The organism is Brachybacterium sp. GCM10030252 (genome assembly GCF_042666535.1).
In the GTDB taxonomy this organism is placed as follows: domain Bacteria; phylum Actinomycetota; class Actinomycetes; order Actinomycetales; family Dermabacteraceae; genus Brachybacterium.
Window position 1 is genome coordinate 279,425 of record NZ_JBHTDM010000003.1, and the last position, 55,607, is coordinate 335,031.

Here is a 55,607-nt window from a genome sequence, read left to right on the forward strand (position 1 = left end):
CACGGTGGCGTAGGTGACGACGGGCACCCCTGCCCGGTCGGCGAGCCGGCGCAGATCGCGCTGGGGGATGCCGCCGCGCCGCAGCACCCCCGGGGGATCGTCGTCGAAGCTGCGCACCGTGCCCAGCAGGCGCAGGGCCTCGAATGCTCTCTCGACGGCCTGCGCCGCCCGGGAGCCGAGGATGCGTTCGGTGACCTCGGGGCCGTCCGGGGCCGGCCGGTGGGCGACGTAGGTGCGGCGCACCCTGCCCTCGCGCAGGGCCAGGTGGACCGAGCGGGGAATGTACCGGGAGCCGGACTCGTCGGCGACCACGATGCCCGCCTCCTGCAGGGCCGAGGCGAGGCGTCCCTCGCCCTGCACCTCGGCAGGACCCCAGGCCAGGGTCTCGAGGACCTCCGGCATGGTCGTCCGGGCGGTGGCCACCAGGCTGGCGGCCTCGTCGGCGGTGGGGTCCGACGGACGCCCCGGAGCGAGGCCGGCCGGTGTGCGCAGCCCGTCCCGCAGCGGCCGGATCAGATGCAGCTCGTCCTCGCCCCAGATCAGGGCGAGGGTGGTCAGTCTTTCGAGCCCGGGGGAGACGGTCGCCGGATCCGAGGAGACCGCATCGGCCACAGCCTGCGGGGAAGCTCCGTCCTCGAGCACCGCCAGCGTCTCGACCAGATGCAGCTCGGGGAGGGTGAGCGACTCCAGTGCGCGGCGCGCGGAGGTGGCCCCGGCGGCGCGGGCGGCGAGCGGGCCGATGCCGCCCGGCAAGGGCGAGGCGAGGTCCGGTCGGGCGACGAGCAGGGCCTCCAGGCGGTCGTCACCGAACCGGCGCAGGGAGTCCGCGAGGGACCGGATCACAGCGGTCATGATGGGCTCCAGCATAGGGTGAAGCCGTGACGCGGGCCGCCAGGGCGCCGCGGCACGCCCCCATAGCCCAATCGGCAGAGGCGGCCGACTTAAAATCGGCACAGTACGGGTTCGAGTCCCGTTGGGGGTACTGCTCGGGTCGCCTCGAGGAATGCTCCGTCAGAGATGACGCGTCACAATGGAGCACATGACCTCGCCCGCTTCCGCCTCCGACGACGAGTCCTCCTCCGCACCGACAGCTCGGGTCGCCGCCCGACTCGACGAGGTGCTCTCGCGCATCGACGGTGCGGCGGCGCGGGCCGGCCGCGACGGTCGGGAGATCACGCTGTTGCTGGCCACCAAGACGCGCACACCTGAGGAGATCGCCGCCGTGATCGATCTCCTGCGTGCTCGCGATCGGCGGATCGCCGTGGGGGAGAACCGCGCCCAGGAGATCGCCAAGCACGCCGACCCGCTGCTCGCGGACAACGGCGTGCCGCGCCACTTCATCGGCCGCCTGCAGACGAACAAGGCGCGCGACGTGGTCGCCTTCGCCGAGCTCATCCACAGCGTCGACCGGGTGGAGATCGCCGACGCCCTCGAACGCCGGGCCGCGATGGCCGGCCTCGCCCGGGACGTGCTGATCCAGGTCAACACCTCCGGCGAGGAATCCAAGGGTGGCTTCGCGCCCACCACCGAGGCCCTCGGCCCGATCATCCAGCGGCTCCGGGCGAGCGAGACCCTGCGGCCCGTCGGCCTCATGACCATCGGCGCCAACACCACTGATGAGCGCGCGGTGCGGGCTTCGCTCCGCGGTTTGCGGGAACTGCGCGATGACATCCGCCGGCAGCACGACCTCCCGGAGTTCGAGCAGCTCTCGATGGGGATGAGCGGCGACCTCGAGATCGCGGTGGACGAAGGCGCGACCATCGTCCGGGTCGGCTCCGCCGTGTTCGGCCCCCGCGCTCAATGACGTCGGTCGCCGAGCGCGATGTCTTCCACGCTCTCGCGACCGTGCCGTGTTCCGAGAGGTACCGGGGTCGTGGCACTTCTCGGAACGCGGCGGTGACTCGCCGGCACCGGCTCGGAGAGGCTTCCCCGTTCGCCGGGGCTCAGTCGGGGAGGACCAGGGCCTGCGGCAGCCCGTACTCGTGCTCGAGCACCTCGCAGGCCGCCCCGACCGCGATCAGGTCCGTGCCGCGCGTGGAGAGCATCACCTCGACGTGCAGCCACGGCTCAGCCTCGAGGCTCTCGGCCAGTGCGCGCCGGATCGCGTCCATCGACGTCGCGTGGTGCGCGTAGACGGTGCGCCCTCCCAGGACCACGCGATCCACGTCGGCCAGGCGCACCAGGTTCAGCACGACGGTGGCCAGCACGTCGGCGGCGCGGTCCTCGTCGTCCTCGGCGAGGGCGGCCTGGTACTCCGCCTGCGCGCACCCGCGGCGACCGCACGAGCAGAGCACCCCGCCCATCCGGACCACGGTGTGCCCGGCCTCGCCGGCGTGGGAATGGGCGCCGCGCACGATGGCGCCGTCCAGGCACAGGCTCGCCCCCAGCCCGTCCTCGACCAGCACCAGCGCGGCATGATCCAGCAGGCCCGGCTGCGACCACTTCTCGCCGACGAGCGCCGCGAGGGAGTCGTGATCCAGCAGCACCGGCATCCCGAGCTCCTCGAGCAGCAGCTGCCTGATCGGGGCGCCGCTCCACGCGTCGGGCTCGGAGGTCCCGCGGTAGACGCCCTCGGCCCAGTCCACCGGTCCGGGCATCCCGATGCCCACGCCCAGCAGGTCGCCGGGGCCGGTGTCGGCCAGCGCGCGGGTCTCGGCGGCGAGCGTCTCGATGAGCTCCGGCACGGGCTGCAGGCGGCCCGTCTCCAGCTCGCGCCGCTCCAGGATCTCGCCGGCGAGATCCACCACCACGCCATGGACCCGTGAGCGCGTCAGGTGCAGCCCGATCGCCCGTCGGGAGGAGGGGACGATGCTGTACAGGGTGGTCGGCTTGCCCGGCCCCGGGGTGATCGTGCCGACCTCGCTCATCAGCCCGCGGTCCGTCAGGCGGGACAGGATCTTCGAGACGGCCTGGGGAGTGACCTGCATGGCCTCGGCCAGCTCGCCCCGGGAGACGGGCTCGCCCCGTCGGGCGAGGGCGAGCACGGCGGCGTCGTGCGCGCCGGCGACGCGGTCCAAGGGGCTGGTCGGTCTCATTCCGCCCATCTTTGCACGCACGGTGTGACACGAGTCGTCGTCGGGCGGGTCGGTGCCGCCCCACCCTTGACGTAACGCAACAGCGTTGCCTTATTGTGGGTCTCGGGTCGATGGAGCCCTCACCGCACGCACGCTCTCGAAGACCGAGGACCACTCATGACCACCATCGACATCACCCGTTCCGCACCCCCGGGCATCACCCCCGCCCGTCGCCGCCTGGCGCTGTTCGCTCTCGCCCTGGGCGGGTTCGGCATCGGCTCCTCGGAGTTCGTGACCATGGGCCTGCTCCCGGGTATCGCCCACGGCCTGCTGCCCGAACAGATGGCAGGCGATCCCGAGTCGGGGATCGCCCAGGCCGGACTGGCCATCTCCGCCTACGCGCTCGGCGTCGTCGTCGGCGCTCCGGTGCTCGCCCTGCTCTCGGTGCGCTGGAGCCGTTCAGGCATGATCGTCGCCCTCGCCGGCGCCCTGGCAGTGGGCACCGTGCTCTCGGCGATCATGCCCACCTTCGAGCTGACCGTGTTCGCCCGGTTCCTCGCCGGCATCCCGCACGGCGCCTACTTCGGCGTCGCCTCCCTGCTCGCCGCCTCGCTGATGGGGCCGGGGAACCAGGGCAAGGGCGTGGCCCTGGCGCTGTCCGGTCTCACCGTCGCCAACCTCGCCGGCGTGCCCGTGCTGACCGCCGTGGGCCAGGTCGCCGGCTGGCGTGCCGTGTACCTGCTGATCACCCTGATCTTCGTGGCCACCGTCACCGCGCTGCGCCTGACGGTCCCGCGGGAGGAGAAGGTGGCGGGCCGGCGCATGGTCGACGAGGTCATGGCGCTGCGCCGCCTGCAGCTGTGGGTCATCATGGGCATCGCCGCCGTCGGGTTCGCCGGCGCCTTCGCGGTCTTCAGCTACGTCGCCGACATCACCACCAACGTCACCGGTGCCCCCGCGGCCGCCGTCCCCTGGGTGCTGGCAGCGGCCGGTCTGGGCATGACCGTCGGCAACCTCATCGGCGGTGCCACCACGGACCGTTCGCTGAACGGCACCCTGATGATCGGCTTCCCGCTGTACATCGCTTCGCTGGTCGGCCTGTTCCTGGTCGCCCACACGTCGCTGGCCGCGCTGCTGGTCGGGTTCTTCGTGGTCAACGTGACCAACGCGTCGCTGAACCCCGCGATGCAGACCTGGCTGATCCGGGTCGCCCGCCGCTCCGAGGTGCTCGGCGCGTCCCTGAACCACGCCGCGTTCAACGTCGCCAACGCTCTCGGTGCCTCCCTCGGTGGCGCCGTGATCGCAGCCGGGTTCGGCTACGAGGCCCCGATGGTGGTCTCGATCATCCTGTCGGTGCTCGGCTTCTCGCTGGTCGCCGCGACGCTGGTGGCCCTGCGGGTGCGTGCCCGCCGGACCCTGGAGATGCTGCGCCGCCACGAGCCGGCCACCACCGACTCGATCCCCGCGGTGCCGGTGCACGCCTGAGCGGTCCTGCCGGTCACCGCAGGCCGGCGCTGACCGTCGACGGAAGCTCAGTCGAGGTCGCCCTGCACAGAGCAGGGCGACCTCGACTCACGTCCCGGGCGTGGTCACGGGCCGGGTGGTGACATCCCGGGCGTGGTCACGGGCCGGGTGGTCTAGTCCCGTGTGTGGTCACCGGTATCCGTGCGGCGCGGTCGGTCACGACGAGGCCCGGGTTGTGACTCGGACGGGCGACGGCGGCGTCACACTCGGACATCTGGCTCCCGGAGCGGGGGTTGCCGGTGCCTAGAGTGGCCGGGTCCTTCGGGCGCTCTCCCGAGGGCCTGACCGTCCGCCCCGACATCGTCCGGCCGGATCGACGCTCCGCCCAGACCTCGTCGGGTCGGATCGATGCTCCGAGCCGACGTTCCCCGCCCCGACCTACGTGGAGGCCCCGTGCACATCCAGACCGCCGCCGTGCAGACCCTCAGGGACCATGAGCACGGAGCCGTCGTCCCTCCGGTGCACTACGCCTCCACCTTCGAGCTCGACCCCGGGGTCGAGGACGGTGCGTACGCCTACCAGCGCGGCTCCAACCCCACGCGGGCGCAGCTCGAGACGGTTCTGGCCACGCTCGAGGGGGCCGAGCACGGCTTCGCCTTCGCCTCCGGCATGGCTGCCACCGCCGCGTCCCTGTCCACCCTCGAGGTGGGCGACGAGGTGATCCTGCCGGCCAGCGTGTACGGCGGCACCTACCGCTTCGTCGACCTGGTGCTGCCCGGCCGGGGCGTCACCAGCCGCTTCGTGGACGACCTCGGAGAGCTCACCGACGCGGACTTCACCCCCGCCACCAAGGCGATCTTCATGGAGACCCCGGCCAACCCCACGCTGCGGATCACCGACCTGCGTCGCCTGGTCGACCTCGCCCATCGCCACGGCGCACTGGTGATCGTCGACAACACGTTCATGACCCCGGTCCTGCAGCGTCCCCTCGACCTGGGGGCCGACGTCGTGGTCCAGTCCGCCACCAAGTACCTCGCCGGCCACTCGGATCTGCTGGCCGGCACCATCACCACGAACGACGACAATCTCGCCGAGGCCTACGCGCTCGCGCAGAAGGCTCAGGGCGGGGTGCTGTCCCCGGGGGAGTCCTTCCGCCTGATCCAGGACCTCAAGACCCTGCCGCTGCGCCTTCAGCGGCAGCAGGACAACGCTCTCGCGATCGTCGAGGCCCTGCGCGCCCGGGATGACATCGCCCGGGTTCTCTACCCCGGCTCCCACAGCGAGGAAGAGGCCCGCATCCATGCCTCCCAGGCCAGCGGAACCGGGGCGGTCCTCTCCTTCGAGCTCGCCCCGGAGCTGGACCGGGTGGCCTTCCTGCGCGCGCTGCGCTATCCGGCCTACGCGGTGAGCCTCGGCGGCGTGGAGTCGCTCATCTGCCGCCCCGCGGTGATGACCCACGAAGCCATGACGCCGCAGGCACGCGCCAACGCCGGGATCTCCGACGAGCTGCTGCGGCTCTCCGTCGGCATCGAGGACGTCGCCGACCTGATCGAGGATCTGGACCAGGCGCTCGCCGCCGCCCGCTGAGCTCCGGCCCGCTGAGGCTGGGGCTGGGGCTGGGTTCAGGTCCCGCGGAGACCCACTGGGGCTGGATTCAGGTCTCGCGGAGAGCCGAGCGCGTGCACAGCGCAGTCACGGGAATCACGGATATCATGGTGGGGTCGGCACGCCAGGGCTCGTCCCTCGTGCTCCCCGACGTCGGCCCACCAGACCCATCCGTGAGGAGCCCCATGGCACGCCACAACATCGTGCTCGGCCGCGACCAGGCCGTGCACCAGGGACAGAACTACAGCGCCCCGCAGTTCGGTCAGCGCGCGCAGGGCGGCCCCGCCCAGGGGACCCAGTGGTCCTCCGGCTTCGATCAGCAGCAGGGGGCCGAGCCGCTCGAGGCGATGTACGCCCGCCCGTCGGCGACCGGTCACGACACCGGCCGCATGACCATGCGCGACGCGCTGAACGCGATCACGGCCACCCTCGGCACGATCGTCGTGATCGGCTTCGTCATCGCGATCACCCCGAAGTCGCTGCAGATCCTCGCGGGCGACGCCGGCCTCCAGCTCGGCCTGCTGATCGCCGGCGCGGCGACCATCATCGGTCTCATCGGCGGCCTGGTCACCGCGATGATCAACATCTTCAAGAAGCAGCCTTCGGTGCTCGCCGTGCTCGCCTACGCCGGCTTCGAGGGTCTGCTCCTCGGCGGCATCAGCGGCACCATGGAGGTGTCCTACCCGGGCATCGCCCTGCAGGCCGTCGTCGGCACGCTGGCCGTGGCCGGGACCGTGCTGGTGATGTTCCGGATGGGCATCCTGCGCACCTCGCCGGTGCTGAACAAGATCTTCATGGTCGCGATGGTCGCGTACCTGATCTTCGGCCTGGTCAACATCGGCTACCTGCTGATGACCGGCCAGAGCCTGCGCGAGGGCGTGATGGGGCTGGTCATCGGCGGTCTTGCGGTGGTCATGGCCTCCTACTCGCTGGTGATGGACTTCGAGGACGTCCAGCGCGCCACGCAGGCCGGCGCCCCGCGCAAGTACGCCTGGCGCTGCGCCTTCGGTCTCGCCGTCACCCTGGTCTGGCTGTACATCGAGATCCTGCGCATCATCGCGATCCTCCGCAGCAACTGACCTGACCGCCCGGCCCGTCTCGGCCGGGTGATGACTCCGGGCGGCGACCGGTCGTCGCCCTATCCGCAGCGGCGGGCTCCCGTATCCTCGGGGCCCGCCGCTTCGCACGTCGGGGAGGAGCCCGTTCATGGCCCTGTGGCAGTGGCTGCTCGCCCACTGGCTGGTCGTCGCCACCTACCTGTTCATCGCAGTCGACGTCACCTTGCGAGTGCTCGGGCTCATCCTGGTCCCGCGCAACCGCCGGCCGGGATCCGCCCTGGCGTGGCTGCTGGCGATCATGGTGTTCCCGCTGGTCGGGTTCCCGCTCTATCTGCTGCTGGGCAAGGCGCAGCTGCCGCGGAAGCGCCGCGAGAAGCAGAAGGCCGTCAACCGCCTGATGCGCGTGCGCTCGCTGAACATCCCCGACACGGCCCTGGACGACGACGTCCCCAGCTGGCTGCGCTCCGCCGTCCGGCTCAACCGTGAGCTCGGAGCGTTCCCGCTGACCGGCAACAACTCCGCCGACCTGGAGATCGACTACGACACCTCGATAGCGCGCATGGCGGCCGACGTGCGCAGCGCCGAGCGTGAGGTGCACGTGCTCTTCTACACGATGGGTCTCGACCCGGCCACCGAGGACTTCTTCGCGGCCCTCGTCGAGGCCGCCGGTCGCGGCGTGACGGTGCGGGTGCTCTACGACCACTGGGGCTCGCTCAGCCACGGGCCGGTCTACCGGGCGATGCGCCGCCACCTCGACGCGCACGGCATCGAGCACTATCCGATGATGCCGATCAAGCCGTTCCGCGACGGTGCGTTCCAACGGCCGGACCTGCGCAACCACCGCAAGCTGCTGATCGTCGACGGGCAGGTCGGCTGGATGGGCAGCCAGAACCTCATCGCCGCCCACTACGACAAGCGCGCCACCATCCGCCGGGGCCTGCACTGGCAGGAGACCATGGTCCGGTTCCGGGGGCCGATCGTCTCGGGGATGAACCTGCTGTTCGCCACCGACTGGTACTACGAGTCCAGCGAGCAGCTGCCCGAGGCCGCCCTGGTCGCGGCTCCGGAGGACACCTCGGGCACCTACGAGTGCCAGCTGGTGCCCAGCGGCCCGGGATTCGTGCTCGAGAACAACCTGCTGCTGCTGAACCAACTGTTCTACTCGGCGACCCATCGCATCTGCGCCGTCAGCCCCTACTTCGTGCCCGACGAGTCGATGCTCTCGGCGCTGATCACCGCCGCACGCCGGGGAGTGGAGATCGAACTGTTCGTCTCCGAGATCGGGGACCAGTTCCTCGTCTTCCATGCCCAGCGCTCCTACTACACGGCGCTGCTGGAGGCCGGGGTGCGGATCCAGCTCTACCGGGCGCCGACCATCCTGCACGCCAAGCACGTGACCATCGACGACTCGGTGACCGTGATCGGGTCCTCGAACATGGACATCCGCTCGTTCATCCTCGACATGGAGAGCACGATCATGGTCGGCGGCACCGACTTCATGGAGAAGATGCACGAGGTCGAGGACGTCTACCGCTCCCGCAGCCGCGAGCTCACCCTGGAGGAGTGGCGCCGCCGGCCGATGCCCATGATGCTGCTGGACAACCTCTGCCGCCTGGCCTCGGCGGTCGTCTGAGGCCGGGTCAGGCCGGGTCTCAGCCGGACAGTCCGGTCAGGGACGAGAAGGCCTCCTCGGCGCCCTCCTCGTGCTCGGTGACGCCGACGGCGATCTCCGAGATGAAGGCGCTCGGCCCCTCGTCGGTATCGACCACGACGACCGTGACCCGGGTGGCGTCCGTTTTCTCGAGCGGGTCGTTCTGCCAGTTGACGGTCGCGGTGGTGCGGTATCCGGGCATTCCGGCGACGGTGACCGGCTCGGTGACCTCGTCGTCGAGGGTGCGGCCCGTCGCGTCCCCCCAGTCGGTCAGTCGGAACATGCAGTCGACGATGCGTTCGGAGGCGGCCTCGTCGCCGGGGTAGTCGACCCCCGGCTGCCACTCGACCTTCCCGACATGGAGCGTGGAGATCCAGGACTCCTCCACGGGGGCCGTGGCGACCTGGGTGTCATTGAGGAAATAGGGGAAGAGGTTGTCCTGCCGGCCGGTGAAGGTCGACGGGGGGATGAACTCCAGCCCGCCGCCGCGCAGCTTCCCGGAGGGGTTCGAGGACGTCCGCTCGAAGGGCGGCTGCCAGCACATCTCCTCCTCGACGGCCGTCGGCTCCACCGTCTCCTCGCTCGTCTCCGGATCCGCGGGGGTCGAGGAGTTCGAGACCGAGGTGGGCGATGCGCCGCCCGACCCCCCGGAGGAGCGCACCACGAGGTACCCGACGGTGATGGCCACGATCAGCAGGAAGACCACGGCGAACGCGATGGCGCCGGTCAGGAGGGCAGTCCCGCGGCCGCCGCCCGGGCCGGGCGTCTGCGGGGTCGGGGTGTACTGCGGTCCGGTAGACACTGTCTGCTCCTTCTGGGCCGGGCTCGCACGCCGGCGTCACTCGACGACGTCGAGGCTGGCGATGATGTTCTCGAGGTCTTCGACATGTTCGGGCTGGTCGGCGGCGACGTCACTGGCCAGGGCGCTGGGACCGTTCGGGCCCTCCACGACGATCGAGGTGACCACGGAGGCGGACGAGCTCTCCAGCACGTCGGGATCCTCGAAGTGGTACGTGGCCTGCACGATCCATGCGGGCTGGCCGTCCACGGTCATGGTCTCGGAGCGGTAGTCCGTGATGTCGGGGTTCTCCCCGAAGTACTCCACGACACCGGAGGTGGTGGCGTAGCACTGGAAGATCGCGACGGCGGCGCCCTCCAGGCCGGGGTACCCGCCGTCGTCCTCCTCGGGCCAGGTGACGCGGCCGACGTTGACCACGCTGTACCAGGGCTGCTCGACCTCTCGCGCCTTGGCCCCGACCTCGCTCATGTAGGGCAGCGGCTGGCTGCCCCAGGGGAAGTCCCACCCGTCGGGCACGGTGTACTCGAGGTCGCCCCCGCGGACGGTGCCGGGATCCGGCGAGGGTGCCTGGGCCCCGCTGTCAGGGATCGAGCACTCCGTGGTGGGTTCCTGGGTGAAGATCGGCGGGGGAGGGGCGATGTCCGGGTCCTCGGGGTCGGGCACGTACTCGGACTGGCCTTCGGCGCTGCGCGTCTCGGGTCCGTCCGCGGTAGGGGCGTCGTCCTCCTCCAGGACCGAGCGGAACACGGTCTGGGACAGCACCAGCGCGACGATGGCCAGCAGCACCACGCCGGATCCCACCACCGACAGCACCACGGCCAGGGTGCGCTTGCGCGCGCGCTCGCTGGGCTCACCGAGGGTGGCCGGGCCCTGAGAGCTCTGATAGTCGGGCAGGGCGCTCGGGTCCTGGTCGGCGAAGTCGGGCAGCCCGGATGACGCGGGCTGCCGATCCTCCCCGCTGGGATCCTGAGTCATTGCCACCTCCCGGCCCTGTGGGGCCCCTGCCGCCCGCTCGGGGCTCTGTCCCCGGGTGATTCTCGCACGCACGGTCACAGCGCGCCGCACCAGGATAGGAACTCCAGAGACGGTTGGTACTCTCCGTCCACACGGCCACCGGAGGCGCCCGCTCCGGTCCGGGACCCCCGAGAGATGGAGACTGCATGCGCCCGCCCCTCGTCCTGACCATCGCCGGTTCCGACTCCGACGGCGCGTCGGGCATCCAGGCGGACCTGAAGACGTTCACCGCCCTGGGTGCCTACGGTGCGAGCGCGGTGAGCATGATCAGCGCCGTGAACACCCACGGGCTCCACGGCATCCACTACCTTCCGGGTGACGTCGTCCGCAGCCAGATCGACGCGGTCGCCGAGGACCTGTGGATCGACGCCACCAAGATCGGCGCCCTGGGCAGCGCCGCCGTGGTCGAGGCCGTCGCGGGCGCTGTGCGCGCTCACCGCGACCGGCTGGGCCGGATCATCCTGGATCCGGTGATGGTCGGCAGCGACGGCGCCGCCCTGATCTCCGCCGAGGGTGCCCGCGCGCTGCGCGAGACCCTGGTCCCGCTGGTGGACGTGCTGATCCCGAACATGGCCGAGGCCGCTCAGCTGCTGGGCCGGCCGGTCGCGGCCTCCATCGACGAGATGCGGGGGCAGGCGCTGGCGCTGCAGGCGCTGGGCCCCCGGATCGTCCTGGTCACCGGTGGACGACTGGTCGATGATGATGCGGTCGACGTGCTGGTCCACCCCGGCGGCACCGACCTGCTGCGGGCCGAGCGGATCCCGGGGCGGAAGGTGCGCGGGGCCGGTTCCACCCTGTCGGCGGCGATCGCGGCGCAGCTCGCCCGCATCGAGGAGTTCGACCGGGCCGGTGAGCTGGGGGAGATCGGGGAGAAGGGGTCGGACGACGACATGGCCACGATCGTCGCCTCGGCGCGCGAGTTCCTCGCCAGCGCCATCGAGAACGCCGAGGAGTGGAAGGTCTCGCGGCGCACCCGCGGGGGCTACGGTCCGCTCAACCACCTCATCACGCTCGACAAGAGCTGACCGGCCCCGCCCCGTTCTCCCCGAGTCGCTCCGCGCCTCACTCCTCGAGCAGGCCCATGCTCTCCTTGAGCGCGAGCACGCGGCCGACGGACTCCCGCAACCTCTCCCGGTGCTCCTCGCTCTCGGCCGCCCACTGCTCGATGGCGTCGACCAGCTCACCGGTCAGGGACGCATCGGCCGTCAGCACCACGTCCCCGCCCGCCTCGAGCGGGCGCGTGGCGCGCTGGGCCACGGGCACGTCGGCGACGGCCTCCGCGGCCCCGATGTCGTCGGTGATCACGACGCCGTCGAAGCCGAGCTGGTCGCGCAGCAGATCCTGCACGGCGGCGCGGGAGAACATCGCCGGCACGTCGGGCTCCAGCCGCGGGTAGATCGCAGAGGACATCATCACCAGTCCCGCCCCGGCCTCGATCCCGGCGGCGAAGGAGTCCAGGAACGGATCGTCGGCGCCGGTGACGTCGTCGACGATGCCCTCGGCGGAGAAGTCGGTGTTCTCCTCCACCCGACCCAGCCCCGGGAAGTGCTTGAGCGTCGCGGTGACCCCGCGGTCCGCCAGCGCCTCGGTCGCCGCGGCCACGCATCGGGCGACGTGCTCCGGGTCGGTGCCGAAACCGCGATCCAGGCCGCCGACCGGCTCGTTGGCATCTCCCAAATCGGGGTCGACCACGTCGGCCACCGGTGCCAGCGCGACCCCGATGCCATGGCCGGAGAGATCCTCGCCGATGCTCGTGTACGCCTCCGTCACGGCGCCCGGTCCCTGCTCCCCGAGCTCCTCGGCCGACGGGGTCCGACGGGCGGCGTCCCCGCGCAGCATCCTGACCTGCCCGCCCTCCTGGTCGACCGCGACCAGAGGCCCCAGGTCGCCTCGGGACCCGTCCCGGGCCTCGGCCACGATCTCGTCGACGGCGTCGCCGTCCTCCCACACCTGGAGCAGGAGGATCCCGCCGGCATGGTGGTCGGAGAGCACCTCGGACGGGATCTGCTGGCCGGCGTGGATCCCGACCAGGACCAGCTGACCGGCCAGTTCGCGCGGGCCGAGCTCCTCGAGCAGCGCCTCCGCCCTCGTCGGCGGCTGCGTGCTCGGTTCGGGGCTGGGCTCCTGAGTCGGCGCCGCGGACTCCTCGGGCCGCGTGCCTTCGGGGTCGCTCGGCGTGGTGGCTTCGGGATCGGCTGAGGTCGGGTCCGTCCGGTTCGTGCAGGCGGCCAGTGCCGCCGTGGGGGCGAGAGCCAGAAGATGACGTCGGCGCATGCCAGAAGTGTTCCACGGCGGAGGCACCAGGGCCCATGTGGCATGGCCTTCGCGGCGAAGTGACCTGCGTCGCCGTGCGCCCCGTAGGCTGGAACCCATGAGCGCGCCGACACCTTCCGCCCAGGACCACCCGCGGGCCGCCTCGATCGAGTCCGGCACCGGCACACCGCTGGCCACGTGGGTCCAGCGCATCGAGGACGCCGGAGGCCGCGACCTCGATCATGCCGCCATCGCCCGCCTGCTGCCGCAGCGCTGGGACATCACCGAATGGTGGGCACAGGGTGTGACCATCGCCTATGAGCAGCTGATCGGCCGCCGCGTCGTCGGCCAGAGCTGCGACGGGGACTTCGCCGCCTCCGCCTCCCGCACCGTCACCGGGGACCCGGACGCCGTGCGCGAGCTCTGGGACGACTTCATGACCCCGGTGCGCCGCGAGGAGCTCGGGCTCGAGGAGCCGACGCTGACCGACACCGCGACGTGGCGCTACTGGCGTGCCGCCGTCCAGGACGGCACCCGGGTCTCGGTGAACATCACCCGCAAGGACGGCGCGCCCGAGAACCCCCGCTGCACTCTGGGCCTGGAGCACAAGCGCCTCGAGACCGCCGAGGCACGCGACGCCTGGAAAGCCGTCTGGAAGTCCGTCCTCACCGAATTCGCCGCCTTCGAGAAGGAGACCCGATGACCGACGCCGCCGCCCAGCCGGCCCCGAGCCCGCAGCTGCCCGCTGCCGACGGCAGCTCGGACCCGCACCAGTGGCTGGAAGATGTCACCGGCGAGGAGGCGCTGGCCTGGGTCCGCGATCGCAATGCACGCGCCGAGGCGGAGCTCGAGGCCGTGCCCGATCCCCGCGAGCCCGGCGGCGCGCCGCTCGCGGAGACCCTCCACCGGGAGATCCGGGAGATCCTCGATGCGAAGGACAAGATCCCCGGCGTGGTCAAGCGCGGGCGGTACCTCTACAACTTCTGGACCGACGCGGAGCACGAACGCGGGCTGTGGCGGCGCACCACGCTGGAGTCCTACCGCACCGACGAGCCGGAGTGGGAGATCCTGCTGGACGTCGATGCGCTGAACGAGGCCGAGGGTGAGGACTGGGTGTGGCACGGCGCCAGCCTGCTGCGGCCCGCGGGCGCCGCCGACGGCGAGCCCTATCGTCACGCGCTGATCGACCTCTCCCACGGTGGGTCCGACGCCGACGTCACCCGCGAGTTCGACCTCGAGACCCTGCGCTTCGTCCCCGAATCCGAGGGCGGCTTCGTCCGGCCCGAGGCCAAGGGGAGCCTCAGCTGGATCGACGCGGACACCGTCTGGGTCTGCACGGACTTCGGTGAGGGCACCGTGACCAGCTCCGGATACGCCCGCCAGGCTCGGCTCTGGCGGCGCGGCACGCCCCTGGCCGAGGCCGAGCTCGTCCACGAGGTCGCCGAGAACGACATGGCGATCTTCGCCGCCCACGACTCCACGCCCGGCTGGGAGCGCGACTGGATCATCGAGGCCCACGCCTTCTACGACAACACCATCCATGTCGTCGACCGCAGTCAGTCCCCGCCCACCCTGGAGACGATCGAGGTGCCGCGGGACCTGGAGGCCAGCGCGCACCGGGACCTGGGAATCTTCACTCCCCGCAGCGACTGGGAGATCGGGGGCGGCACGTACCCCGCGGGCTCCCTCGTCGTCGGAGACTTCGAGAGCTTCCAGCGCGGCGAGCCCGAGCTGCACATGCTCTTCGAACCCACCGCGACCACGTCGCTGGCGGACATGACCATCACCCGCAGCACGGTGGTGCTCTCGGTCCTCGAGGATGTCATCCACCGTCTCGAGGTCCACACCCGCGACGAGCACGGCCAGTGGGTGCGCCGCGACCTCTACCCGGAGCTGAGCGGCTCCCTCGGGGTCTCCGCCGTCGACCCCGACGAGAACGATGAGATCTGGGTGAGCGTCACCGGCTTCATCGAACCCACCACCCTGCGCCTCGGCGACCTCTCCGAGGTGCCCGCCGGCGGTGAGCCCGGTGACCTCCAGCTGGTCAAGTCCACCCCCGCCCGCTTCGACGCCGACGGTCTCGAGGTCAGCCAGCACTTCGCCACCAGCGACGACGGCACCCGCGTGCCGTACTTCGAGATCTCCCGACCGGCGAGTGCGGAGGCCGCCGAGCCGGCGCCGACGCTGATGTTCGGCTACGGCGGGTTCGAGATCTCCCTGACGCCGTCCTACCTGGGAGCCATCGGCAAGGCGTGGCTCGAACGCGGCGGCACCTATGTGCTGGCCAACATCCGCGGCGGCGGGGAGTACGGGCCCACCTGGCACCAGGCAGCTCTGCGCGAGAACCGTCACCGCGCCTACGAGGACTTCGCCTCCGTGGCCCGGGACCTCCTCGAGCGCGGCGTGACCGATCGTGAGCACCTCGCCGTGCGCGGCGGCTCCAACGGCGGCCTGCTCACCGGGAACATGCTGGTCCAGTACCCCGACCTGTTCGGTGCCGTGATCATCCAGGTCCCGCTGCTGGACATGAAGCGGTACAACCAGCTGCTGGCCGGTTACTCCTGGATGGCCGAGTACGGCGACCCGGACACCGAGGACTGGGAGTTCCTGCGCACGTTCAGCCCGTACCATCTGCTGGCCGAGGAGCGCGCGGCGGACTACCCGCCCACGTTCCTGCTCACCTCCACCCGCGATGACCGGGTCCATCCGGGGCACGCCCGGAAGTTCACCGCCGCCCTGGAATCTCTCGGGGCCGACGTGCGCTCGTGGGAGAACACCGAGGGTGGCCACGGCGGTGCCGCCACCAACGAGCAGGCCGCACGCATGAATGCCCTGCTGTACACGTTCCTGTGGAAGACCATCGGCACCGACGACGGGGCGGCATCATGAGCCCCAGCCACCGCGGCGAGCCCGTGGAGCCGGCCGGGACCCCGTCGGCCCCGATGGCGCCGGAGCCCTCGGTTCCGGACGCCTCCGTCGGGCCCGTCACGGACGACCCCGACGGCTCCGCACCCGCCCCGCCGGACTCCGACGAGCTCGACGTCCTGGTCGACCGGCTCGCCACCGAGCAGGCCCTCAGCGCGGACGAGGAGGCTCCCGCTGCGGTCGCCGAGGGCGAGCGACCGGAGCCGCCGCTGATCGCCGGGGAGGTCGAGACCTTGGCCGGGTTCCTCGATTTCCTGCGCGCGACGATCGTGTGGAAGGTGGAGGGCCTCAGCGACGAGCAGGCCTCGGCCCGTCTGGTCGGCTCGGACACCACCGTCACCGGGATGATCCGGCACCTGGCCGACACCGAGCGCTCGTGGTTCCGCGAGGTGCTCGGCGGTGTGCCCGCCGACGAGGCGGGATATGCGTGGTCCCGCGGCCACGACGCCGAGCAGGAGTGGTCGCTCGAGGACGGCGCCTCGCTGGAGGAGGCGCTGGCGGACTATCGTGCCGCCACGGAGGCCTCGCGCGCGCAGCTCGCCGGCCGCGAACCGGACGAGGAGCTGCGCGGGACGCGGGAGGCCCGCACGGTCCGCTGGGTGCTCGCCCACATGGTCGAGGAGACCGCGCGCCATGCCGGCCAGCTCGACATCCTGACCGAACTCCTGGACGGCCGTACCGGCGAGTGAAACTGCCCTTCGTGAAGACGGCCGACCTCTTCGAGCGCTCCGCGCAGGACGAGCTGCTGCAGATCCGCAACGACCTGATGACGGTCTACCGCGAGGTCTCCGCGGATGAGGATCGCCTGTTCCCGCTGCGCTTCGCCCGCACCACGCCGCGCCGGCTGCGGCGCGGGCGCACCGGGCAGGCGGTGCGGTCGCGGCTGCCGGAGACCGGGCACTGGGGTCCCTCAGTCGGCGTCGCCGAACCGCAGGTGCCCGTGCTGCTCATCCCCGACGGGCCCGCCCGCGCCTCCGTGCTGCCCTACGACGCGCTGCGCCGCAACCTCGCGGGCCACGGGCTGGACGTGCTCATGATGGAGCACCGGGGAGTGGGGCTCTCCCGCCTGGACGCGACGGGGGAGGACCTGCCGGCCCATGCCATGACGCTGCGGGAGGTGATCCGGGATCTGCTGGCGGTGCTGGACCGGGCCCGCGCGCAGCAGGTCGCCGTCTACGGCACCGGATACGGCGCCTATCTGGCGCAGGCACTGGCCGTGCTCCACCCCGAGCGGGTGCACTCGCTGGTGCTGGACTCGCCCCTGACCAGCGCCGAGGACGAAGCCGTCGCCCAGGCCGCGCTGCGGGACATGTACTGGAACGGCACCGAGCCGGCGACGTCGAGCACGGCGGCGGTCCTGCGTCGACTGGCCGAGACCGAGACCGTCGACATCCACCGGGCCGGTCCCGTCGTCCTCGCCGTGCACGAGCACGGCGGGCCGTCGGCGGTGCGGGAGCTCGTCGACCTGCTCTCGGTGGGGCGTGGCCGGCTGACCTGGAACAGCGTGCGCCAGGTGCTCAACCAGGGATGGTTGCAGTCCACGCCCTACGTGATGGAGCACGATCTGACCTCGCGGATCTCGCACACCGAGCTGGGCCGCGGATCCCACGCCGACGGAGGTCCTCTGGACGCGCTGATCGTGGACGGGGAGCAGGCCCGAGCCGTGCCGCCGTTCCACGGTGAGGTGCTGGACCTGCATGCTCTGGCCCCTGCGATCACGGCTCCCACGCTCGTGATCACGGGAACCCAGGACCTGGTGGCCCCGCCCCGCATCGCCCGGGAGCTGGCGGAGCGGATTCCCGGTGCCGAACTGCTGGAAGTGCGCGGCGCCGGCAACTCGATGCTCGATTCCCGCAGCCAGATCACGCAGATCGCCGCTCGCTGGAGCGCCTGCGGCACGGCGCATCGGCTGCCGGAGTGGGCGGACGAGCTCGCGGCGCTGCCGGCCACGCCGACGGACCAGGCGCTCTCCCGAGGCCTGCAGATCGCGCTGGCCGCCGAGCGGTACTCGCCGTGGCGCCTGCGCGTGGAGTCCGTCCGAGCAAAGCGGGAACAGGCCCACGTCGATCCCCGCGCACGCCGCACGCGCCACGTGAAGATCGACTGATCACCGGCGTTCCGTACCGCATTCCCCCGAATTGTGACCCTCGCGATCAGCAGTCGCCGTTTCTCAGGCGCGACATCAGGCATATCCTTTCCTCACGGAGAACAGCGGGCCGGGCGAATATTCGTCGGCCGGAAAGCTCCGTCGTGATCGGGAGGGGATCCATGCGAAAGCGAGCCAGGGGCATCCGCAGCGAGGTGCCGCTGCGTACCCGGCCGTGGGCGAGCATCCTCATGGCCACCGGGAGCGTCGCCGCGGTCGGCACGGCGGCAGGTTTCGGCATCGTGGGAATCGGCCCGCTGGCCGCACTCGCCGGCGATACCGAGCAGGTCACCGAGTCCCGCCAGAGCGAGTCCGCGCCGTCCGACGGGGGAGGCGACGTGCCCGTTCCCGCGAGCGTGCCCGCGCCTCCGGAGCCCTCCGCGACGACGACGGAGCCGGCGGAACCGAGCGAGACCCCCGAACCGACCGAGACCGCTGAACAGACCGAGGTCCCCGAGCCCGCCGTCGAGGAGACCACCGAGGCGGAGGACGTGCCCACACCGGACCAGCCGGCGGAGTCGCCCCGCGAGCAGACTCCGGGAAGCGGAAGCGGCGGCGGAAACGGCGGTGGAAGCGGAAGCGGCGGCGGTGGTGGAGCGCCGAGGCCAGCTCCGCACCCGGAGCCGGCCCCTGATCCCACGCCGAACCCGCCCCCGGCTGAGAGCCCGGATCCGGAGGAGGAACAGGACCCGCCGAGCGAGGGCCAGGACCCGCCGACCGACGGTGAGGATCTGCCGGGTGACGGTGAGGGCCCGCCCGGCGAGGGAGGGGACCAGCCGGGCGGTGGCCAGAGTTCTCCGCCGGACGGCGAGGATCCGTCGGACGAGGTATCTACCCCGCCGCAGGACGGGGAGGGCCGGCCGGGCGGAACCGGCTCACCGGTGCCGACCCCCACCTCCACGTCGGCCTCGCCCTCGCGAACCACGGACGCGTAGGGCGCCGGCGGCGAGGCACACCTGCCGGCTCTCCGATCGCCGACCTACGGCCGGCAGACGACCGTGAAGCCCCCGTCCTCGTAGGTCGTCTCGTACTCCGTGCCCCAGCGCTGCTGCGCCCACAGCGCGACGTCCTCGGGCGGGCGACCGTCCCAGGAGAAGGCGTACCGATCACTCAGCACGCAATCGGGAACGCGCTGATTGGGCCCGTGGGTCCACTGCACGTCATGATCCGGGACCGCGTGAGCCATCAGCGTGATGTCGACCGCGAGCACCGCGCCGTCGGGCACTGCCTCGAGCGCTTCGGCGGCCGGTGCGGCGCGCCAGGTGGGCTCCCACTTCTGGGGCCGGAAGATGTCCAGGACCGGCATCGCCCCGGCCAGCACCAGCGTCACCGCGGCCGAGGCGGCGACCGCCGTGATCCGGAGACGGCGCACGGGGATCGGTGCATCCTCACGCAGCCAGGCCGTCGCCCGTCCCGTGCGCCTGTCCCCGAGCGCATCCAGCATCGCTGCCAGCGCGATCGGCATCAGGATCGCGTTGTAGTGCCAGTACCAATCCCAGTAGAACTCCACCGTCCCGGTGAACCGCCACGCCAGAGTCGGCAGCATCAGCGCGATCAGCGGGGAGCGAGCCCCGATCAGCCCCGCGGCCAGCAGCAGCATGAGCACCGTCAGCCATTTCATCGGCGGCCAGAGCACCTCGAACGGAGAGCCGAGGTTATCGGTGTAGTCGTACTGCCCTGCCGGGTTCAGCAGCGGCAGGATCACGAACGTCGCCATGATGAACCAGCCGGCGCCCCAGCAGACGAGGCCGAGTCCTTCGGTGCGGTACTCGCGGTGACGCAGGGCGATGATGCCGCCCAGCAGCGCGACGGTCAGCCCCAGATCCTCCTTGACGAAGACCAGCGGCGCGGCCCAGAGGATCGCACCCAGCATCCGTTCGCGCAGCAGTGCGGTCAGCGACAGGGCGAGCAGCGGCACCGCGACGGCGATCTCGTGGAACTGCACCGCGGCCGCCGACTGCAGGCCGAAGGAGAAGACGTACGCCGCGCCCGCGAGCGCACCGAGCGGCGCGCCGAGCCGATCGATGGCCAGGCGCGTCAGAGGGATGGCGGAGAGACCGAACAGGAGGGCCTGGGTCCACAGCAACGCCTCCCCGGAGGGCCACGCCCACCACACCGGGGCCAGCAGGGCCAGGATCGGATGGAAATGATCGCCGAGGAGATTCACGTCGTCGCCCTTGATGGGGACGATGGGCGCGCGCAGCTCGCCGTACGCGCGCGCGAGCTGGGTGAAGATCCCCAGATCCCAGGAGCGCGCGACGAGATGGTGGAACTGCTGGGAACCGAGCAGCCCGTAGGCGAGCGTCGCGAGCACGGCCAGCAGCGGCGGGACCAGGCGGCGCGTCCGCTGGTGACCGCGACCGGGGCGCGGCGTGCCCCGCTCCGGCCGGGAGGCGTGGGCGGCGAGGTTCACGGGGGCGAGGGTATACGGCCGGTCCGCGCTCCGCGGATTCCTGGCTGCCACGTCACCGCACGCGCGCCCGGAGCGGAGCTCGAGCGCAGGATTCGCTCGGACGGAGACTCTAGTATTCGGTCATGACCACGCTGTCCGGGGGCCGACTGCTCCGCATCGCCGCTGCGGCCGGGGCCGTCGGGGCTCTCGGCCTCATCGAGCATCGCCGTCTGGGGCCGTGGACCCACGCGGCCTATCGCCTCGGGTACGCGGCGACGACCGGCATGATCGTGGCCGATGCCGCCCGCCGGGACCAGCCCCTGCTGGACCCGGTCCGGGACGGCATCGTCACCGGTGGCGTCACCCTGGGGATGATGGGCGCGTTCGAACGGGTCGATGCGGCGATCATCGAGGGGATGCGGGGCGCGGGAGTCCGTCGGGCCCGTCCGATGCTGGCGGCGCTCGGTGCGGTCGCCACGGTGGCGCTGTACGGGATGTCGAGCGTGGAGGGCCAGAGCCACCGCTGGGGCTCGATCGACGAGATCTTCGACGAGCCGGAACTGGCCGATCTTCCCGGCGAGGCCAGGGCACTCGTGGCGGCGCTGCTGGAGCCTCCCGACGACGGGCCGGTGCTTCCCGGTGCCCGGACGCTGCGCGACCAGCTCGCCACCGCTCGGAGTGTCGATCCGGGCTATCTCAGCAGCGACGTGCAGGTCGTGGTCGAGCAGCCCGAGCGGCTCGCCGTGCCCCGGAATCAGACCTGGCCGGTGACCGGGGAGTTCACGCGTGCCGGCATCCGCTTCCTGGTGCGGCTGCAGATCAGCGACGGCATGCTGAGCCTGCTCAGTGTCACCGTGCCGGACGGGGAGCGGCGCGTTCAGCAGGCGCTCGAGCACCTCGCCTCGCCCGGATTCGTCCTGCCCAGCCCCGACGAGCTCACGCTGCGCGTCGAATCCGACCGGCCGGACTGACCTCGCCGGCGACTGCCACGCCGGTCACGCCAGTGAACAGGCGACGCCGTTGAACCCGTGATTGCAATAGGCACCGGGATTCTTCGCGAGGAACTGCTGATGCTCCGGCTCGGCCGTGTAGTACGTGCCGTCCCCGGCCTCCGCCAGCGGCTTCAGCTCAGTGGTGATGCTCCCGCGGCCGGCGCCGTGGAGCGCCTCCTGGTAGCGCTCCGCGGAGTCGCGCACGAGCTCGCCCTGGGCCTCGGACGTCCAGTACACGGCGCTGCGGTACTCGGTGCCGACGTCGTTGCCCTGGCGGTTCGCCGTGGTCGGGTCGTGCTGCTGCCAGAACTCCGTCAGCAGGGCGCGCAGGGTCTCGTCGCCCCCGGTGTAGATGATGCGGACCGCCTCGGCGTGACCGGTGCGAGCCGAGAAGACCTCCTCGTAGGTGGGGTGGGGCGTGTAGCCGCCGGCGTACCCCGCCGAGGTGGTGTGCACGCCCGGGATCTGCCACGCGATGCGCTCGATGCCCCAGAAGCAGCCGCCGGCCAGGATGATCTCCTCGCTGCCCGCCGGCCACGGGCGCGGGTCCGCGGGGGCATCGGGGCCGAGCATGTCGGTGCCCAGCACGAGATGCTCGCGCTCGAGCCGGTACGGATACGCATCGCGACCCGGGAGAGCATCCTCCGGCGCGACCATGTCCTTCTTGTGCGCATACAGGAGATCCATCATCTGCCACATGCCGTTCACGGTAGCCCTGCGCGGCCGCGCGCGGGAGAGGCCAGGGACGCTTCTCACGGGGAGGGCCGGGCGCGGAAGGATCACCGTGTGCGGGGCAGCACCGTCGCCAGCAGGGCGAGCACGGCCAGGACGCCGGCGACCAGCATCCACGGACCGAACTGGAGCCCGGAGAGCGCCAGCACCACGACTCCGCCCACGACGCTGACAGCGAGGACCGCCGCGAATCCGCGCCCGCCGAGAGACCAGGCCGAGCGCTCGAACACGCCATGCGCGGGCAGCGTGGCAGCCAGCGCGAACGCCGAATGCGACACCAGCAGAGCGACCCCCACGCCGGCGGCGCGTACCAGCGTCAGCTCGTCCTGGCCCACGAGGGCGAGGATGATGACCAGGGGCGCCAGCAGGCCGATGTCACTGTCCGGATTGACCACCTGGACCAGCACCGACAGGCCGACGCCCAGCGTGACCAGCACCGTGCCGATATGCACGAACAGCCCTCCCGGGAGCGTGAGGACCACAGCGATCGCCATGGCGATCAGCCCGGTTGCCCGGAGGGCCCACTGGCTGCCGCTGACGGTCCACAGCCCCAGCAGCAGGGTGGCCACCGGATCCAGCATTCTGCCCAGGCGCATCATGACCTCCTCATCCGTGGCGCCGAGCGCGCGGCGGACAACGACAGCAGCACCGGCGCGAGCGAGGAGGGGCCCTCCCAGGCCGTCACCGGAACCCCGGCCTCGCGCAGCTCGCGCACCGTCTTCTGTCGCAGCATCCGCCGCAGGGCCCACGCCTCGGGCCAGAAGCGATCGGAGATCCTGCCGTCCGTGCGCATCGGCTTGCCCCGCAGCACCGAGACGTCCCCGATGCTGGGCGGGAGGGTGTCCACGACGATCACGTCGGCCCCGTGCGCGACGAGCGTGCCGATCTGCGTCACGGCATCGGGGCTCAGCAGCGGCGAGCAGACGACCGTGAGCGTTCCGGGGCGCACTGTGTGCAGGCGGCGCGAGGGACGGGTGCGGCCGTCGGCCCGTCCGGCGCGCGAGAGGGCGTCGGTCAGCACGCGCAGCTGGCGCGGCCCCGTCCCGGCACGGACCGGCCCGATGAGATGGCCGATGTCGAACACGGCGACGCGGTCCCCGGTGGTGAGGTAGTGGCGCGCGATCGCCGAGGTGGCGCGCACGGTCATGTCCAGGCTGGTGGGCGCCTCCTCGCCGGCCCAGGGGGCGGGCGGGATGTCGGCGATGGTGTCGGTGACGATGAGGACGTCGGTGTCCTGCTCGGTGAACGTGGCATTGGTGTGCAGCTGCCCGGTGCGGCTGGTGACGCGCCAGTTGATGCGGTGCAGACGGTCCCCGGGCCGGAACGCCCGCACCTCGGCGAGGGCGGTGCCATCGCCGCGCCGGCGGGAGAGGTGCATGCCGCTGATCCCGATGGGCGTGGGGACCTCCGTCGGCGCGTCGAGCACCGTTGAGGACGGCACCACCTGCACCTCCAGCGGCGGCAGCTGCTGCTGGGCGCGGAAGGCGCCGAACGCATCGGTGGCCAGCACGTGTATCGGGCCCACGCGGACGCGTCCCCAGCGCTGCGCGCTGACCCGCAGGCGCAGGGACCCGTCGCCGGCCACGGAGCCGTGCCGTGGTCCGTACATGACGTGGGGCTGCATCGGGACCGTCGCCGCGGTGAGCACGCCGGGAGCGGTCGTCATCGACACCGCGGCGGTTCCGCCCTCCTCGAGCGAGCGACGGTTCGCCGACGCCTCCGGGGCTGCGACTCCGTGCTCCTCGCCCCGGGCGATGCGCCGCGCGAGGGCCACCAGCGCCCACGCCAGCAGCGGCAGCCCGGCGAGGATCACCAGCGGCCGGCCGATCAGCACCGCCAGGCCCACCGCGGTGCAGCCGACCACGGCGGCCCGCACCAGGGCGGCCGTCGGCCGGGTGCGGACCAGCGGGAGCCGGGGTCCGTGGTTCTCCGCCGGCTGATCTCGCCGGACACCCCTGCGCCTGGCGTCGGTCCCGGCGCTCACGTCGGCGTGCCGACGGGGTCGACGGCCGCGGGGACCGGCACCTGGCCGAGCACGGCCTCGACCACGCCGGCACCGGTCGCGTTCTGCAGCCACAGCTCGGGCTTGACCGTCACGCGGTGATCCAGCGCGGGGTGGGCGAGGGCCTTGATGTCCTCGGGCACCACGAAGGTCCGCCCGCGGATCACCGCGAGTGCGCGGGCGCAGGTGATCAGGGCGAGCGTGCCGCGGGGCGAGGCCCCGACCAGGGCATGCTGATGGGTGCGGGTGGCGGCGACCAGCTCGACCGCGTAGTGGCCCACCGAGTCCTCGACGTGGACGTCCTCGACCGCTGCCTGCACGCCCAGCAGCCCGGCGCCGTCGAGCACCTCGGCCACCGTCTGCTCCTCCCGCCGCCGGTCCAACCGGCGGGAGACGACGTCCCATTCCTGCTCGGCGGTCGGATATCCGAAGGACAGTCGCAGCAGGAACCGGTCCAGCTGCGCCTCCGGCAGCGGATAGGTGCCCTCGTGCTCGATCGGGTTGGCGGTGGCCAGCACGTGGAAGGGCTGCGGCAGGGGGCGGGTGGTGCCCTCGACGGAGACCTGGCGCTCCTGCATCGCCTCCAGCAGCGCCGACTGCGTCTTCGGGGGCGTGCGGTTGATCTCGTCGGCCAGCAGCAGGCCGGTGAACACCGGTCCGGGGCGGAACACGAACTCTCCGGTGCGCTGGTCGAACACCTCCGCGCCGGTGAGGTCGGCCGGTAGCAGGTCGGGGGTGAACTGGGCGCGGGTGAAGGGCAGCCCCAGCGCCTGGGCGAAGGAGCGTGCCGCGAGGGTCTTGCCGAGGCCGGGCAGGTCCTCGAGCAGCACGTGGCCACCGGCGAGGATGCCGGTCAGCACCAGTTCGAGGGATTCGCGCTTGCCGACCACGGCGGTGGCGACGGCGTCGAGTACGGCCTGGGCGGCGGCCGTGGCCTCGGAGGCGTTCATGGGGGTGGGGTCGGTCATCGGTCCCTCTCCTCGCCGTCGGCGAGCTCTCGGAGATAGCGGTGCAGGGCGCGCCGGTCGATGGGGCCGACGGGATGGCTCTGCGGGTCGGGGTGGCGGGCGTCGGCGATCAGCCGGCGCAGGCCGGAGCTCAGCGGCGGGGCATTCGGATCGCGGGCGCGCTCGTCGGCGATGTCCCCGAGCACTCGGGCCAGGCCGCGGGAGGTCATGCGGCGATTGGGCTGGGCGCCGTGGATGAGGTCCTCGAGGCGGCGCACTCGCATGTCCTGGGCGTCGGGGAGGATGTAGCCGGTCTCGAGATCCAGCTCGGGGGTGTACAGCGGCTCCGCGCGGGCGATCCCGACGTGGAAGAGCCACCACAGGACCCCGGCGGCCAGGCCCAGGGCGATCGGGATCGGCACGGGGATGAGGAGCCCGGCCAGGGCGCAGAGCCCGAGGGTCGCGAACGTCCCCAGGAGGGCGACGGCGACCCGCCAGAGCAGCGGCAGCAGCGGACGGATCGCGGCGATCATGGCGATCGCCTCTCGGTCGGCGCGTCGAGATCGGCGGTGAGGCGGTCCAGGAGCGTCAGGGCCTCGTCGCGGTCGCTCTCGGCCAGCGGTGTGGGGTCGAACAATGCCCGCCGGTACAGCTGGGAGAGGCGGTCCAGGGATGAGCGGTCCAGCTCCAGCGTGCCCAGCACTGCGACGACGAACTCGAGCGTGGTCTGGGAGGGACTGCGGCGCACGCCCGCCTCGGCGATCGCCCGTTCCAACGCGAGCCAGGCGGCGATCACGGCATCGTGGGCGTCGACGACCGTGGACAGCTGGGCTCGGGCATCCTCGAATGCCGCCTGCGCCTGCGCGGCGGTCAGCTCGTCCTCGTCGGCGTCGGCGGCGACGGCCGGGGTGGGACGCGCCAGCTTCCGCATCCGCAGCAGCAGCCACACCGCCAGCGCGGCCACGAGAGCGCCGAGCACCCAGAGGGTGATCGCGATCCCGGTGGAGCTCCCGTCGGACTGCGGCGGCGCGGCCGGCTCGCTCAGGCTGGGCAGGTCGGGCTGCGAGGGCTCCCTCTCGCGCAGAGGCGGCTCGAACTCCGGCTGGGTGCGACCGACGAACGTGGGGCCGGAGCCGCGGTCCGCGGCAGCTCCGAGGGTCGCCAGACCCACCCCGCCCAGCGCGGCGACCAGTAGCAGGAGCGCCACGACCCGTCGGCTCACGGCAGCGGATCCGGTGACGGCGGGGACGGCGAGCCGTGCGGAGAGGCGATCACGATGGCCTGCTCACCGGCGATGCGGGTGAGGATCAGGGTCGCGGATTCGTTGCCGAAGCGGCGGGGGCGCAGCTTGCGGCGCAGCTCGTCGGGCTCCACGGCAGTGCCGCGCTTCTTGATCTCCAGGACGCCGAGATGGTGCTCGCGCAGGTAGGAGATGAGGCGTTTGAGGCCGAACGGCATCACGTCCCGCACCGAGTAGCCGCGGGCGAAGGGGGTGTCGATCCGGCGGTCACCGGTGAGGTAGGCGATGGTCGGATCCACGGTGTGGGCGTCGAGGTGGGCCGCGAGACGCCCGATGAGCCCGGCACGGATGACGGCGCCGTCGGGCTCGTAGAGATGATCGCCGAGCGGGCCGGAACCCGGGTCCGCGGTGGCGTCGGGTCCGTGATCGAGCCGGTGCGCCCCGTCCCGGTCGATCAGCACGGCCGACGAGGTGACGCCGGGGCGCGCCAGTGGACCGAACCAGGCGGTGGCCTCGAGGACCTGGCCGTGGAAGGAGAGCCACTGCACCTCGGTCTCGGCTGGCAGGTCGTCGCGATCGATGCCGGGGCCGAGCTTCGCCCCCAGGGGTCCGAACTCGTCGCCGCGACCGAGCCGGCGGGCGAGGTCGATCACCGTCGACAGCGGCGGCTCGTACTCCTCGGGATCGTGCAGACGGCGGGTGCCTCCGCGGGCCGGGGCACGGCGGCCCGGGTCCAGCCAGATGGCCTCGGTGTCGGTCGGGTCGTGGCCCTCGGCGCGGCCGAGGTTCACGGTGGCGGTGGGGAAGGGGCGCAGGTTCATGGTGGCCACGGCGACCGCGAGCGGGTCGCGGTCCACGGCGCGGACCTCGAGGCCGAGACCGGCGAGGGCCATCGCGTCGCCTCCGATGCCGCAGCCGAGATCGGCGACGGAGGAGATCCCGGCGCGCTGGAAGCGCTCGGCGTGCATGGCCGCGACCGGCAGTCGGGTGGCCTGTTCGAGGCCGTGCGGGGTGAACAGCATCGAGGAGGCGAACTCCCTGAACTTGTCGACCGCCTTGGCGCGCAGCCGGGCCTGGGTCATCACGGCCGAGACGAGCTCCGCGGAGTACCCGGCCTCGCGAAGGCGTGCGCCCTGGCGGAGGGCATCCTGCTCCCGGTACGGCGGCAGAGAGTTCAGCAGTGCCCATCCGGCGGGCTGGAGGACAGGCTCGAGCGCCTGGACCGCGGCGTCAGCGTCGTCGGGGGAGGGCGGAACCATGCCGACCAGGCTACCTGGTGGGCATGTGTCCCGGGTCACCGGGCCGGCGGTCGAGGATCCCTCGCCCTGCCGGGCACCCCGCGGAACAGCCTCAGGCCGACGTGTCGAGCACGAGCTTGCCGCGGGTGTGGCCGTCCTCGAGGAGGCGATGGGCCTCGGCGATCTCACTCAGCGGCAGCACCTGGGAGACCTCGAGCGGATAGTTGCCGGCGCGGATGCCCTGGACCAGGCGGTCCAGCCGGTCGCGGCCGGTCTTGATCTGCGGCACCCGTGCTTCCACACCCTTCTCGTGCGCGGGGGTGAGGTCGGCCAGAGTGGGCAGAGCGACCGCGAGCCCGCCCTCGGCCAGGTGGTCCAGGCTGGGCTCGAACGTCGAGTGGTAGTGCGTATCGAGGACGACGTCGACCCCGCGGCCGCCGGTCTCCTGACGGATCTGGGCCTCCCAGTCCTCGGCGTCGTAGGCGATGGGCGTCGCGCCCAGCTCGCGGATCCGCTCGGCGTTCGCCGCCCGTCCGGTGGCCCAGACCCGCTCGGCGCCGGCCTCCAGCACCATCGGGATCAGCAGCTGGCCGACGCCGCCGCTGCCACCGTGGACGAGCACCGTCTGGCCCGGCTGGATCTGCGCGGTGTCATGGACGGTGGCGATGGCCGTCAGGCCGGCCAGAGCGAGGCCGGCCCAGCGGGGCAGGTCCTCGTCGGGGACCTCGTCCGGGATGGGGGCGAGCTCGTCGGCGCCGATCGCGATGACCTCGGCGGCCACTCCCCGGAGATCTCCGGGAGCACGCATCCCGAACACGCGGGTACCAGGGGAGAGGCCGCGGGACCCGAGTTCGGCATCATCGAGGCCCGAACCCGCGAGCATCACCGTGCCGGCCATCTCGCGACCGGTGCCCGCCGGCAGCTCCAGCTCCTTCGCCTTGCCGGAGGAGCCGTCGCGCAGCTTGTAGTCCAGCGGGTTCAGCCCCACGTAGGCCACGCGCACGAGCACTTCGTCGGGCCCGGGCTGCGGGCTCGGGGCGTCCGTGTGCAGGGTCAGGACCTCGGGGCCGCCGAAGCGGTCGAATCGGATCTCGCGCATGGATCCATCATGCACCCACGGGCGGGCCGGTGGCAGGATGCGGCGCCGGGCTGTGGACGGCCTCGGGGCCCGAGTCCGGGGACCGTGGGATGATCGCGGGCGAGCACTGCCAGCAGGCCGCGATGCCGGCCCCGATCCGATCTCGGCCTGACTGCGTGTCCCGGCCCGGACACGTCCCACCCGAGCGGGGACCCCGAGCACGAGACGGAGCACCCCGAGGAGAACCATGTCCGCTGACCGCATCGACCCGTGGCGGTGGCGCGCCTCGCTGATCGAAGCAGCGGCCGGGCGCCTGTGGCCGGTGCGCACCGGTGAGCCGATCCCGCTTGCCGAATCCAGCGGGCGCCGACTCGCGGAACCGGTCCGGGCGCCGGAGGATCTCCCGGCGGTCGCCGAATCGGCGATGGACGGTTTCGCCGTGCACGCGAGCGATCTGGCCGACGGAGATGCCGTCCAACTGCCCGTGATCGCCGATCTGCCGGCCACCGCGACGCGGCCGGGGGCGGCGGAGCCCCACGTGCCGACCGGTACCGCCGCCCGGATCATGACCGGCGCGCCCATCCCGGCGGGAGCCGATTCCGTCGTCGAGATCGAACGGACCGACGCGGAACCCGCCGGCCAGGCTCCGACCACCGTTCGCATTGCTCCGCCGGAGGAAATGCGACCGGGTCGCCATGTGCGTGGCCCGGGCGAGGAGGTCGCCCGCGATTGCGTGCTGGCCGAAGCCGGCGACGTCGTCGGCCCCGGTCTCGTCGGTCTCGCCGCGACTCTGGGCCTCGCGACCCTGACGGTGCAGCCGCGGTTGCGGGTGGGCGTGCTGGTCACCGGCGACGAGGTCGTCGACGGCCGGCACGGCGTGCCGGAACCCGGTGGGATCCGCGACTCCAACGGTCTGATGCTCGCCGCCGCGGTCGCTGAGCTCGGCCACACAGCGCGCACACTTCGCAGCGGTGACGCTCCAGCGCAGTTCCAGCGCGCGCTTGAGCAGGCCGCGGAGGATTCGGACCTGGTGATCACGACAGGTGGCATCGGCTACGGCGCCTATGACGTGGTCAAGGCGACGCTGGGACCGGATGGTCGCGGCACCTCACACTTCGCCCACCTAGCCCTGCGCCCCGGCGGACCGCAGGGGTTCGGCACCGGTCCTGGAGGCGTGCCTGTGATCCACCTGCCCGGCACCCCGGTCGGAGCCCTCGTCGGATTCCACCTGTTCGCGCGGCCTGTGCTGGCCGGGGAGGCCGGCATCGCCCGAGCCCGTCTCGCCGCCGCAGCGGAGGGAGCCCGGCCACGCACGTCAGGGAAGGGGTCGAACCGCGTGGCGCGGGCCGAGCCGACAGCCAGGACGTTGCATGCATTGCCGGGACGCCTGAGCCAGAAGGACGGTGAGGCCTGGGTCGAACTCTTACCGGGGCGTCGACTGATGCCCTTCGCGCGTGCCGACGCTCTGGTGCTGCTGGAGCTCGCCGCCGGAGCGGAGCTGCCGGAAGGCGACCACGTTCGTGTCATGCGCCTCGCGGCCGGCTCACCGGCCGCCTTCGTTTGACACCTCGAGCTGGCGGTCGCGCGCGTCGGCCTGTTGCCGGGACATCTCGCGGCGCGATCGACGGCGATCGACGAAGGTCCGTGTCCAGGAGGCGATCATGACCACGCCGGCGCCGAGCGCCAGTCCGAGTGTCAGGGCGGCCAGCCATGCACTGTAGAGCCATCCGGCCACCGGGACGAGGGCGAGGGCGAGCAGCCCGATAGGCCACGGGCCGATGCTCTTCCTGCCGAGGAGGTCGGCCCCGGCGACGGCGGCGAGGACGCCCAGTGCCAGGGTGAGGAGGTGCAGGAAGGTCACGATTCGAGCATAACCGGCTGTCAATTGGTGCCTGGCGGCCCGGTTGAGGCACTTTTGCCGGGTCCCGGGGCGCTATCGTGTCCGGGGTGCGAACCGGGTGAGACCCGGAGCACATCGACAGGCCCAGGGTGGGGAACCCTCACCGAGCCACACAGATGTGGTCGGCGTCCCGTGATGATCCCGGGTCGTAGCGGGCCCGCCTCGACGCGGACTCCCGGTCACGAAGTACTGCAGGACGCGACCCTGCAGGTACGGAGAGGAAGACAGAGGATATGCCGGACAGCTTGCCCAGGAGACAGCGTGATTAGGTTCGTCTCGATCCGGGTGCTCACGTACGCGATCCTCGCTTTCGTCGCCACCAGCTTCGCCTACCTGCTGGCCGCCTCCCTCATGCATCCGGAGGAAGTGCTGTACCCGCCGGCGGCGACCGAACCGGTCCCGTACGAGAGTGCTCAGCTCTATCTCAACGCGCGCAACGTCAATCCCGACACCCCTCTGTTCGAGCGCTACGCCACCTGGCTCGGGGGATTGGTCCGTGGTGATCTCGGCGTGACCACCGGGACCAACAAGGCCATGGTTCCGGTGGTCGACGAACTGGCCAACAGGATCCCGATCAGCCTCCGGCTCGTGCTGCTCGGCACCATCATCGGGACCGTCGTCGGCGTCGTGCTCGGCATGATCGCCGCGGTCCGTCGCGACTCCCTCGACGACCGCGCCTCCACTCTGCTGGCCTTCTTCGTCCTGTCCCTGCCCACCCCCGTGATCATCCTGATCGTGCAACAGGCCAACCAGGCGATCATGGACAGCACCGGCTGGGGCCTGCCGGCGATCAACCCGATCAACCCGCTGCTCGAGCCCGGGTCCTGGGAGTCGATCCGCTACCAGGTCAAAGCGCTGGTGATGCCGACGATCGTCCTGGCCGTGACCGCTGCCGCCTCGTACTCGCGATACATGAAGGTCACCACGTTGGACGTCCTCGGCAGCGACTACCTCCGCACCGCCCGGGCAAAGGGGCTCACCCGCGGGCGTGCGATGACCCGGCACGGGCTGCGCATGGCGCTGATCCCGATGGGGCAGTACTTCGCCTTCGCCGTGGGGGCCGCGTTCTCGGGGTCCCTGTTCGTCGAGCTGATGTTCAACTGGCAGGGCATCGGCCGCTTCGCGATCTCCTCCATCGGGATGGCCGACGTCAACGGCACGGCCGGGGTCGTGCTCTACACGGCCATCCTGACGCTGCTCTCCGCGACGCTCGCTGACATCCTGCAGGGCGCGCTCGACCCGAGGATCCGGTGAGACCATGACGAACTCCCACGACATCCGCTCGAGCGACGACGCCGCGCAGCTTCGAGAAAGCACCGAGCCCGACGCCAACCTGGTCCTCGAGTCGGGATCGCAGGACGCCGCTGCGCCCGCGGACCAGCCGACCGCGGACCCGTTCGAGTCGATGAGCCGCGGGGTGCTCCTGCGCCGCCGCTTCCTGCGCAGTCCCAGTGCCTGGATCGGGATGATCTCGTTCGCGCTGCTGGTGCTGCTCGCGATCTTCGGCCCGATGCTCTATCAGTACGGGCCGTTCGAGCGCGACCTCCGCAACGCCCTGACGGGTCCGAGCGCCTACCACTGGTTCGGCGTCAACGAGAACGGCCTGGACATCTTCGCGCGCACCCTCCAGGGCCTGCGCATCTCGCTCGTGATCGGTATCGGCACCGCCCTGCTGACCTCCCTGCTCGCGCTCGTCGTCGGCGTCGTCGCCGGCTACGTCAGCAGCAAGTCCACATGGGGCGCACTCGCCGACGGCGGGCTCGTCAACCTGATCAACCTGTTCCTGGTGATCCCCTCCCTGCTGCTGCTCATGCTGTTCAGCCCCGTGCTCCAGCAGGCGACCTGGTTGTGGATGATCCCGCTCCTGGCCGGCTTCGCCTGGATGCTCACCGCCCGCGTCCTGCGCGCGATGACCCAGCAGCTGGTGCGCACCGAGTATGTCCAGGCGTCGCGCTTCATGGGCGTCAACCCGATCATCACGATGACACGGCACATCATTCCCAACATCGCCAGCTGGATCATCATCGACACCACGCTCGGCGTGAGCGCCGCGATCCTCGGGGAGACCGGGCTGTCGTTCATCGGCTTCGGCATCCAGTACCCGCAGGTCTCGCTGGGCACGGTGCTGCAGGACTACAACATCTCCGCGCCCTACACCTGGATGCCGCCGGCGGCGATCCTCGCGGTGCTCGTCATCTCCATCAACCTCATGGGTGAAGCTCTCCGCGACGCCCTCGACCCGACCAGCGGCTCCAGCCGACTCTGAGGGGAAGCCGAATGACCGAACCCATCCTGTCCGTGCAAGACCTCAGCGTCTCCTTCCCCTCCGAGTACGGGACGGTGCGCGCCGTCCAGGAGCTCAGCTATGAGGTCCGTCCGGGCGAGGCGCTCGCCATCGTCGGCGAGTCCGGTTCCGGCAAGTCCGTGAGCTCGCTGGCGGTGATGGGCCTGCTGCCGCGCACGGCGAGCGTGAGCGGTGAGATCGACCTGCTGGGCCGCAAGGTATTCACCATGGACGATCGTGAGCTCTCCGCGCTGCGGGGCAACACGATCTCCATGGTGTTCCAGGACCCGCTGTCGGCCCTGACCCCGGTGTATCAGGTCGGACGCCAGATCGCCGAGGTCGTACGCATCCATCACCCCGAACGCTCGAAGGCGCAGGCGGATCGACGTGCGGTCGAGCTTCTCCACGCCGTGGGCATTCCGGAGCCGGAACGTCGCGCACAGCAGTACCCGCACGAGTTCTCCGGAGGGATGAGACAGCGGGCGATGATCGCCATGGCGATCGCCAACGAGCCCGAACTGATCATCGCCGATGAACCGACCACGGCTCTGGACGTCACCATCCAGGCACAGGTGCTGGACCTGCTCAAGTCTGCCCAGGAGCTCCTCGGCGCCGCGACCGTGCTGATCACCCATGACATGGGCGTGGTCGCTGGATTCGCCGATCGGGTCCTGGTCATGAAGGAATCGAAGATGGTCGAGACCGGCCCGGTCGACGACATCTTCTACCGGCCGCGGGAGGAGTACACGCGCAGCCTGCTCGCGGCGGTGCCCCGGGCCGATCTGGCCGAGTCCGAAGGCACCAAGAGCGTCGCGGGGTCAGCGCTGCGCCAGGTCGCCGAGCGCGCCGCGAGCTCCGAGGACCGCGGGCCGCGCGAGGCGCGACCGGCCGTGCTCGAGGTCGAGGAGCTGCAGCGGATCTACCCGATCACCAAGGGGGCACTGGTCCGCCGGAAGGTGGGCGAGCAGCGCGCCGTCGACGGCATCTCCTTCGATATCCGTGAGGGCGAGTGCCTCGCCCTGGTGGGTGAGTCAGGGTGCGGCAAGACGACCACCCTCATGGAGATCATGCAACTGAGAACTCCGCAGCAGGGCGTCATACGCATCGGGGGCAAGGAGACCGGCGCCCTGACCCGCAAGGAGCGCGCCGCGCTGCGTTCCGAGGTCACGATCGTCTTTCAGGACCCGATGGCAGCACTGGACCCGCGCATGCCGATCAGCGACATCCTCAAGGAGCCGATGCGGGTCCAGGGATACAGCAAACAGCGCATGGACGAGCGGGTGGACTGGCTGCTGAAGATGGTCGGCCTGCTTCCCGAGCACGCGGCGCGATTCCCCACGGAGTTCTCCGGGGGCCAGCGCCAGCGGGTCGGCGTGGCACGAGCCCTGGCCTGCGATCCGAAACTGATCGTGCTCGATGAGCCCACGTCCGCCCTCGATGTCACGGTGCAGGCCGGCGTGCTCGCCATGCTCGCCGACCTCAAGGCGCGCCTCGGGGTGAGCTTCTTGTTCGTCTCCCACGATCTCTCCGTCGTACGGCACATCTCCGATCGCGTCGCGGTCATGCAGAAAGGGAAGATCGTTGAACTCGGGGACACCGAGGACGTCTTTACCGATCCCCAGCACGAGTACAGTCGAGAACTTCTCGCGGCGGTTCCGATTCCGGACCCGGAGATCGCGCGCGCTCGGCGTCGGGACGTGATAGATCATTCCATCTTCGGTGGCGACAAAGGAGTCTCCTCGGGGGTCGGTACGGCCCCCTGACCAGCACAGAAGGAAACCGGAGCAGACGGCACCAGAGGGTGCCGTCCCCTTTTCCTGCCTGCGCAGAAATGCGTGTGGAGCATGCCCGGATACCGTGTGTTGCGAATGAGTAACAGCGTCAACGATCGGCCGTGTCGTAGATCGCATCGGACATAGGGTGAACCCACCGCAGGCGGGGAAGTGACCAAGGAGGTCGCAATCCCATATCGCGTGCAGGTCACATACGTGGAGCGGGCCCGACGAGCGGATCCGCGAGTGAAGGAGAAGCACATGCGTTTGACGCGGCGTTCCATGCTGGGGGCGACGGCTCTGACCGTCTCGATGACCGCCCTGGCGGCATGCAGCCAGGATCCCGGGAACAGTGGCGACGGAGCGTCCGACGGCGGTGGGGACCAGATCGCTGCCGACCAGAACGACATCAACGCGATGGAGCGGGACGAACTCGGCGAGGGAGGCGTGCTGCGCCTGGCGAACAACGCCTTCCCGGCGAACTGGAATCCGTTCCACACCGATGGCAACGAGGCGAACACCAGCGACATGCTGCGCGCCATCTTCCCGCTCGAGGTATGGCACTCCGACGCCGCCGGAGAAGTGACGGCGAATCCTCACTACGCCAAGCGGATCGAGCTGACATCCGAGGATCCGCAGGTCGTCGAGGTCGAGCTGAACGAGGGAATGACGTGGTCGGACGGCACTCCGATCAACTACACCTCGCTCGAGAACGTCTTCACGATCATGGACGGCTCGAAGCCTGAGTACGGCATCGCATCCTCCGAGGGGTACGACAAGGTCGAGAAGATCGAGCAGGGTGAGAACGACCTCACCGCCGTGATCACGTTCAAGGAGAAGTACGCGGACTGGATCGGCCTTGTCGCGCTCATGCCGGACTCGCTGGCAGAGTCCGCGGACGCTTTCAACACTGGGTGGCTCGAAGAGCCCAAGGTGACGGCCGGGCCGTACAAGGTCGGGAAGATCGACGCCGCGAACAAGACTGTGCTGCTCGAGCCGGATGAGAACTGGTGGACCGACAAGGCACTGCTCGAGCAGGTCCTGTTCACCACCATCGAGGATCCGGCCGCGACCGCCACCAGCTTCCAGAACGGTCAGCTCGACGTCATCGAGACGACGGTGCCGGCGACGTACTCCGTCGTCGAGCCGATGATCGGCAGCGGTGCCACGCTGCGGATGGCGGCGGGGCCTGACTGGACCCACATCACGCTGAACGGTGCTGAGGGTCGTCCTCTTGCTGACCAGGCCGTGCGCCAGGCGATCCACCGGGCGATCGATCGCGAAGAGGTGTTCCTCGCCGTCAACGCGACGATGCCGTACCCGGAGAACACCGAGCCTCTGAACAACCACCTGCTGATGACGAATCAGGAGGGCTACCAGGACAATGCCGGCGAATTTGGGACCTACGATCCCGATGCCGCCAAGAAGCTCCTGGAGGATGCCGGGTACACCTTCGAGAACGATCTCGCCACCAAGGACGGCGAGCCGATCGAGATCACCTACGTCTACAACGACGGCTCGAAGACCAATGAGGCGGTCGTCCCGGTCGTGCAGGAGCAGCTCGCCGCGATCGGAATCACGATGAAGGTGCAGAAGGTTCCGCCGACGGACCTGTTCGCCAAGTACGTCATCCCGGGCGAGTTCGACCTGACGTTGTTCGGGTGGGTCGGCAACCCCTTCCTGTCCTCCGGAGACGCGATCTGGAAGTCGGATGGGGAGCAGAACTTCGGGAAGGTCGGGAACGCTGAGACGGACGACCTCGTCGACCAGGCCTCGGTCGAGACGGACCCGGCCAAGCGCCTGGGGCTGATCAACCAGATCGATGCGAACCTGTGGGAGCTCGCAGGCACCATCCCGCTGTGGCAGTCCTACGACTTCTTCGTCCAGCACGACGATCTCGCGAACTTCGGCGCGTTCGGCTTCGAGAACCCCGACTGGACCAAGATCGGCTACGTCGCGGGATCGGACAAGCTCAGTTCCTGACCGCGTCCCCGCGCCGGCGTAGCCGCACCATCGCCCGGAGAGCCCCGGTCCCCACGGACCGGGGCTCTCCCGTCTGCGCCGGGGCCGCGCTCCGGGCGGCCGTCTTGGGCCCGCTGATCCACCGGAGAGCGTTCTGAGAGAGACTGCGTCCATGGTCACCGAGCGTCACGAGTCCCACGTCGGCGGTCCGCCGGAACCCCGAGGGTCTGCGGGCCGGCCGGACATCGCGGAGCGCGCTCTGCCAGCGCAGCGACTGCGCCCGCCGGGCGCGGACGCACCAGGCGAGCGCTACACCCGTCAGATGCGCCTGCCCCAGCTGGGCGAGCTCGGGCAGCGCAGGCTGGCCGCCTCCCGGGTCGCGGTCATCGGTGCCGGCGGCCTCGGTGCCCCTGTGCTCTCCTATCTCGCCGCCGCGGGCGTCGGCTCCCTCACGGTGTTCGATCCGGACGTTGTCGACGCCACCAATCTGCACCGGCAAGTGCTGTTCACCGCCGCGGACGTCGGCCGCTCCAAGGCCGTGGCGGCGGGTGAGCACCTGCGGGCGCAGAACCCCGACCTCTCGGTCACGGCCGTGGTCGAGGCGGTCACGCCCACCACCGCGCTGGAGCAGGTGAACGGCCACGACCTGGTGCTCGACGGGACCGACAACTTCCCCACCCGGTACCTGGTCTCCGACGCCTGCGAGCTGCTCGACGTGCCGCTGGTGTGGGGTTCGATCCTCGCCTTCGCCGGGCAGGTCAGCGTGTTCTGGGGCGCCGGCGGCCGCGGCGTCACCTACCGCGACGTCCACCCCGTGCCGCCGCGGCCGGGGGAGGTGCCCAGCTGCGCCGAGGCCGGCGTGCTGGGGATGCTGTGCGGGGTGATCGGATCGACCATGGCGATGGAGGCCGTCAAGGTCATCGCCGGTATGGGAGATGTGCTCTACGGCCGCCTCGCGCTCTACGACGCGCTGAGCGCCCGCTGGGACGAGCTGCCGATCGCCCGTGATCCGCAGCGCCCGCCCGTCACGCGGATCGAGGACATCGCCGTGACGTGCGGACTGCCCGGGCCGACGGGGCCGGGGACCGACGAGGTCGAGCCCGACGAGCTGCCGGCACTGCTGGCGGCCGGGACGCGGGTGCTCGACATCCGCGAGAGCTCGGAGCTGGCCGACGGGATGGTCCGCGGCGCCGAGCACGTGCCGATGGGCAGACTGCTGGATCCGGCGGGGGCGGATGATCCGGAGCTCGCGCCGCAGGGACTAGACGGCGCGGTGCTCTACTGCGCGGCGGGGATCCGGTCGGCCAGCACCCAGCGGGTCCTCTCGGAGCGGGGGATCCGGGTGCGCTCCTTGCGCGGAGGCTTCGCGGCCGCGCGGAGCAGCGGGATCGAGATCGTGCCCGTGCAGAGCAGCGGGGCCGATCGCCCGGGTCAGCACGGGAGTGGCGGCTCGTCCTGACGGCGCTGACCGCTGCCGCTGAGCGGCCCGCGCCCTGACCGATCCCCGCCGGCAGCGCGACGCCCGTTCGCGCGGATCAGCCGCCCGCGAAGGGCGGCAGCACGTCGAGGCGATCCCCGTCGGTGAGCGGTCGGCTGCGATCCGTGCAGGCCACGGCGTTGACGAGGAAGCTCGAGCGCCCGATCACCCGTGCCGCTTCCGGGGTCGCGGTGCTCAGCAGGTCATCGATCGCGTCCTGCACGCTCGAGCCGTGCACGCTCGCGGTGTCGGCCCCGTACTCGGCGGCGGCACCGGCGAACAGGCGCACGGTGATGGTGGGGAGTGCGGCGCGGCCGCTGGCACCGCTCGCGCCGGCGCCAGCATCAGAGAGGTCGGGCGTGCTCACGTCGTCTCCTGGTAGGTCATCCGCCGATGGCGCTCATGGGTCGTTCGGGCTGGACGAAGTCCGCTCTGTCCATGCCGTGGCCTGCCTTCTTGCCCCACTGGGCGGCCCGCCAGATCTCGGCGATCGCTTCGTCGTCGGCCTCGGAGCGCAGGGTGCCGCGCAGGTCCGTCTCCTCCCGGGAGAACAGGCAGGTGCGCACCCGGCCCTCGGCGGTCAGGCGGGTGCGTCGGCAATCCGCGCAGAACGGTTCGGTGACCGAGGCGATGATGCCGACGCGGCCGCGGTGGCGCCCGGTGGCACGATCGGTGACCTCGAACAGCTCGGCCGGAGCGCCGTTGCGGTCCTCGGCCACCGGCGTGAGCTCGTAGGAGGGACGCAGCATCGCGTGGACGTCGGCGGCGGTGATCATGGAGGTGCGGTCCCAGATGTGGTCCGCATCCAGCGGCATCTGCTCGATCACCCGCAACTGCAGATCGCGGCTCAGACACCAGTCCAGCAGCTCCGGCAGCTCGTGGTCATTGACCCCGGGCAGCAGCACGGCGTTGATCTTGATCGGGTCCAGGCCGGCCTGCTGCGCGCCGTCGATCCCGGCCAGCACGCGGTGGAGGAGGGGGCGCCGGCTGAGCCGCTCGAAGGTCTCGGAGACGACGGAATCCAGGGAGACGTTGATGCGGTCCAGCCCCGCCTCGCGCAGTCGCGATGCCCGATGGTCGAGCCCGATCGCGTTGGTGGTCAGCGAGATATCGGGACGAGGGGTCAGCGCCGCGACGCCGGCGATGATCTCCTCGAGGTCGGGCCGGGTCAGCGGCTCGCCGCCGGTGAAGCGCACCTGCTCGATGCCCAGGCGCTCCACCCCGATCCGCACCAGGCGCACGACCTCCTCGGGAGAGAGCATCTGGTCCTTGTTCAGGAAGGTGAGCCCGGAGGCGGGCATGCAGTAGGTGCAGCGGAGGTTGCAGAAGTCCGTCAGCGACATCCGCAGGTCGGTGGCGGCGCGTCCGAACCGGTCGGCAAGGGCCGGCGTCGCCGGGCGGTCCGAGGTGTCGGGCAGCTCGGGCGCGGCGTCGTCGGTCGTGCGCGGCTTGGGGATCCCCAGTCCGATGCGGCGGGAACTCATGGCGCAGCCCTCCCTTCGCGGTGGCCCGGTCTGCACGGTGTCCGGTCTGCGCAGTGTCCGGTCTGCAGGGTGTCCGATCAGGATAGGCCTCGTGGGCCGGCCGGGGGCATCCGGGGCGGCGATGAGGGCACCCGGCGAGTGATCACGGCCGAGGCGCCACGGTGGTGCGGGGCCATACTGGGGCCTCCGGAAGGGCACGTGAGATGACGGCCCGACATCGGCACGCGAAGGAGGCCCCCACGATGACCGGTGCCCAGCGCATCCCGCTGGCCGAGCACGTGGCCGACGCCGTCGCCCTGCTCGCCGCATCGCGTCGGGGAGAGGTGGTCGCGCTCGACGGGCGGGCCGTGGGGCGGGTGGCTGCCGGTCAGCAGCGGGCCCTGGTCGATGTCCCGGGTCACGACAACTCCCAGATGGACGGATACGCCGTCGCCAGTGCGGATCTTCCCTCAGCGGCCGACGCTGCGGTGACACTGCCGCTGGGGGAGACGATCGCCGCGGGCGACGGCCCGGGACGCCTCACCTCCGGTACGGCCCGGCCCATCATGACCGGTGCCGCGATCCCGGAGGGAGCCGACCATGTGGTTCCGGTCGAGGAGAGCGAGGCGGGCAGCTTCCATCCTGCCATCGGCGCCGGGGCCGGCACCGCGCCCGGCACGATCACTCTGACGCCGCGGTCCACCGCTGCGGGGCGCTTCGTGCGGCCCCGGGGCTCGGACACCCATCACGGCGACACCATCCTGCGCAGCGGCCAGGTGCTCACGCCGGCCCGGATCGCCCACCTCGCCGCCTGCGGCCTCTCCGACGTCGAGGTCGAGGCGCCGCTGCGGGTGATCGTGCTGTCCACCGGCAGCGAGGTCGCGGCCGACGGGGCAGAGCGCGAGGGGGCCGGTCTCCCGGACGGGGCCGTGTACGACGCCAACGGCCCCGGACTGGCGGCCGCCCTGACCGCGGCCGGCGCCGAGGTGGTCCACCGCGGCGCCGTGCCCGATGACGCGACAGCGCTGGTCACCCGCCTGCGGGCCCAGGTCACCGAGCTCGACGCCGACCTCATCGTCACCAGCGGTGGCGTCAGCGCCGGAGCTTTCGAGGTGGTCCGCCACGCGGCCGCCGGCGACGGCGTCACCATGGCGTTCCCCTCGGTCGCGATGCAGCCGGGCGGGCCTCAGGGCATCGGCACCCTCGACCTTCCCGACCGCCGCGTGCCCTGGCTCGCCTTCCCCGGCAATCCTGTCTCCGCGCTGCTGAGCTGTGAACTCATCGCCCGCCCCGCACTCGGCGCCCCGGCTCGGAGACACCTGCACCTGCCCGTCCAGCTGGAGGGGGAGGAATCCTCCCCGCCGCAGCTCGCGCAGTACCGTCGGGCCCGCGTGCTGCCCTCGGGGCGGGTGCGCCTGGTCGCCGGATCCTCCTCGCATCTGATCGGCGGGCTCGCCGCGGCCGACGCCCTGGCGATCATCCCCGTCGGCACCGAGGTGGTGCGCGACGGTGACATCCTCGAGACCCTGCTGATCCCCGGAGGAGAGAGATGAACGACCTCTCGCACGTGCGGGCCGACGGCTCCGCCCACATGGTCGATGTGACCGCCAAGGACGTCACCGCACGCGAGGCCAGCGCGCGCGCCGTGCTGCGCACCCGGCCCGACGTCGTCGAGCGGATCGCCGCCGGGGACCTGCCCAAGGGGGAGGCCCTGGCCACCGCCCGCATCGCCGGGATCATGGGCGCCAAACGCACCAGCGACCTGATCCCGCTGTGCCACCCGCTGCCGCTGTCCGGCGTCGAGCTGGACCTCGCGCCCCGAGAGGACCGCGTCGAGATCACCGCGCGCGTGCGCACCAAGGGCGTCACCGGCGTGGAGATGGAGGCGCTGACGGCAGCCACCGTGGCCGCCCTGACGGTCTACGACATGATCAAGGCCGTCGATCACCTGGCCCGCATCGAGGACGTCGCCGTGCTCGCGAAGTCCGGAGGCAAGAGCGGCGACTGGAGCCGCGAGAGCGAGCTCGATGGCGACAGGGCGACGGAGGAGGAGGAGACCCCATGAAGCAGATGCCCGCCCAGCGCAGCGACGCCGACTGCTCCGCACGCACCGACCCCGAGGACGCCCCGGCCCTGAGCGGCACCGCCCGGGTCATCATCGCCTCGACCCGCGCGGCCGACGGCACCTACGAGGATCGCACCGGACCCCTGCTCGTCCAGTGGCTCGAGGACCGCGGACTGGACCAGGTCGAGCGGCACGTCGTGCCCGACGGCCCGGACGTCGGCACCGCCCTCTCCGCAGCGATCGAGGCCGGCATCGACGTCATCGTCACCTCCGGCGGCACCGGCATCAGTCCCACCGATGTCACCCCCGAGCAGACCGCCCCGTTGCTGCAGCGCGAGATGCCCGGCGTGCTCGAGGCCGTCCGCCGCCTCGGTGCCGAGAAATCGCCGACCGCACTGCTCAGCCGGGGCGTCGCCGGCATGGCGGGACGCAGCTTCGTGGTGAACCTGCCCGGGTCGCGCGGGGGAGTGCGCGACGGGATCGCCGTGCTCGACCCGATCCTCGACCACCTGCTCGAACAGCGCGACGGTGGAGACCACGCATGAGCGGCGGTGATCGCCTCAGCGCGACCGGGAACCAGGGGCCGGAGCCGACCCGTGGCGCGGCCCCGTTCGCGGGGGAGCCGGCCGCAGATCCGCACCGGCTGCGCGTTCCCGGCGGGCCGTCGATGGGCGAGCCCGGCCAGCGGGTGCGCCTGGCCGAGATACGGGAGAGCGCGATCTCCGTGGCCCAGATGGCCGACGCCGTCAGTGACCCTCGCTGCGGTGCCGTCGTCACTTTCGACGGGGTGGTGCGCGATCACGATGGAGGTCGCGGAGTCCAACGCCTCGAATACACCGCACACCCGAGCGCCGGCGAGGTGATCGCCGAGGTCGCCCGGGAGATCGCCGAGCGCTACCCGGACGCCATGATCGCCGTCGCCCACCGCCACGGCCCGTTGGGCATCGGCGACTCGGCACTGACCTGCGCGGTCTCCGCCCCGCACCGCAAACAGGCCTTCGTCGCCTGCGACGACCTGGTCGACACCGTCAAGCAGCGCGTGCCGATCTGGAAGCATCAGACCTTCGAGGACGGCGGCACCGAATGGGTCGGAGCCCTCGGCTGACCCGTCGCCGTGCCGTTCACGACCACCCGCCATCGCCAGGAGGCCACCACGTGTCCCAGCCATCCGCGCCCGGGAGCAACCGGCGTCGTGACAACGAAAATCCCCCGCGCGAGCCTGCGCAGGAGGTGCTGCTGGCCCTCGGAGTCCGCCCGGAGACGGTGAGCCGGCTGCCCGAGCTGGACGCCCTGTGGCAGGAGATCCGGCGCGTCGGACGGCAGTACCCGGAGCTCTCCCTCGAGGAGGAGCCGCCGCCCGCCGCCGAGCGGCCGGGCGTCGGGACCTCCGCCGAGACGCCACCGGAGGTGCGGGCGCGTTTCGAGAACGACCTCGACCGCGCCTACCGGCTCGGCATGCCCCTGGCGTGCGAGACCCTCGCCGCGCTCGATGAGCACGAGATCCGCCCCGAGCTCGCCGGATACGACCGAGCCGCCCTCCAGGCCGGCCTCACCGATCTCGAGGATCTGTACGAATCCGGATCCTGGCGCGGCGCCGACGGAGCCACACTGCGCGGCTACGTCGACTGGGTGCAGGAGCGCCATCCCTGGCGCACCGCCGTGGCCCCGCCCCGCCGCGGCGAGGTCCCGCGCATCGTGGACGTGCTGCGCCGCGTGCCGCCGGCGACGCTGCGCCCGGTGACCAAGACCCGCAACCGGTTCGTACTGGGATTCCTGGTCCGCATCGGGCTGTACATGATCCGCCGCAACCCCGGGCTCACCGACGTGACCGGCACCGCCGACAGCACCGGAACCCGCGGCTGATCCCGACCGGCCACGCGAACCGGGCCGGCAGGCGGGCCGGGCCGGCTCAGGATTGGAGCCAGCATGTGCACAGCTGGCCCCTATATAGCGCTATCGGTGCACATGGTGGCTCCAATTCGCCCGCACCTGCGGTAGCCCCGCCCGACCGGCCGCTCCGTCCGCCCCTCTTCACCTGCCCGTCACCCGCGGTGGCTACCGTGCCTCCATGCGCATCCTCCACCTCAGCGACACCCACCTCTACGGCGACCCGGCCGCTCGCCACTACGACCGCATTGACACCACCGCCGCCCTGCACGGGCTGCTCTCGCGCTGCCAGGGTCTGACCGACATCGACGCAGTCGTCCACACCGGAGACGCCTCCGAGGACGGCACCCCGGCCAGCTACCGACTGCTGCACGAGATCCTCGATCCCTTCGCCGCCGCCCTGGGCGCCCCACTCGTGGTGGCCATGGGCAACCACGACGTCTCCGTCGCGTACGGCGAGACCATCGCCCCGGGTGACCGGGGCGCGACCAGCCAGGATCGCGTCGTCCGCCTGGAGAACGGGGCCCGCATCGTGGTGCTGGATTCCAGCATCCCCGGCGCGGGGTACGGGCATCTGGAGGACGAGCAGCTCCAGTGGCTGCGCGGCGTCCTCGCCGAGCCCGCGCCGGGCGGCACCGTGCTCGCGATCCACCATCCGCCGCTGGTCGCCGCCACCACGCTGCTGCGGGGCCTGGACCTCGACGGCCTCGACCAGCTGGCGAGCGTGCTGGCGGGCTCCGATGTGCGGATCGTGCTCTCGGGCCACTACCACCACGAGATGACCGCTGCGATCGCGGGGATTCCCGTGCACGTGGTCCCGGGCATCACCAACGTGGTCGACCCGGTCACCGCCGGGGATCACGAGCAGTCGCTGGCGCAGTCGGGGATGAGCATCGTCGAGCTGGGGGAGGTCCCGACGGACGCGCCGCGGGTGGTCACCTCCGTGTTCCCCAACGCCGGAGACACCCTCGCCGACATGAGCGTGCCGGTCTACGACATGGGGCCGGAACAGGTCTCGGCGATCCTGGAGGCCGCCGGCCGGTGAGCCCGTCCGCGAGGCCCCGCGGGTGTCGCCCCGGAGAACCCGTCGGCGAGGCACCCGCCGTGCCCGGGACGGCCCCGGTTTAGCACTCGCCTTGCACGAGTGCCAGCTCGGTCCTAGAGTTGGCGTCGTTGGCAGTCGAAGGCCGAGAGTGCCAGAGGCTGTCAGTCAGGAATCTTCCCCGGTCGGCACCGCGACGACGACCGGGATCGAGGTCCCTGGAACCCCGAACTCACAGAGTCATCTCTTCATGAAGGAGTGAGCCGCCATGTCGGTCTCCATCAAGCCCCTCGAGGATCGCGTCGTCGTCAAGCCGCTCGAAGCCGAGCAGACCACCGCTTCCGGTCTGGTCATCCCGGACACCGCGAAGGAGAAGCCCCAGGAGGGCGAGGTCGTCGCCGTCGGCGCCGGTCGTTTCAACGACAAGGGCGAGCGCGTGCCCATGGACGTCAAGGAGGGCGACAAGGTCGTCTTCTCGAAGTACGGCGGCACGGAGCTGAAGTACGGCAACGAGGAGTACCTGGTCCTCGGCGCCCGTGACATCCTCGCCATCATCGACAACTGAGTGAACTGAGGCCTGGAAACTCATGGCAAAAGAGATCATCTACGACGAGGAAGCGCGTCGCGCCCTCGAGCGCGGTGTCGACAAGCTCGCCAACACCGTCAAGGTCACGCTCGGCCCCAAGGGCCGCAACGTGGTCCTGGACAAGAAGTGGGGCGCGCCCACCATCACCAATGACGGCGTGACCATCGCCCGTGAGATCGAGCTCGAGGATCCCTACGAGAACCTCGGCGCTCAGCTCACCAAGGAGGTCGCGACCAAGACCAACGACGTGGCCGGTGACGGCACCACCACCGCCACGGTCCTGGCCCAGGCGCTCGTGCACGAGGGCCTGCGCAACGTCGCCTCCGGCGCGGCTCCGGCCGCCCTGAAGCGCGGCATCGAGAAGGCCGCCGAGGCGCTCTCCGAGAAGCTCGGCGACATCGCCATCGAGGTCGAGGGCAAGGAGCAGATCGCGAACGTCGCATCGGTCTCCAGCCAGGACCGCGAGATCGGCGAGCTGCTCGCCGAGGCGTTCGACAAGGTCGGCAAGGACGGCGTCATCACGGTCGAGGAGTCCTCGACCACCGCGATGGAGCTGGACTTCACCGAGGGCATGCAGTTCGACAAGGGCTACATCTCCCCGCACTTCGTCACCGACGCGGATCGCCAGGAGACCGTCCTCGAGGATGCCCACGTCCTGCTCGTCCAGAGCAAGATCTCGGCGGTGGCGGATCTGCTGCCGCTGCTGGAGAAGATCGTCGAGGGCGGCAAGCCGCTGTTCATCATCGCGGAGGACGTCGACGGCGAGGCCCTGTCCACGCTGGTCGTCAACAAGATCCGCGGCACCTTCAAGGGTGCGGCCGTCAAGGCTCCCGCGTTCGGCGATCGCCGCAAGGCGATGCTGCAGGACATCGCGGTGCTCACCGGCGCCCAGGTGGTCACCTCCGACCTCGGCCTGGACCTCAAGACCGTCGGCACCGAGGTGCTCGGTCAGGCCGGTCGCGTGGTCGTCACCAAGGACTCCACCACGATCGTGGGCGGCGCCGGTGACGAGCAGGCCGTGGCCGATCGTGTCGGGCAGATCCGCTCCGAGATCGAGAACACCGACTCCGACTGGGATCGCGAGAAGCTCCAGGAGCGCCTCGCGAAGCTCGCCGGTGGCGTGTCCGTGATCAAGGTCGGCGCTCACACCGAGGTCGAGCTCAAGGAGAAGAAGATGCGCATCGAGGACGCGGTCTCCGCGACTCGTGCGGCCATCGAGCAGGGCATCGTGGCCGGTGGCGGCAGCGCCATCGTCCAGGCCGCTGCGGCTCTCGAGAGCGACCTCGGCCTGACCGGCGACGAGGCTGTCGGCGCGCGCGCCGTCACCCGCGCGGTGGTCGAGCCGCTGCGCTGGATCGCCGAGAACGCCGGCTTCGAGGGCTACGTCGTCGTCGAGCGGGTCAAGGAGGCTCAGGTCGGACACGGCCTGAACGCCGCGACCGGCGAGTACGTCGACCTCGTGGCCGCGGGCATCATCGACCCGGTCAAGGTCACCCGCTCGGCGCTGCGCAACGCGGCGTCCATCGCGGGCATGGTCCTGACCACCGAGACGCTCGTCATCGAGAAGCAGGACGACGAGGACGAGTGATCCAGGACTGACCTGACGGTCATCCACTCGGCCGACGGGCGGGCAGAACGGGGACACCCCGGGCTGCCCGCCCGTTCTCGTCCCCCGGGCAGCATCCTCGACCCGACGGGTCCGGATCAGCAGGCCGGACCAGCACCGATACGTGCTCCGAAGCGGCTCCGGCAGGCCTAAGATGAGCAAGCCACAGACGACCCGCCCCCGGAGGAGAAGTGATGACCCGCAGCTCCGAGGACGTCGCGCGGGCGACGGACGACGACCGCCCGACCCGCACCTACGGGCCTCCGGCCGCCGTCGTGATCGGCACGCTGGTGGCGGGCTTCGTGTTCGTCGTGGTCCTCGAGTTCCTCGTGATCATCAGCTTCGTCGGCCAGCGGCTGTGGAACGACCCCCAGATGATGCGCGATCCGGTGTTCACCGCGCCCTTGCTGCTGTGGGTGCTGATCGCGGCCACGGCGGCCGTCGGCTGCCTGCGCGTGCTGACCGCCTGGCTGCAGATCGATGCCGAGGGGTTCCAGCTGCGCGGCCTGGGCCGCCGCACCCGGCAGGCCCGGTGGGACGAGGTGGGCCAGGTGATCGCGGTGCGCGACATCGAGCGCGGACTCGGGCCCACCGAGATGCTGGACGCCTCCGAGACCGCCTACGACGGCGTGTACGTCCTGGACCCCGAGGGCCGGCGGATCCTCGCCGTCTCCAGCCGCTTCTTCGGCCCCCGAGCCCAGGAGATGACGCTGCGCCGCGCCCAGGAGGCGGGCGTCCACGTCGACCACATCGAGGCGATCACCACCGCCGAGCTGCGCCGGCAAGTGCCGCAGGCCATGCGATTCAGCGACCGTCACCCCAACCTGATCCTGGTTCTGCTGATGCTCATCTACGTCTTCCACAACGTGCTGACCTTCGCCGTGTGGGGACTGTGAGCAGTCTGCGACCTGAACAGGCAGGACGGCCGGGGCGCGCCGCCCGGCGACGCGCCCGCGCCAGGCCGGCACCCCTGCCGCAGCGCGAGGGACTGGACGCGGTGCGGTGGCAGGTCCCGCCTGACGCGGTCACCGCTGCCGCGATCGAGGCTCTGGTGGCACGGTACCCGGCTCTCGCCGACCCGGACGCGACGCCGCTGACGGACCGCTTCGCACGGGGCGACATCGTCGACGCCGACGCACACCCCTGGGCCGCCACGGATCCCGTCGGCCCCGGCGATGAGCTGTGGTTCCACCGTGAGCTGCGCGCCGAGGACGTGCCCGAGACCGAGCTCAGCATCCTCCATCGGGACGAGCACCTGCTGGTGCTGGACAAGCCCCACGGGATCGCGACCATGCCGCGAGGAACCCACGTCCGCGCCAGTGCCCTGGTGCGACTGCGCCGCCTGACCGGACTGACCACCCTGACGCCGCTGCACCGCCTGGACCGGCCCACGGCCGGGGTCCTCGCCTTCGGGATCCGGCCCGAGGAGCGCTCCGCCTACCAGCAGCTGTTCGCACGCGGCGAGGCGGACAAGGAGTACCTGGCGCGCGTGCGCATCTCCCGCTCGGGCGCGCCCAGCGAGCGAGCCGCTGAGCTGACCGGTCCGGCTGGTCTGGCTGGTCCGGCTGGTCCGACCGGTGAGGGTGCCGCCCGCCCGGGGCATCGAGCGATCCTCCGCGACCGGCTGGAGAAGCCGCGGGGAGAGCTGCGCGCCCGGACGGTCGACGGGGTGCCGAACGCGGAGACCGAGCTCGAGGTCGTCGCCGTCGAACCCGACGGCGTCCTCCTGCTGCGACTCCGGCCACGCACCGGGCGCACCCACCAGCTGCGGGCCCAGCTCGCCGCGCGCGGCGCCCCGATCCTCGGCGACACCCTCTACAACACGAACCTCGACGGCGGGGACGCTCCGGCGCGGAGTCACCACGTCGAGGAGCCGACCCGGCAGCTGCTGCAGCTGCTCGCCCGCACGCTGGCCTTCACCGACCCGGTCACGGGCGAGGACCGGAGCTGGACGAGCCGGCAGGAGCTCGGTGGTCCCACGTGAGCTCGACTCGCCGTGCCACCGCCTACGCTGGGGCGGTGCAACCCCCCAGCCCCCGGCGCACCCGCGGCGGTGCCGTCCTCGTCGGCCCCAGCCTGCGTGCACGCTACGTGCCGGGCGCGCTGATCGGGCTGCCCCTGGTCTCGGTGCTGCTGGCACCGTTCGCCGGGGCCGCGCTGCAGCAGTGGCGTCGCGCGCAGCTCACCGGTGGTCATGACTCGGCGCTGGCGGATCTCCTGGCACCTGCGTGGGTCCAGCTGCTGCTCGGCGCCGTGCTGCTGTGGGCGCTGTTCGCGCTGTGGGCGCTGGTGCCGATGCTGCTGACCCACCGGGTCGTGCATCTGGACGAGCGCGCGGGCACCCTCCTCCTGCGCCGCGGCCTGCACGCCATCGATCGAGCCGACCTGAGGGACGTCGACCATGCCGTCGGCGAGGCCGAGCGCGGCAGCATCGCCGTGATCGGGATCAGGGGCGCCGGGACGCGGGGCAGCGGCCCGGTGCGCACCCAGGGTGCGGCACGAGCCCAGGGCGCAGTCCGCGACCGCGAGACGGCCGACGGCGAGACTCCGGTGCGCCAGTGGATCGTCCCCGAGATCGGCTGGGACAGCGCCTCCTTCGACGGGCTGCGTGCGCTGCAGGCCGCCGCGGGACTCCGCCCCGCCCCGTCCCGCGCCGAGCTCGTGGCGGAGAATCGTCGCGTGCGCAGAGCGGCTGCCCACCGGGAGCTCGCCGATCGACTCGGCATGCCGTGGAAGGACGAGTACGCGCACGACGAGGCCGCGTTCCAGGAGGAGTTCGATCGCGTCCGCCGCGTGCTCGGGGGCAAGGAGCCCCCGCGCGAGGGCGACCCCCGGCCGTAGCGGTCCTCGGGCCGGGCGAGGTCCGGCGCGCGAGGCTCTTCCGGGGTGATGCGACACTCATCCGCGCAGCTGCCGCGGCCGTTTCCCGCCCTGCCCAGCGCGATGTTCTCGCCCTGCGCGGGGTGATGGTGGCCACCCATGGCGTTCTCGCAGGTCAGGAGGCGGCCTGTGAGGGCAGGTGTGGCGAGCAGGACTGCACGGGCCGGGCCCGCGCGGCTACGATCGGGCCATGACGAGCGCGGATCCCTTCGGTTTCATCGGCCTGACCTACGACGACGTCCTGCTGCTGCCGGGGGAGACCGATGTGATCCCCTCCGAGGCAGACACCTCCAGTCGGCTGACCCGGGAGATCACCCTGCGGGTGCCGCTGGCCAGCGCCGCGATGGACACCGTCACCGAGTCCCGGATGGCGATCGCCATGGCTCGCCACGGCGGCATCGGCATCCTGCACCGCAACCTCTCCATCGAGGACCAGGCCCACCAGGTCGATCTGGTCAAGCGCACCCAGACCGGTCGCATCACCAACCCGGTGACCATCGGCCCCGAAGCCACCCTGGAGGACTTCGACGCGGTCTGCGGCCAGTACCGCGTCTCCGGCCTGCCCGTGGTCGACGAGACCGAGCACCTGCTGGGCATCTGCACCAACCGCGACCTGCGCTTCATCCCCGTCGCCGAGTGGGCCCGCACCAAGGTCCGCGACGTCATGACCACCGAGCTGTTCACCGCGCCCGAGGACGTCACCCCCGAGCAGGCCACCGCCCTGCTGCGCAAGAACAAGCGAGAGCGACTGCCGCTGGTCGACGCCGACGGCGTGCTGCGCGGGCTGATCACCGTGAAGGACTTCGTGAAGTCCGAGCAGTTCCCCGACGCCTCCAAGGATTCCCAGGGCCGCCTCCTGGTCGGCGCGGGCGTCGGCTTCTTCGGTGACTCCCTCGAGCGCGCCGGCGCGCTGCGCGATGCGGGGGCCGACGTGCTGGTCGTCGACACCGCCAACGGCCACGCCCGTCTCGCCCTGGACATGATCCGGCGCATCAAGAACGACCCCGCCTTCGCCGGCGTCCAGGTCATCGGCGGCAACGTCGCCACCCGCGCCGGCGCGCAGGCCCTCGTCGATGCCGGGGCCGACGCGGTCAAGGTCGGCGTCGGACCCGGTTCCATCTGCACCACGCGCGTGGTCGCCGGCGTCGGCGTCCCCCAGATCACCGCCATCCACGAAGCCTCCAAGGCCTGCGGGCCCGCGGGCGTGCCGCTGATCGGCGACGGCGGCCTGCAGTACTCCGGTGACATCGCCAAGGCCCTGGTCGCCGGGGCCGACACCGTCATGGTCGGCTCGCTGCTGGCCGGAACCGAGGAGTCCCCGGGAGAGGTCGTCCTCGTCGGCGGCAAGCAGTACAAGTCCTACCGCGGCATGGGCTCGCTCGGGGCCATGGCCTCCCGCGGCAAGCAGTCCTTCTCCAAGGACCGCTACTTCCAGGCCGACGTCTCCAGCGACGACAACATCGTTCCCGAGGGCATCGAGGGTCGCGTCGCCTATCGCGGCCAGCTCGGCACGGTCATCCATCAGCTCGTCGGCGGGCTGCACCAGTCGATGTTCTACGTCGGCGCGAACACCGTGGCCGAGCTCAAGGAGAACGGCCAGTTCGTGCGCATCACCTCGGCCGGTCTGAAGGAATCCCACCCGCATGACATGGCCGCGATCATGGAAGCTCCCAACTACACGTCGCACTGACGCGTTCCGCTGCACGGAGCCCGTCCCGCTGAGGCGCCGGAATCGGGGGAAAGCCCCCATGTTTCCCGGCCCCTCATCGTTCTACGGTCGATTCATGACTATCGCGATGACGTCCGCGCCCGACAGCGAGATCTTCAGCTCCGCGCAGCGACCGCGCTCACGCTGGGGGCTGACCGCCCTCGTGCTCGGGCTCCTCGCGCTGGTCGGTGGAGTGGCCTGCGCCGGTTACGTCGGTGTCACGCTGGTGCCCGCCGAGCTCGAGGCCGGTGGCATGTTCGGCGACACCGCGCCCGGCTACCAGCGTGGCGTGATCGCCGCCGGTCTCTCGCTGCTGCTGTGGGCCGGGATCGGCATCGTCGCCCTCGCGACGGGGAGCCTTGCGCTGGTGCGACGCGAGAGACGCGGACGCGGCATGGCCGTCGGCGGGATGATCGCTGCCCTCGTGGCACCGGTGCTGTGGCTGGCGGGCTTCGCCGTGCCCGTGGTGATGGCCGCGTCGGCGCTGTAACGGTGCACTGGGAGCTCGTCCGTCAGCTGCGGCCGATAGCCTGAGTGCATGCTCTCCACCTGGATCGACCTCCCCCTGCTCGGGTTCGACACCGAGACCACCGGCACGAACGTGACCTCCGACCGGATCGTCACCGTGGCGCTGGTGCACTCGGTCGGCCCCGGCCGGGGGAACGAGACCATCGCGACCTGGCTCATCGACCCCGAGATGGACATCCCCGAGCCCGCGCAGCGCGTCCACGGCATCAGCACCGAGCACGCCCGCGCGCACGGCATGGCCGCCGCCGCGGCACTGGACGAAGTGGCCACGATGATCGCGGAGGCCCTCGGCAAGGACGTGCCCCTGGTCGCCTTCAACGGCAGCTTCGACCTGGCCATCCTCGAGAACGAACTGACCCGGCTCGGCCTGCCCACGCTCGCCGCCCGCCTCGGCCACGACATCGCCCCGGTGCTTGACCCCCTGGTGGTGGACCGGGGAGTGGACCGGTACCGCAAGGGCAAGCGCACCCTGACCGACCTGCTCGCCCACTACGGCATCGAGCAGGACGGGCAGCTGCACACGGCCGACGTCGACGTCTCCGCCACCCTGGACGTGCTGCGCGCCCTCGTCACGGCCCACCGGCAGCTGGCCGCATCGACCCTGGCCGATCTCCACCGCGAACAGATCGCCTGGCACCGATCGTGGGCGGAGAACTTCAACCAGTTCCTCCAGAAGAAGGGCCGCACGCCCGACGTCAGTCTCACCTGGCCGCTGTGAGCCGAGCGCGCCTGCGCCGGGTGACGCTGCGAGAAGAGCGCACTGAGCTGCCTTGACCCGTCAGAGCCCGTCGGCGGAGTCCTTCCACATCGCCGTGGTGCGCCACCATGCCGCCCGTGCCAGCCCGGCCACCACGGCACCGAGCACCAGCAGCGGCCACCCGGGCTCGAGGCCGGAGGGCCTGCCATCCAGCGCGGACCACAGACCCAGTACGCCCATGAGGGCGACGGATGCGCCGACGCCGATGACCCACACCGCATGCATGGCGTGCGCATCGGTCAGCTGCCATGGCACCTCCGGGAGACCACGGGCGGCTCTGCCGGCGGCCGCGGAGTTCGCGGTTCCACGTCGGGAGGCGGCGAACCTCATCAGCTGCAGCAGCCGGGTCAGCGAGAACCCTCCCAGTGCCAGCGCGCTGGCCAGGACCAGTCCGCTCATCGGCCGAGCGTCCCCGGCGGCCGGCTCCGTCTGGACGAGTCGAATGACCTCGAGAGCCATCAGCGCCACGCCCACGCCGGTGACCGCCCAGGGCCACAGCAGGGAAGGTCCCCGCTCGCGGCGTCCGTCCTCCGAGGTCATCGGACCACGGTATCCCGGGGAGGTGTCGGGGTGCGCCGCCTGTAGAGCGCCTCTAGGGTGAGTGCCATGGAACCCCGCGATGCATTCCACGGCGGCGACGCCGCACCCGCCGAGGGGGCCGGGCCGGGTGCAGCCGTCTCCGCCGAAGCGGCCGGGGCCTCGCGGTGGCCCTCGTCCGTGCTCACCACCAGCACGATCATCACGGGGATCGCCGCCGGACTTCTCGGCCTGCTGCACGGCGGCGACATGGTTCAGCGGCTGTTGGGCACCGGCAGGTTCACGGTCAACGACCTTGCCGGCGCCACCATCGTCCTGCGCCGGTCGCTGGCATCGCCGCCGGCGATCGCCATCGACGTGGCGCAGACTGCTGCCTGGATGGCACTGAGCGTACTGGCGATCGTGGGCGGCGCGATGGCGCTGGGACTCTCCCGCGGCCGCGCCCGGGTGGGCGGCGCCGCGGCGATCATCGCGGTGGTGGCACCGCTGGTGCTCACCATCCCCGCGGCGGTTCTCAGCCGGTACGCCTCGATGACTTTCGACAACGGTTTCTTCGCCATGGTGGCAGGGGTGCTGGTCCTGGCCTCCGGAACCGGCCTGCTGGCCGGCCTGCTCTCCTGCGTGCTGCTGCTGACTGCGCCCCGCCGTGCCCCGACCGTCCGCGCGTCCGTCGCCTCCGGGGCCGTCGCGATCACGGGCGCGCTGGTTCTGCTGGGCGAATCCGCCGTCGCCCTGGTGCGGGTGCTGATGTCGGGGGTGAGCTGGTGGAGCTACGGATGGGCGGGGCTGTTCTTCACGGGGTGGCCCGCTACCGCCGCCGTGACCATCGTGGCACTGCTCGGCATGGTCCTCGCCGGCATCGGCGGCGGCATGGCACTGGGGTCGCCCTCGCGCCTCGCCCGCGCGGGTGGTGGCTTCCTGCTCGGCGCGCTGCTGATCAGGGTGCTCGTCCAGGAGATCTTCGGCGGGATGTTCGTCTGGTTCCAATCGCGGCTGTCCCTGTACGCGGACCTGGGTGCGGTCCGTGCGTTCGAGTCGGTGAACACCTTCCTCGTCCCGACCCTGACCGGGATCGGCCTGCTCCTGGTGGTGGCCGGCCTCATCGCGGCAGCCGCCTCCACGAGAAGGCCGGACGGGACATAGCTCGTCGCCGGTAGACTCCCTGCGTGATGAGCGAGATCGAGATCGGCCGCAACAAGCGGGGACGGCGCAGCTACAGCTTCGACGACGTGGCGGTGGTCCCCTCCCGACGCACCCGGGACCCGGAGGACGTCTCCACGGCGTGGCAGGTCGACGCCTACCACTTCGACATCCCGATCTTCGCCGCCCCGATGGACTCGCTGATGTCCCCGGAGACCGCGATCCAGCTCGGCCGGCTCGGCGGGCTCGGCGTGCTCGATCTCGAGGGCCTGTGGACGCGCTACGAGGATCCCTCGGCGCAGTTCGCGCAGGTCGCCGCCGCCTCGGGCGACGAGGTGGTGAACGTGATGCGCTCGATCTACCAGGAGCCGGTCAAGCCCGAGCTGATCCGTGACCGCATCCAGCAGCTGCGCGACGCGGGCGTCACCGCCGCCGGGGCACTGTCCCCGCAGCGCACGCAGGAGCACTGGAAGACAGTGGTCGATGCCGGGGTGGACCTGTTCTTCATCCGCGGCACCACCGTCTCGGCCGAGCACGTCTCGACCGGCCGCGAACCCCTGAACCTCAAGCGCTTCATCTACGAGCTCGACGTGCCCGTTATCGTCGGCGGCTGCGCGACCTACACCGCCGCGCTGCACCTGATGCGCACCGGCGCGGCAGGAGTCCTCGTCGGCTTCGGCGGCGGCGCCTCCCAGACCACCGAGGAGACCCTCGGCATCTCCGTCCCGCTCGCCAGTGCGGTGGCCGACGTCGCCGCCGCCCGCCGCGACTACATGGACGAATCCGGTGGCCGCTACGTGCATGTCATCGCCGACGGCGGCCTGGGCCGCTCCGGTGACCTGATCAAGGCGATCGCCTGCGGCTCCGACGGCCTCATGGTCGGTGCGGCGCTTGCTCGCGCCGAGGAGGCCCCCGGCGGCGGTCACCACTGGGGCTCGGAGGCCCACCACCCGACCCTGACCCGCGGTCACCGCGTCGAGGTCGGCACCGCCGGGTCCCTCGAGCAGATCCTGTTCGGGCCCTCCAACGGAGCCGATGGCACCACCAACCTCGTCGGCGCTCTGCGCCACGCCATGGCCACCACCGGCTACCTCGACCTCAAGGAGTTCCAGCGCGTCGAGGTCGTCACCACGGCCTGAGGCGCTCGGACCCCAGCGCGCCGGCCCGAGCCTCCGGCGCGTGCCGGCCCGGGGCCCCAACGCCCCGCACCGCGGCGAGATCCCAGCGCGCCGCACCACGGTGAGGCCCCAGCGCGCCGCGCCGCGGCCGTCCTGCCGCGGGATCCGCGAAAGAAGGGGAACTCGCCAGTCATACCCACCGGGTCACGGATCTCGCGGGCCGGTGTCCCGGCCCGGGGATCAGGAGCGTACGCGGGCGACGATGCCCCAGATCAGCAGGATGAGCGCCGCGATACCGAGCACGACCGGCAGCAGCAGCCCGATGCCGATGCTCACGAAGATCCC

General features: G+C 71.4%; 53 protein-coding genes and 1 tRNA gene (2 of these 54 running past the window's edge). 35 read left to right on the top strand and 19 right to left on the bottom strand.

Going from position 1 to position 55,607, the window contains the following annotated elements; translation table 11 throughout:
- Positions 1 to 852 carry the start of a helicase-associated domain-containing protein gene (locus tag ACFQRJ_RS01280; RefSeq protein WP_377016203.1) on the bottom strand. Its footprint begins 1,311 nt before the window's first position, so the window shows 852 of its 2,163 coding nt (coding positions 1–852); its start codon is at positions 850 to 852; the stop codon falls past the left edge of the window.
- Between the two features lie 56 nt (positions 853 to 908).
- Here ACFQRJ_RS01280 and ACFQRJ_RS01285 point away from each other — a divergent pair.
- Both ACFQRJ_RS01285 and ACFQRJ_RS01290 read left to right on the top strand, forming a co-directional pair.
- Positions 909 to 982, top strand: a tRNA-Leu gene (locus ACFQRJ_RS01285).
- Positions 983 to 1,039: 57 nt separating this feature from the next.
- Positions 1,040 to 1,804, top strand: coding sequence for a YggS family pyridoxal phosphate-dependent enzyme (locus ACFQRJ_RS01290; protein WP_377016205.1), 765 nt, complete (start codon positions 1,040 to 1,042; stop codon positions 1,802 to 1,804).
- A gap of 139 nt (positions 1,805 to 1,943) precedes the next feature.
- On the opposite strand, the gene ACFQRJ_RS01295 is transcribed toward ACFQRJ_RS01290, so the two are convergent.
- Complete coding sequence (locus tag ACFQRJ_RS01295; RefSeq protein WP_377016207.1) at positions 1,944 to 3,035, bottom strand: ROK family protein; 1,092 nt, start codon at positions 3,033 to 3,035, stop codon at positions 1,944 to 1,946.
- 156 nt (positions 3,036 to 3,191) lie between these two features.
- On the opposite strand from ACFQRJ_RS01295, the gene ACFQRJ_RS01300 reads away from it, so the two are divergent.
- From ACFQRJ_RS01300 to cls, 4 genes are all read left to right on the top strand, one after another.
- On the top strand, positions 3,192 to 4,499 hold the full coding sequence (locus ACFQRJ_RS01300) for an MFS transporter (protein WP_377016209.1): 1,308 nt from the start codon (positions 3,192 to 3,194) through the stop codon (positions 4,497 to 4,499).
- Positions 4,500 to 4,931: 432 nt separating this feature from the next.
- Entirely contained in the window at positions 4,932 to 6,065 is a 1,134-nt protein-coding gene (locus ACFQRJ_RS01305) for a trans-sulfuration enzyme family protein (protein ID WP_377016211.1), read from the top strand.
- 203 nt (positions 6,066 to 6,268) lie between these two features.
- A complete protein-coding gene (locus ACFQRJ_RS01310) occupies positions 6,269 to 7,162 on the top strand; it encodes a Bax inhibitor-1/YccA family protein (protein ID WP_377016213.1) in 894 nt (297 codons plus the stop codon).
- Positions 7,163 to 7,289: 127 nt separating this feature from the next.
- Positions 7,290 to 8,774 carry a cardiolipin synthase gene (gene cls / locus ACFQRJ_RS01315; protein WP_377016215.1) on the top strand — a complete coding sequence of 495 codons (1,485 nt, stop codon included), beginning with the start codon at positions 7,290 to 7,292 and terminating at the stop codon, positions 8,772 to 8,774.
- Between the two features lie 19 nt (positions 8,775 to 8,793).
- Here cls and ACFQRJ_RS01320 read toward each other — a convergent pair whose 3' ends face one another.
- Together ACFQRJ_RS01320 and ACFQRJ_RS01325 are read right to left on the bottom strand one after the other, a co-directional pair.
- Positions 8,794 to 9,594, bottom strand: a complete 801-nt coding sequence (locus tag ACFQRJ_RS01320) for a hypothetical protein (protein ID WP_377016217.1) — start codon at positions 9,592 to 9,594, stop codon at positions 8,794 to 8,796.
- A 36-nt stretch (positions 9,595 to 9,630) separates the two neighbouring features.
- Positions 9,631 to 10,566 (bottom strand): hypothetical protein, encoded by a 936-nt coding sequence (locus ACFQRJ_RS01325; protein WP_377016219.1) that lies wholly within the window; start codon positions 10,564 to 10,566, stop codon positions 9,631 to 9,633.
- 185 nt (positions 10,567 to 10,751) lie between these two features.
- Between ACFQRJ_RS01325 and thiD the strand changes: the two genes are divergently transcribed.
- Entirely contained in the window at positions 10,752 to 11,630 is an 879-nt protein-coding gene (gene thiD, locus ACFQRJ_RS01330) for a bifunctional hydroxymethylpyrimidine kinase/phosphomethylpyrimidine kinase (protein ID WP_377016221.1), read from the top strand.
- Between the two features lie 37 nt (positions 11,631 to 11,667).
- Here the strand turns inward: thiD and ACFQRJ_RS01335 are convergent, their stop codons facing one another.
- A complete protein-coding gene (locus tag ACFQRJ_RS01335) occupies positions 11,668 to 12,879 on the bottom strand; it encodes a glycoside hydrolase family 3 N-terminal domain-containing protein (protein ID WP_377016223.1) in 1,212 nt (403 codons plus the stop codon).
- A gap of 97 nt (positions 12,880 to 12,976) precedes the next feature.
- On the opposite strand from ACFQRJ_RS01335, the gene ACFQRJ_RS01340 reads away from it, so the two are divergent.
- The 5 genes from ACFQRJ_RS01340 (at position 12,977) to ACFQRJ_RS01360 (ending at position 18,864) form a co-directional block, all read left to right on the top strand.
- Positions 12,977 to 13,561, top strand: a complete 585-nt coding sequence (locus ACFQRJ_RS01340) for a hypothetical protein (RefSeq protein ID WP_377016225.1) — start codon at positions 12,977 to 12,979, stop codon at positions 13,559 to 13,561.
- Entirely contained in the window at positions 13,558 to 15,747 is a 2,190-nt protein-coding gene (locus ACFQRJ_RS01345; protein WP_377016227.1) for a prolyl oligopeptidase family protein, read from the top strand. The genes ACFQRJ_RS01340 and ACFQRJ_RS01345 overlap by 4 nt, the downstream gene beginning before the upstream one ends.
- A complete protein-coding gene (locus ACFQRJ_RS01350) occupies positions 15,744 to 16,472 on the top strand; it encodes a DinB family protein (RefSeq protein WP_377016229.1) in 729 nt (242 codons plus the stop codon). Before ACFQRJ_RS01345 ends, ACFQRJ_RS01350 begins: the two co-directional genes overlap by 4 nt.
- Positions 16,473 to 16,483: 11 nt before the next feature.
- The gene (locus tag ACFQRJ_RS01355) at positions 16,484 to 17,890 is read left to right on the top strand and encodes an alpha/beta fold hydrolase (protein ID WP_377016231.1); all 1,407 of its coding nucleotides are present in this window, start codon (positions 16,484 to 16,486) and stop codon (positions 17,888 to 17,890) included.
- 161 nt (positions 17,891 to 18,051) lie between these two features.
- Positions 18,052 to 18,864: a hypothetical protein gene (locus tag ACFQRJ_RS01360; RefSeq protein WP_377016233.1), complete on the top strand. Its 813-nt coding sequence runs from the start codon at positions 18,052 to 18,054 to the stop codon at positions 18,862 to 18,864.
- Between the two features lie 44 nt (positions 18,865 to 18,908).
- Here the strand turns inward: ACFQRJ_RS01360 and ACFQRJ_RS01365 are convergent, their stop codons facing one another.
- Positions 18,909 to 20,342, bottom strand: coding sequence for a DUF2079 domain-containing protein (locus tag ACFQRJ_RS01365; protein ID WP_377016235.1), 1,434 nt, complete (start codon positions 20,340 to 20,342; stop codon positions 18,909 to 18,911).
- A gap of 122 nt (positions 20,343 to 20,464) precedes the next feature.
- On the opposite strand from ACFQRJ_RS01365, the gene ACFQRJ_RS01370 reads away from it, so the two are divergent.
- Positions 20,465 to 21,292: a hypothetical protein gene (locus ACFQRJ_RS01370; protein WP_377016237.1), complete on the top strand. Its 828-nt coding sequence runs from the start codon at positions 20,465 to 20,467 to the stop codon at positions 21,290 to 21,292.
- Between the two features lie 24 nt (positions 21,293 to 21,316).
- On the opposite strand, the gene msrA is transcribed toward ACFQRJ_RS01370, so the two are convergent.
- The 8 genes from msrA to ACFQRJ_RS01410 all read right to left on the bottom strand — a co-directional run bounded on the left by msrA (position 21,317) and on the right by ACFQRJ_RS01410 (position 28,571).
- The gene (gene msrA, locus ACFQRJ_RS01375) at positions 21,317 to 22,012 is read right to left on the bottom strand and encodes a peptide-methionine (S)-S-oxide reductase MsrA (protein ID WP_377016239.1); all 696 of its coding nucleotides are present in this window, start codon (positions 22,010 to 22,012) and stop codon (positions 21,317 to 21,319) included.
- A gap of 80 nt (positions 22,013 to 22,092) precedes the next feature.
- Positions 22,093 to 22,641 (bottom strand): hypothetical protein, encoded by a 549-nt coding sequence (locus tag ACFQRJ_RS01380; RefSeq protein WP_377016241.1) that lies wholly within the window; start codon positions 22,639 to 22,641, stop codon positions 22,093 to 22,095.
- Entirely contained in the window at positions 22,641 to 24,029 is a 1,389-nt protein-coding gene (locus tag ACFQRJ_RS01385; protein ID WP_377016243.1) for a DUF58 domain-containing protein, read from the bottom strand. Before ACFQRJ_RS01385 ends, ACFQRJ_RS01380 begins: the two co-directional genes overlap by 1 nt.
- Positions 24,026 to 25,015, bottom strand: a complete 990-nt coding sequence (locus ACFQRJ_RS01390; RefSeq protein ID WP_377016245.1) for an AAA family ATPase — start codon at positions 25,013 to 25,015, stop codon at positions 24,026 to 24,028. Before ACFQRJ_RS01390 ends, ACFQRJ_RS01385 begins: the two co-directional genes overlap by 4 nt.
- Positions 25,012 to 25,527: a hypothetical protein gene (locus ACFQRJ_RS01395; protein ID WP_377016247.1), complete on the bottom strand. Its 516-nt coding sequence runs from the start codon at positions 25,525 to 25,527 to the stop codon at positions 25,012 to 25,014. Before ACFQRJ_RS01395 ends, ACFQRJ_RS01390 begins: the two co-directional genes overlap by 4 nt.
- On the bottom strand, positions 25,524 to 26,216 hold the full coding sequence (locus ACFQRJ_RS01400) for a DUF4129 domain-containing protein (RefSeq protein WP_377016249.1): 693 nt from the start codon (positions 26,214 to 26,216) through the stop codon (positions 25,524 to 25,526). The genes ACFQRJ_RS01395 and ACFQRJ_RS01400 overlap by 4 nt, the downstream gene beginning before the upstream one ends.
- The gene (locus ACFQRJ_RS01405; protein WP_377016251.1) at positions 26,213 to 27,493 is read right to left on the bottom strand and encodes an SAM-dependent methyltransferase; all 1,281 of its coding nucleotides are present in this window, start codon (positions 27,491 to 27,493) and stop codon (positions 26,213 to 26,215) included. The genes ACFQRJ_RS01400 and ACFQRJ_RS01405 overlap by 4 nt, the downstream gene beginning before the upstream one ends.
- Before the next feature lie 91 nt (positions 27,494 to 27,584).
- The gene (locus tag ACFQRJ_RS01410; protein ID WP_377016253.1) at positions 27,585 to 28,571 is read right to left on the bottom strand and encodes an NADP-dependent oxidoreductase; all 987 of its coding nucleotides are present in this window, start codon (positions 28,569 to 28,571) and stop codon (positions 27,585 to 27,587) included.
- Between the two features lie 226 nt (positions 28,572 to 28,797).
- On the opposite strand from ACFQRJ_RS01410, the gene glp (ACFQRJ_RS01415) reads away from it, so the two are divergent.
- Positions 28,798 to 30,114, top strand: a complete 1,317-nt coding sequence (gene glp / locus ACFQRJ_RS01415; RefSeq protein WP_377016255.1) for a gephyrin-like molybdotransferase Glp — start codon at positions 28,798 to 28,800, stop codon at positions 30,112 to 30,114.
- Here glp (ACFQRJ_RS01415) and ACFQRJ_RS01420 read toward each other — a convergent pair.
- Positions 30,094 to 30,411 (bottom strand): hypothetical protein, encoded by a 318-nt coding sequence (locus ACFQRJ_RS01420; RefSeq protein WP_377016257.1) that lies wholly within the window; start codon positions 30,409 to 30,411, stop codon positions 30,094 to 30,096. The genes glp (ACFQRJ_RS01415) and ACFQRJ_RS01420 overlap by 21 nt on opposite strands.
- A gap of 300 nt (positions 30,412 to 30,711) precedes the next feature.
- On the opposite strand from ACFQRJ_RS01420, the gene ACFQRJ_RS01425 reads away from it, so the two are divergent.
- The 5 genes from ACFQRJ_RS01425 (at position 30,712) to ACFQRJ_RS01445 (ending at position 37,927) form a co-directional block, all read left to right on the top strand.
- Positions 30,712 to 31,704, top strand: a complete 993-nt coding sequence (locus ACFQRJ_RS01425) for an ABC transporter permease (protein WP_377016259.1) — start codon at positions 30,712 to 30,714, stop codon at positions 31,702 to 31,704.
- A 4-nt stretch (positions 31,705 to 31,708) separates the two neighbouring features.
- A complete protein-coding gene (locus tag ACFQRJ_RS01430; protein ID WP_377016261.1) occupies positions 31,709 to 32,716 on the top strand; it encodes an ABC transporter permease in 1,008 nt (335 codons plus the stop codon).
- Positions 32,717 to 32,727: 11 nt separating this feature from the next.
- Positions 32,728 to 34,497, top strand: coding sequence for an ABC transporter ATP-binding protein (locus ACFQRJ_RS01435; RefSeq protein WP_377016263.1), 1,770 nt, complete (start codon positions 32,728 to 32,730; stop codon positions 34,495 to 34,497).
- Positions 34,498 to 34,767: 270 nt separating this feature from the next.
- Positions 34,768 to 36,489: an ABC transporter family substrate-binding protein gene (locus ACFQRJ_RS01440; RefSeq protein ID WP_377016265.1), complete on the top strand. Its 1,722-nt coding sequence runs from the start codon at positions 34,768 to 34,770 to the stop codon at positions 36,487 to 36,489.
- Positions 36,490 to 36,640: 151 nt separating this feature from the next.
- Positions 36,641 to 37,927: a ThiF family adenylyltransferase gene (locus tag ACFQRJ_RS01445; protein ID WP_377016267.1), complete on the top strand. Its 1,287-nt coding sequence runs from the start codon at positions 36,641 to 36,643 to the stop codon at positions 37,925 to 37,927.
- Positions 37,928 to 38,003: 76 nt separating this feature from the next.
- Here the strand turns inward: ACFQRJ_RS01445 and ACFQRJ_RS01450 are convergent, their stop codons facing one another.
- Entirely contained in the window at positions 38,004 to 38,312 is a 309-nt protein-coding gene (locus ACFQRJ_RS01450; protein WP_377016269.1) for a MoaD/ThiS family protein, read from the bottom strand.
- 16 nt (positions 38,313 to 38,328) lie between these two features.
- Positions 38,329 to 39,429: a GTP 3',8-cyclase MoaA gene (moaA, locus tag ACFQRJ_RS01455; RefSeq protein WP_377016271.1), complete on the bottom strand. Its 1,101-nt coding sequence runs from the start codon at positions 39,427 to 39,429 to the stop codon at positions 38,329 to 38,331.
- Positions 39,430 to 39,671: 242 nt separating this feature from the next.
- Here moaA and glp (ACFQRJ_RS01460) point away from each other — a divergent pair, with 242 nt between their 5' ends.
- The 14 genes from glp (ACFQRJ_RS01460) to ACFQRJ_RS01525 all read left to right on the top strand — a co-directional run bounded on the left by glp (ACFQRJ_RS01460) (position 39,672) and on the right by ACFQRJ_RS01525 (position 52,428).
- On the top strand, positions 39,672 to 40,961 hold the full coding sequence (glp, locus tag ACFQRJ_RS01460; protein ID WP_377016273.1) for a gephyrin-like molybdotransferase Glp: 1,290 nt from the start codon (positions 39,672 to 39,674) through the stop codon (positions 40,959 to 40,961).
- Complete coding sequence (moaC, locus tag ACFQRJ_RS01465) at positions 40,958 to 41,473, top strand: cyclic pyranopterin monophosphate synthase MoaC (RefSeq protein ID WP_377016275.1); 516 nt, start codon at positions 40,958 to 40,960, stop codon at positions 41,471 to 41,473. Before glp (ACFQRJ_RS01460) ends, moaC begins: the two co-directional genes overlap by 4 nt.
- Positions 41,470 to 42,018: a molybdenum cofactor biosynthesis protein B gene (locus ACFQRJ_RS01470; protein WP_377016277.1), complete on the top strand. Its 549-nt coding sequence runs from the start codon at positions 41,470 to 41,472 to the stop codon at positions 42,016 to 42,018. The genes moaC and ACFQRJ_RS01470 overlap by 4 nt, the downstream gene beginning before the upstream one ends.
- The gene (locus ACFQRJ_RS01475) at positions 42,015 to 42,578 is read left to right on the top strand and encodes a molybdenum cofactor biosynthesis protein MoaE (RefSeq protein ID WP_377016279.1); all 564 of its coding nucleotides are present in this window, start codon (positions 42,015 to 42,017) and stop codon (positions 42,576 to 42,578) included. The genes ACFQRJ_RS01470 and ACFQRJ_RS01475 overlap by 4 nt, the downstream gene beginning before the upstream one ends.
- Before the next feature lie 50 nt (positions 42,579 to 42,628).
- Positions 42,629 to 43,336 (top strand): hypothetical protein, encoded by a 708-nt coding sequence (locus ACFQRJ_RS01480; RefSeq protein ID WP_377016281.1) that lies wholly within the window; start codon positions 42,629 to 42,631, stop codon positions 43,334 to 43,336.
- A 205-nt stretch (positions 43,337 to 43,541) separates the two neighbouring features.
- On the top strand, positions 43,542 to 44,405 hold the full coding sequence (locus tag ACFQRJ_RS01485) for a metallophosphoesterase family protein (protein ID WP_377016283.1): 864 nt from the start codon (positions 43,542 to 43,544) through the stop codon (positions 44,403 to 44,405).
- Positions 44,406 to 44,670: 265 nt separating this feature from the next.
- The gene (groES, locus tag ACFQRJ_RS01490) at positions 44,671 to 44,967 is read left to right on the top strand and encodes a co-chaperone GroES (protein ID WP_377016285.1); all 297 of its coding nucleotides are present in this window, start codon (positions 44,671 to 44,673) and stop codon (positions 44,965 to 44,967) included.
- A gap of 22 nt (positions 44,968 to 44,989) precedes the next feature.
- Positions 44,990 to 46,576 (top strand): chaperonin GroEL, encoded by a 1,587-nt coding sequence (gene groL / locus ACFQRJ_RS01495; protein ID WP_377016287.1) that lies wholly within the window; start codon positions 44,990 to 44,992, stop codon positions 46,574 to 46,576.
- A gap of 212 nt (positions 46,577 to 46,788) precedes the next feature.
- A complete protein-coding gene (locus tag ACFQRJ_RS01500) occupies positions 46,789 to 47,490 on the top strand; it encodes a hypothetical protein (protein ID WP_377016289.1) in 702 nt (233 codons plus the stop codon).
- The gene (locus ACFQRJ_RS01505; RefSeq protein ID WP_377016291.1) at positions 47,478 to 48,578 is read left to right on the top strand and encodes a pseudouridine synthase; all 1,101 of its coding nucleotides are present in this window, start codon (positions 47,478 to 47,480) and stop codon (positions 48,576 to 48,578) included. Before ACFQRJ_RS01500 ends, ACFQRJ_RS01505 begins: the two co-directional genes overlap by 13 nt.
- A 35-nt stretch (positions 48,579 to 48,613) precedes the next feature.
- On the top strand, positions 48,614 to 49,435 hold the full coding sequence (locus ACFQRJ_RS01510; RefSeq protein WP_377016293.1) for a hypothetical protein: 822 nt from the start codon (positions 48,614 to 48,616) through the stop codon (positions 49,433 to 49,435).
- A 229-nt stretch (positions 49,436 to 49,664) separates the two neighbouring features.
- Positions 49,665 to 51,164: an IMP dehydrogenase gene (guaB, locus tag ACFQRJ_RS01515; RefSeq protein WP_377016295.1), complete on the top strand. Its 1,500-nt coding sequence runs from the start codon at positions 49,665 to 49,667 to the stop codon at positions 51,162 to 51,164.
- Between the two features lie 94 nt (positions 51,165 to 51,258).
- On the top strand, positions 51,259 to 51,672 hold the full coding sequence (locus ACFQRJ_RS01520; RefSeq protein WP_377016297.1) for a hypothetical protein: 414 nt from the start codon (positions 51,259 to 51,261) through the stop codon (positions 51,670 to 51,672).
- 48 nt (positions 51,673 to 51,720) lie between these two features.
- The gene (locus ACFQRJ_RS01525) at positions 51,721 to 52,428 is read left to right on the top strand and encodes an exonuclease domain-containing protein (protein WP_377016299.1); all 708 of its coding nucleotides are present in this window, start codon (positions 51,721 to 51,723) and stop codon (positions 52,426 to 52,428) included.
- A gap of 60 nt (positions 52,429 to 52,488) precedes the next feature.
- On the opposite strand, the gene ACFQRJ_RS01530 is transcribed toward ACFQRJ_RS01525, so the two are convergent.
- On the bottom strand, positions 52,489 to 53,007 hold the full coding sequence (locus ACFQRJ_RS01530) for a hypothetical protein (protein WP_377016301.1): 519 nt from the start codon (positions 53,005 to 53,007) through the stop codon (positions 52,489 to 52,491).
- Positions 53,008 to 53,073: 66 nt separating this feature from the next.
- On the opposite strand from ACFQRJ_RS01530, the gene ACFQRJ_RS01535 reads away from it, so the two are divergent.
- Both ACFQRJ_RS01535 and ACFQRJ_RS01540 read left to right on the top strand, forming a co-directional pair.
- On the top strand, positions 53,074 to 54,147 hold the full coding sequence (locus ACFQRJ_RS01535) for a hypothetical protein (protein WP_377016303.1): 1,074 nt from the start codon (positions 53,074 to 53,076) through the stop codon (positions 54,145 to 54,147).
- 26 nt (positions 54,148 to 54,173) lie between these two features.
- Positions 54,174 to 55,283: a GuaB3 family IMP dehydrogenase-related protein gene (locus tag ACFQRJ_RS01540; protein WP_377016305.1), complete on the top strand. Its 1,110-nt coding sequence runs from the start codon at positions 54,174 to 54,176 to the stop codon at positions 55,281 to 55,283.
- Between the two features lie 219 nt (positions 55,284 to 55,502).
- Here ACFQRJ_RS01540 and ACFQRJ_RS01545 read toward each other — a convergent pair whose 3' ends face one another.
- On the bottom strand, positions 55,503 to 55,607 hold the end of the coding sequence (locus tag ACFQRJ_RS01545) for a hypothetical protein (RefSeq protein ID WP_377016307.1). The gene runs 474 nt beyond the window's last position; 105 of the gene's 579 nt are visible here — the last part of the coding sequence; the start codon falls outside the window, past its right edge; its stop codon occupies positions 55,503 to 55,505.

Excerpts from the sequence above, each read along its gene's own strand:
- groL (WP_377016287.1), top strand. The coding sequence starts at position 44,990 with ATGGCAAAAGAGATCATCTACGACGAGGAAGCGCGTCGCGCCCTCGAG.
- ACFQRJ_RS01360 (WP_377016233.1), top strand. The coding sequence starts at position 18,052 with ATGCGAAAGCGAGCCAGGGGCATCCGCAGCGAGGTGCCGCTGCGTACC.
- ACFQRJ_RS01300 (WP_377016209.1), top strand. The coding sequence starts at position 3,192 with ATGACCACCATCGACATCACCCGTTCCGCACCCCCGGGCATCACCCCC.
- moaC (WP_377016275.1), top strand. The coding sequence starts at position 40,958 with ATGAACGACCTCTCGCACGTGCGGGCCGACGGCTCCGCCCACATGGTC.
- ACFQRJ_RS01540 (WP_377016305.1), top strand. The coding sequence starts at position 54,174 with ATGAGCGAGATCGAGATCGGCCGCAACAAGCGGGGACGGCGCAGCTAC.
- ACFQRJ_RS01410 (WP_377016253.1), bottom strand. The coding sequence starts at position 28,571 with ATGCGCGAGATCCGATTCGACCGCTTCGGCGGCCCCGAGGTCCTGACC.
- cls (WP_377016215.1), top strand. The coding sequence starts at position 7,290 with ATGGCCCTGTGGCAGTGGCTGCTCGCCCACTGGCTGGTCGTCGCCACC.
- glp (WP_377016255.1), top strand. The coding sequence starts at position 28,798 with ATGTCCGCTGACCGCATCGACCCGTGGCGGTGGCGCGCCTCGCTGATC.
- ACFQRJ_RS01370 (WP_377016237.1), top strand. The coding sequence starts at position 20,465 with ATGACCACGCTGTCCGGGGGCCGACTGCTCCGCATCGCCGCTGCGGCC.
- ACFQRJ_RS01530 (WP_377016301.1), bottom strand. The coding sequence starts at position 53,007 with ATGACCTCGGAGGACGGACGCCGCGAGCGGGGACCTTCCCTGCTGTGG.
- msrA (WP_377016239.1), bottom strand. The coding sequence starts at position 22,012 with ATGTGGCAGATGATGGATCTCCTGTATGCGCACAAGAAGGACATGGTC.
- ACFQRJ_RS01475 (WP_377016279.1), top strand. The coding sequence starts at position 42,015 with ATGAGCGGCGGTGATCGCCTCAGCGCGACCGGGAACCAGGGGCCGGAG.
- glp (WP_377016273.1), top strand. The coding sequence starts at position 39,672 with ATGACCGGTGCCCAGCGCATCCCGCTGGCCGAGCACGTGGCCGACGCC.
- ACFQRJ_RS01340 (WP_377016225.1), top strand. The coding sequence starts at position 12,977 with ATGAGCGCGCCGACACCTTCCGCCCAGGACCACCCGCGGGCCGCCTCG.
- ACFQRJ_RS01520 (WP_377016297.1), top strand. The coding sequence starts at position 51,259 with ATGACTATCGCGATGACGTCCGCGCCCGACAGCGAGATCTTCAGCTCC.
- ACFQRJ_RS01405 (WP_377016251.1), bottom strand. The coding sequence starts at position 27,493 with ATGGTTCCGCCCTCCCCCGACGACGCTGACGCCGCGGTCCAGGCGCTC.
- ACFQRJ_RS01395 (WP_377016247.1), bottom strand. The coding sequence starts at position 25,527 with ATGATCGCCGCGATCCGTCCGCTGCTGCCGCTGCTCTGGCGGGTCGCC.
- ACFQRJ_RS01290 (WP_377016205.1), top strand. The coding sequence starts at position 1,040 with ATGACCTCGCCCGCTTCCGCCTCCGACGACGAGTCCTCCTCCGCACCG.
- ACFQRJ_RS01380 (WP_377016241.1), bottom strand. The coding sequence starts at position 22,641 with ATGCGCCTGGGCAGAATGCTGGATCCGGTGGCCACCCTGCTGCTGGGG.
- ACFQRJ_RS01430 (WP_377016261.1), top strand. The coding sequence starts at position 31,709 with ATGACGAACTCCCACGACATCCGCTCGAGCGACGACGCCGCGCAGCTT.
- ACFQRJ_RS01390 (WP_377016245.1), bottom strand. The coding sequence starts at position 25,015 with ATGACCGACCCCACCCCCATGAACGCCTCCGAGGCCACGGCCGCCGCC.
- ACFQRJ_RS01345 (WP_377016227.1), top strand. The coding sequence starts at position 13,558 with ATGACCGACGCCGCCGCCCAGCCGGCCCCGAGCCCGCAGCTGCCCGCT.
- ACFQRJ_RS01485 (WP_377016283.1), top strand. The coding sequence starts at position 43,542 with ATGCGCATCCTCCACCTCAGCGACACCCACCTCTACGGCGACCCGGCC.
- ACFQRJ_RS01535 (WP_377016303.1), top strand. The coding sequence starts at position 53,074 with ATGGAACCCCGCGATGCATTCCACGGCGGCGACGCCGCACCCGCCGAG.
- ACFQRJ_RS01325 (WP_377016219.1), bottom strand. The coding sequence starts at position 10,566 with ATGACTCAGGATCCCAGCGGGGAGGATCGGCAGCCCGCGTCATCCGGG.
- ACFQRJ_RS01350 (WP_377016229.1), top strand. The coding sequence starts at position 15,744 with ATGAGCCCCAGCCACCGCGGCGAGCCCGTGGAGCCGGCCGGGACCCCG.
- ACFQRJ_RS01435 (WP_377016263.1), top strand. The coding sequence starts at position 32,728 with ATGACCGAACCCATCCTGTCCGTGCAAGACCTCAGCGTCTCCTTCCCC.
- moaA (WP_377016271.1), bottom strand. The coding sequence starts at position 39,429 with ATGAGTTCCCGCCGCATCGGACTGGGGATCCCCAAGCCGCGCACGACC.
- ACFQRJ_RS01445 (WP_377016267.1), top strand. The coding sequence starts at position 36,641 with ATGGTCACCGAGCGTCACGAGTCCCACGTCGGCGGTCCGCCGGAACCC.
- ACFQRJ_RS01295 (WP_377016207.1), bottom strand. The coding sequence starts at position 3,035 with ATGAGACCGACCAGCCCCTTGGACCGCGTCGCCGGCGCGCACGACGCC.
- ACFQRJ_RS01470 (WP_377016277.1), top strand. The coding sequence starts at position 41,470 with ATGAAGCAGATGCCCGCCCAGCGCAGCGACGCCGACTGCTCCGCACGC.
- ACFQRJ_RS01310 (WP_377016213.1), top strand. The coding sequence starts at position 6,269 with ATGGCACGCCACAACATCGTGCTCGGCCGCGACCAGGCCGTGCACCAG.
- ACFQRJ_RS01440 (WP_377016265.1), top strand. The coding sequence starts at position 34,768 with ATGCGTTTGACGCGGCGTTCCATGCTGGGGGCGACGGCTCTGACCGTC.
- ACFQRJ_RS01525 (WP_377016299.1), top strand. The coding sequence starts at position 51,721 with ATGCTCTCCACCTGGATCGACCTCCCCCTGCTCGGGTTCGACACCGAG.
- ACFQRJ_RS01335 (WP_377016223.1), bottom strand. The coding sequence starts at position 12,879 with ATGCGCCGACGTCATCTTCTGGCTCTCGCCCCCACGGCGGCACTGGCC.
- groES (WP_377016285.1), top strand. The coding sequence starts at position 44,671 with ATGTCGGTCTCCATCAAGCCCCTCGAGGATCGCGTCGTCGTCAAGCCG.
- thiD (WP_377016221.1), top strand. The coding sequence starts at position 10,752 with ATGCGCCCGCCCCTCGTCCTGACCATCGCCGGTTCCGACTCCGACGGC.
- ACFQRJ_RS01500 (WP_377016289.1), top strand. The coding sequence starts at position 46,789 with ATGACCCGCAGCTCCGAGGACGTCGCGCGGGCGACGGACGACGACCGC.
- guaB (WP_377016295.1), top strand. The coding sequence starts at position 49,665 with ATGACGAGCGCGGATCCCTTCGGTTTCATCGGCCTGACCTACGACGAC.